The sequence below is a fragment of the Bacillus sp. H1a genome (genome assembly GCF_000633475.1).
GTDB lineage: Bacteria > Bacillota > Bacilli > Bacillales > Bacillaceae_G > Bacillus_A > Bacillus_A paramycoides.
On record NZ_AYMH01000028.1, the window covers coordinates 1 to 57,671 of the forward strand.

General features: G+C 34.7%; 46 protein-coding genes, 5 pseudogenes, 1 riboswitch and 3 other annotated features (1 of these 55 running past the window's edge). Of the genes and pseudogenes, 12 read left to right on the top strand and 39 right to left on the bottom strand.

The annotated features are described in order from the left end of the window. Window positions 1–4: 4 nt before the first annotated feature. Window positions 5–250, bottom strand: a binding site (T-box leader). 304 nt (window positions 251–554) lie between these two features. From U860_RS0113440 to U860_RS0113450, 3 genes are read right to left on the bottom strand one after another with little or no spacing between them, the layout of a single operon-like run. Next, window positions 555–1,190: an ABC transporter ATP-binding protein gene (locus U860_RS0113440; RefSeq protein ID WP_025148927.1), complete on the bottom strand. Its 636-nt coding sequence runs from the start codon at window positions 1,188–1,190 to the stop codon at window positions 555–557. 2 nt (window positions 1,191–1,192) lie between these two features. Continuing rightward, a complete protein-coding gene (locus U860_RS0113445) occupies window positions 1,193–2,839 on the bottom strand; it encodes an iron ABC transporter permease (RefSeq protein WP_025148928.1) in 1,647 nt (548 codons plus the stop codon). A 2-nt stretch (window positions 2,840–2,841) separates the two neighbouring features. Next, window positions 2,842–3,909: a Fe(3+) ABC transporter substrate-binding protein gene (locus tag U860_RS0113450; protein ID WP_025148929.1), complete on the bottom strand. Its 1,068-nt coding sequence runs from the start codon at window positions 3,907–3,909 to the stop codon at window positions 2,842–2,844. Between the two features lie 533 nt (window positions 3,910–4,442). On the opposite strand from U860_RS0113450, the gene msrA reads away from it, so the two are divergent. Next, window positions 4,443–4,979, top strand: coding sequence for a peptide-methionine (S)-S-oxide reductase MsrA (gene msrA / locus U860_RS0113455; RefSeq protein ID WP_025148930.1), 537 nt, complete (start codon window positions 4,443–4,445; stop codon window positions 4,977–4,979). A gap of 261 nt (window positions 4,980–5,240) precedes the next feature. On the opposite strand, the gene U860_RS0113460 is transcribed toward msrA, so the two are convergent. From U860_RS0113460 to U860_RS0113475, 3 genes are all read right to left on the bottom strand, one after another. Beyond that, window positions 5,241–5,882, bottom strand: coding sequence for an elongation factor G-binding protein (locus U860_RS0113460; RefSeq protein ID WP_025148931.1), 642 nt, complete (start codon window positions 5,880–5,882; stop codon window positions 5,241–5,243). Window positions 5,883–6,018: 136 nt separating this feature from the next. Continuing rightward, entirely contained in the window at window positions 6,019–6,282 is a 264-nt protein-coding gene (locus tag U860_RS0113465; protein WP_002171359.1) for a CD3324 family protein, read from the bottom strand. A gap of 308 nt (window positions 6,283–6,590) precedes the next feature. Continuing rightward, entirely contained in the window at window positions 6,591–7,928 is a 1,338-nt protein-coding gene (locus U860_RS0113475) for a sodium-dependent transporter (protein ID WP_025148932.1), read from the bottom strand. A gap of 297 nt (window positions 7,929–8,225) precedes the next feature. Beyond that, window positions 8,226–8,449, bottom strand: a binding site (T-box leader). A gap of 220 nt (window positions 8,450–8,669) precedes the next feature. Here U860_RS0113475 and U860_RS0113480 point away from each other — a divergent pair. Further along, entirely contained in the window at window positions 8,670–10,304 is a 1,635-nt protein-coding gene (locus U860_RS0113480; protein WP_025148933.1) for a polysaccharide biosynthesis protein, read from the top strand. A 365-nt stretch (window positions 10,305–10,669) separates the two neighbouring features. Here U860_RS0113480 and U860_RS0113485 read toward each other — a convergent pair whose 3' ends face one another. The 7 genes and pseudogenes from U860_RS0113485 to U860_RS36400 all read right to left on the bottom strand — a co-directional run. Next, on the bottom strand, window positions 10,670–11,245 hold the full coding sequence (locus U860_RS0113485; protein WP_025148934.1) for a hypothetical protein: 576 nt from the start codon (window positions 11,243–11,245) through the stop codon (window positions 10,670–10,672). A 408-nt stretch (window positions 11,246–11,653) separates the two neighbouring features. Beyond that, window positions 11,654–12,481: a DUF4037 domain-containing protein gene (locus U860_RS0113495; RefSeq protein ID WP_025148935.1), complete on the bottom strand. Its 828-nt coding sequence runs from the start codon at window positions 12,479–12,481 to the stop codon at window positions 11,654–11,656. A 107-nt stretch (window positions 12,482–12,588) separates the two neighbouring features. Beyond that, window positions 12,589–13,101 carry a GNAT family N-acetyltransferase gene (locus tag U860_RS0113500; protein WP_025148936.1) on the bottom strand — a complete coding sequence of 171 codons (513 nt, stop codon included), beginning with the start codon at window positions 13,099–13,101 and terminating at the stop codon, window positions 12,589–12,591. Window positions 13,102–13,178: 77 nt separating this feature from the next. Continuing rightward, complete coding sequence (gene cysK, locus U860_RS0113505; RefSeq protein WP_025148937.1) at window positions 13,179–14,096, bottom strand: cysteine synthase A; 918 nt, start codon at window positions 14,094–14,096, stop codon at window positions 13,179–13,181. A 10-nt stretch (window positions 14,097–14,106) separates the two neighbouring features. Beyond that, entirely contained in the window at window positions 14,107–15,318 is a 1,212-nt protein-coding gene (locus U860_RS0113510; RefSeq protein WP_002171353.1) for an MFS transporter, read from the bottom strand. 203 nt (window positions 15,319–15,521) lie between these two features. After that, on the bottom strand, window positions 15,522–16,601 hold the full coding sequence (locus tag U860_RS0113515) for an RNA-guided endonuclease TnpB family protein (RefSeq protein ID WP_025148938.1): 1,080 nt from the start codon (window positions 16,599–16,601) through the stop codon (window positions 15,522–15,524). Between the two features lie 28 nt (window positions 16,602–16,629). Beyond that, window positions 16,630–16,737 (bottom strand): annotated as a pseudogene (locus U860_RS36400) (IS200/IS605 family transposase); the annotation flags it as partial. 396 nt (window positions 16,738–17,133) lie between these two features. Between U860_RS36400 and U860_RS0113520 the strand changes: the two are divergent. After that, window positions 17,134–18,774 carry a peptide ABC transporter substrate-binding protein gene (locus tag U860_RS0113520; protein ID WP_025148939.1) on the top strand — a complete coding sequence of 547 codons (1,641 nt, stop codon included), beginning with the start codon at window positions 17,134–17,136 and terminating at the stop codon, window positions 18,772–18,774. A gap of 42 nt (window positions 18,775–18,816) precedes the next feature. Here the strand turns inward: U860_RS0113520 and hflX are convergent, their stop codons facing one another. Continuing rightward, entirely contained in the window at window positions 18,817–20,076 is a 1,260-nt protein-coding gene (hflX, locus tag U860_RS0113525; protein ID WP_025148940.1) for a GTPase HflX, read from the bottom strand. A gap of 482 nt (window positions 20,077–20,558) precedes the next feature. Beyond that, a complete protein-coding gene (locus U860_RS0113530) occupies window positions 20,559–21,113 on the bottom strand; it encodes a cobalamin biosynthesis protein CbiN (RefSeq protein ID WP_025148941.1) in 555 nt (184 codons plus the stop codon). 180 nt (window positions 21,114–21,293) lie between these two features. Between U860_RS0113530 and U860_RS0113535 the strand changes: the two genes are divergently transcribed. Next, window positions 21,294–22,277 carry a ketoacyl-ACP synthase III gene (locus U860_RS0113535; protein ID WP_025148942.1) on the top strand — a complete coding sequence of 328 codons (984 nt, stop codon included), beginning with the start codon at window positions 21,294–21,296 and terminating at the stop codon, window positions 22,275–22,277. Window positions 22,278–22,332: 55 nt separating this feature from the next. Here U860_RS0113535 and U860_RS0113540 read toward each other — a convergent pair whose 3' ends face one another. From U860_RS0113540 to U860_RS35105, 4 genes and pseudogenes are all read right to left on the bottom strand, one after another. After that, window positions 22,333–23,601, bottom strand: a complete 1,269-nt coding sequence (locus U860_RS0113540; RefSeq protein WP_025148943.1) for an MFS transporter — start codon at window positions 23,599–23,601, stop codon at window positions 22,333–22,335. Between the two features lie 169 nt (window positions 23,602–23,770). Continuing rightward, a complete protein-coding gene (locus U860_RS0113545) occupies window positions 23,771–24,955 on the bottom strand; it encodes a hypothetical protein (protein ID WP_025148944.1) in 1,185 nt (394 codons plus the stop codon). A 503-nt stretch (window positions 24,956–25,458) separates the two neighbouring features. Further along, entirely contained in the window at window positions 25,459–26,271 is an 813-nt protein-coding gene (locus U860_RS0113550; RefSeq protein WP_025148945.1) for a UDP-galactose-lipid carrier transferase, read from the bottom strand. Window positions 26,272–26,499: 228 nt separating this feature from the next. Further along, a pseudogene (locus U860_RS35105) lies at window positions 26,500–26,613 on the bottom strand (alpha/beta hydrolase); the annotation flags it as partial. A 90-nt stretch (window positions 26,614–26,703) separates the two neighbouring features. On the opposite strand from U860_RS35105, the gene U860_RS0113560 reads away from it, so the two are divergent. After that, window positions 26,704–27,168: a hypothetical protein gene (locus U860_RS0113560; RefSeq protein ID WP_025148946.1), complete on the top strand. Its 465-nt coding sequence runs from the start codon at window positions 26,704–26,706 to the stop codon at window positions 27,166–27,168. A 19-nt stretch (window positions 27,169–27,187) separates the two neighbouring features. On the opposite strand, the gene U860_RS0113565 is transcribed toward U860_RS0113560, so the two are convergent. The 7 genes and pseudogenes from U860_RS0113565 to U860_RS0113595 form a co-directional block, all read right to left on the bottom strand. Continuing rightward, window positions 27,188–27,427, bottom strand: a complete 240-nt coding sequence (locus U860_RS0113565) for a hypothetical protein (protein WP_240184468.1) — start codon at window positions 27,425–27,427, stop codon at window positions 27,188–27,190. 68 nt (window positions 27,428–27,495) lie between these two features. Then, entirely contained in the window at window positions 27,496–28,758 is a 1,263-nt protein-coding gene (locus tag U860_RS0113570; protein WP_025148948.1) for an MFS transporter, read from the bottom strand. Between the two features lie 223 nt (window positions 28,759–28,981). Beyond that, window positions 28,982–30,391 (bottom strand): S-layer homology domain-containing protein, encoded by a 1,410-nt coding sequence (locus U860_RS0113575; RefSeq protein WP_002171340.1) that lies wholly within the window; start codon window positions 30,389–30,391, stop codon window positions 28,982–28,984. A 294-nt stretch (window positions 30,392–30,685) separates the two neighbouring features. After that, window positions 30,686–30,928, bottom strand: a pseudogene (locus U860_RS33300) (N-acetylmuramoyl-L-alanine amidase); the annotation flags it as partial. A gap of 78 nt (window positions 30,929–31,006) precedes the next feature. Continuing rightward, the gene (locus tag U860_RS0113585; protein WP_025148949.1) at window positions 31,007–32,632 is read right to left on the bottom strand and encodes a YndJ family protein; all 1,626 of its coding nucleotides are present in this window, start codon (window positions 32,630–32,632) and stop codon (window positions 31,007–31,009) included. 5 nt (window positions 32,633–32,637) lie between these two features. Next, window positions 32,638–32,961: pseudogene (locus U860_RS0113590) on the bottom strand (DUF4166 domain-containing protein); the annotation flags it as partial. Next, a pseudogene (locus U860_RS0113595) lies at window positions 32,949–33,182 on the bottom strand (hypothetical protein); the annotation flags it as partial. The pseudogenes U860_RS0113595 and U860_RS0113590, both read right to left, overlap by 13 nt. A 192-nt stretch (window positions 33,183–33,374) precedes the next feature. Further along, window positions 33,375–33,561: riboswitch (Lysine riboswitch) on the top strand. Window positions 33,562–33,762: 201 nt separating this feature from the next. On the opposite strand from U860_RS0113595, the gene U860_RS0113600 reads away from it, so the two are divergent. Then, window positions 33,763–34,992, top strand: a complete 1,230-nt coding sequence (locus tag U860_RS0113600; protein ID WP_025148950.1) for an aspartate kinase — start codon at window positions 33,763–33,765, stop codon at window positions 34,990–34,992. Between the two features lie 349 nt (window positions 34,993–35,341). Here U860_RS0113600 and asnA read toward each other — a convergent pair whose 3' ends face one another. Continuing rightward, the gene (gene asnA / locus U860_RS0113605; RefSeq protein ID WP_002171334.1) at window positions 35,342–36,325 is read right to left on the bottom strand and encodes an aspartate--ammonia ligase; all 984 of its coding nucleotides are present in this window, start codon (window positions 36,323–36,325) and stop codon (window positions 35,342–35,344) included. Window positions 36,326–36,395: 70 nt separating this feature from the next. Then, window positions 36,396–36,654, bottom strand: a binding site (T-box leader). Window positions 36,655–37,060: 406 nt separating this feature from the next. On the opposite strand from asnA, the gene U860_RS31505 reads away from it, so the two are divergent. Continuing rightward, on the top strand, window positions 37,061–37,195 hold the full coding sequence (locus U860_RS31505; RefSeq protein WP_000047591.1) for a DUF3934 domain-containing protein: 135 nt from the start codon (window positions 37,061–37,063) through the stop codon (window positions 37,193–37,195). Between the two features lie 102 nt (window positions 37,196–37,297). Here U860_RS31505 and U860_RS0113620 read toward each other — a convergent pair whose 3' ends face one another. From U860_RS0113620 to U860_RS0113645, 6 genes are all read right to left on the bottom strand, one after another. Further along, window positions 37,298–40,504 (bottom strand): DEAD/DEAH box helicase, encoded by a 3,207-nt coding sequence (locus U860_RS0113620; RefSeq protein ID WP_025148952.1) that lies wholly within the window; start codon window positions 40,502–40,504, stop codon window positions 37,298–37,300. A gap of 120 nt (window positions 40,505–40,624) precedes the next feature. Beyond that, the gene (locus U860_RS0113625; protein ID WP_025148953.1) at window positions 40,625–41,557 is read right to left on the bottom strand and encodes a response regulator; all 933 of its coding nucleotides are present in this window, start codon (window positions 41,555–41,557) and stop codon (window positions 40,625–40,627) included. A 2-nt stretch (window positions 41,558–41,559) separates the two neighbouring features. Then, on the bottom strand, window positions 41,560–42,858 hold the full coding sequence (locus U860_RS0113630) for a sensor histidine kinase (RefSeq protein WP_088030279.1): 1,299 nt from the start codon (window positions 42,856–42,858) through the stop codon (window positions 41,560–41,562). Window positions 42,859–42,923: 65 nt separating this feature from the next. Then, window positions 42,924–44,636 (bottom strand): oxaloacetate-decarboxylating malate dehydrogenase, encoded by a 1,713-nt coding sequence (malS, locus tag U860_RS0113635; RefSeq protein WP_025148955.1) that lies wholly within the window; start codon window positions 44,634–44,636, stop codon window positions 42,924–42,926. 74 nt (window positions 44,637–44,710) lie between these two features. Further along, complete coding sequence (gene aspA / locus U860_RS0113640; RefSeq protein ID WP_025148956.1) at window positions 44,711–46,150, bottom strand: aspartate ammonia-lyase; 1,440 nt, start codon at window positions 46,148–46,150, stop codon at window positions 44,711–44,713. Between the two features lie 24 nt (window positions 46,151–46,174). Beyond that, the gene (locus U860_RS0113645; protein WP_025148957.1) at window positions 46,175–47,446 is read right to left on the bottom strand and encodes a cation:dicarboxylase symporter family transporter; all 1,272 of its coding nucleotides are present in this window, start codon (window positions 47,444–47,446) and stop codon (window positions 46,175–46,177) included. A 377-nt stretch (window positions 47,447–47,823) separates the two neighbouring features. Between U860_RS0113645 and pyrH the strand changes: the two genes are divergently transcribed. Next, a complete protein-coding gene (pyrH, locus tag U860_RS0113650) occupies window positions 47,824–48,567 on the top strand; it encodes a UMP kinase (RefSeq protein WP_025148958.1) in 744 nt (247 codons plus the stop codon). Between the two features lie 53 nt (window positions 48,568–48,620). Here the strand turns inward: pyrH and U860_RS0113655 are convergent, their stop codons facing one another. Then, window positions 48,621–49,832, bottom strand: a complete 1,212-nt coding sequence (locus tag U860_RS0113655; protein WP_025148959.1) for a phospholipase D-like domain-containing protein — start codon at window positions 49,830–49,832, stop codon at window positions 48,621–48,623. A 119-nt stretch (window positions 49,833–49,951) separates the two neighbouring features. Here U860_RS0113655 and U860_RS0113660 point away from each other — a divergent pair, with 119 nt between their 5' ends. Next, window positions 49,952–50,890: an acetyltransferase gene (locus U860_RS0113660; protein WP_025148960.1), complete on the top strand. Its 939-nt coding sequence runs from the start codon at window positions 49,952–49,954 to the stop codon at window positions 50,888–50,890. Window positions 50,891–50,934: 44 nt separating this feature from the next. On the opposite strand, the gene U860_RS0113665 is transcribed toward U860_RS0113660, so the two are convergent. The 5 genes from U860_RS0113665 to U860_RS0113685 form a co-directional block, all read right to left on the bottom strand. After that, complete coding sequence (locus tag U860_RS0113665; protein WP_025148961.1) at window positions 50,935–52,080, bottom strand: ABC transporter permease; 1,146 nt, start codon at window positions 52,078–52,080, stop codon at window positions 50,935–50,937. A gap of 1 nt (window position 52,081) precedes the next feature. After that, the gene (locus U860_RS0113670; protein WP_025148962.1) at window positions 52,082–53,191 is read right to left on the bottom strand and encodes an ABC transporter permease; all 1,110 of its coding nucleotides are present in this window, start codon (window positions 53,189–53,191) and stop codon (window positions 52,082–52,084) included. 35 nt (window positions 53,192–53,226) lie between these two features. Then, window positions 53,227–54,165, bottom strand: coding sequence for an ABC transporter ATP-binding protein (locus tag U860_RS0113675; protein WP_025148963.1), 939 nt, complete (start codon window positions 54,163–54,165; stop codon window positions 53,227–53,229). 136 nt (window positions 54,166–54,301) lie between these two features. Further along, a complete protein-coding gene (locus tag U860_RS0113680; RefSeq protein WP_025148964.1) occupies window positions 54,302–55,402 on the bottom strand; it encodes a histidine kinase in 1,101 nt (366 codons plus the stop codon). A gap of 4 nt (window positions 55,403–55,406) precedes the next feature. Then, window positions 55,407–56,045 carry a response regulator transcription factor gene (locus tag U860_RS0113685; protein WP_025148965.1) on the bottom strand — a complete coding sequence of 213 codons (639 nt, stop codon included), beginning with the start codon at window positions 56,043–56,045 and terminating at the stop codon, window positions 55,407–55,409. A gap of 276 nt (window positions 56,046–56,321) precedes the next feature. Between U860_RS0113685 and U860_RS0113690 the strand changes: the two genes are divergently transcribed. The 3 genes in view from U860_RS0113690 to U860_RS0113700 are tightly spaced (each overlapping or abutting the next) and all read left to right on the top strand, a layout consistent with a single transcriptional unit that may run on beyond the window. Beyond that, window positions 56,322–56,810, top strand: a complete 489-nt coding sequence (locus U860_RS0113690) for an RNA polymerase sigma factor (RefSeq protein ID WP_071730900.1) — start codon at window positions 56,322–56,324, stop codon at window positions 56,808–56,810. Then, window positions 56,807–57,250 (top strand): hypothetical protein, encoded by a 444-nt coding sequence (locus U860_RS0113695; RefSeq protein WP_025148966.1) that lies wholly within the window; start codon window positions 56,807–56,809, stop codon window positions 57,248–57,250. Before U860_RS0113690 ends, U860_RS0113695 begins: the two co-directional genes overlap by 4 nt. After that, window positions 57,243–57,671: the beginning of a hypothetical protein gene (locus U860_RS0113700; RefSeq protein WP_025148967.1), read on the top strand. Its footprint extends 642 nt past the window's final position; 429 of the gene's 1,071 nt are visible here — the first part of the coding sequence; its start codon is at window positions 57,243–57,245; its stop codon lies off the right edge, out of view. The genes U860_RS0113695 and U860_RS0113700 overlap by 8 nt, the downstream gene beginning before the upstream one ends.

Genomic DNA, 57,671 nt, shown 5'->3' on the forward strand with positions numbered 1-57,671 from the left:
TGATTGCTGAGGCGAGAGTTTCGCGTTACCACTCAGCTTCCTTACACTTCTCACGAAATATAAGCTCTGTAGGTCCAATCAGACCCCCGTCCTTTTACCGGAGACGATGCCGCCGCCCTCTACTCAGTTTCCCTTTCGCAAGCGATGCTCCGAGGTGATCTTCAATGATTCGATTGTTACTACTCTCACAGCCTTGGAGCAGCTCTCTGAAACGATCATAATCATCTACTTTCCTCTTCTTTGCATATATAAAATATAAAGTCAGAAGATTCTTAATTAACTTTTATTTATTAAACGTATTATAGGACTTTGTTCTTTTCATTGTCAATATATTTTTTGAATTTTTTAATAAACTTAACCTTCATCCAACTAACATTTTGAATCACACCTAAACAAAATTTTATTTACTTTTGATATCAAATGCTTGTTTTCACGTTATTCTTTATTTATACCCCCCTGATTCTCATTACGTATGAGAAATCAGGGGGGTATAAATTTTTCGATACAATTCATCTACATCTTCTTTTCAACGGAAGTATCTTTCCGATCATACTTTACTCCATATTTATTACTCGGTCACAAATAGCATTTACATCCTCTCGATCATGTGTAACAAAAATACATGTCATTCCTTCTTTTTTTAATATATTCTTCAATTCTTGACGAATCTTTCCTCTTAAATCTGCATCTAGATTACTGAATGGTTCATCCATTAAAAGGATGGATGGATTAGGTGCTAGCGCACGCGCTAACGCCACACGCTGCTGCTGTCCACCGCTTAATTCATATGGATAACGCTTTTCAAATCCTTTTAAATCAATAAGCTCTAGCATATGTAGCAATCGATTCTTTTGCTCACTCTTTGAGAAATGATGTAAACCAAACTTAATATTTTTCTCCACCGTTAAATGCGGAAACAATGCATAGTCTTGAAAGACCATTCCCACTTCTCGTTTTTCTGGAACAAGAAAATGTTCATCATCTACAATCGTTTTATTCTTTATTTCAATGCTCCCTGATGAAGGGTACTCTAATCCTGCAATTAGGCGAAGTAATGTACTTTTCCCACTGCCACTTTTCCCGAGAATCCCAACAATTTCACCTTTTTCAATTGAAATAGACAGCCCATCAATAACATCTTGTTTTGCATTTTTATAACGGAAGCTAAGATTATTCATTTCAAAAAACATTACTACGCCTCCTTCTTCTCTAAACGATAAAAGATATATACTGATACCATACTAATCAAAACAATAATTAACGCTGGAATTGATGCTTCCTGTATTCGCTCATCACTTGCAAATTGATATGTTTTCGTTGCTAACGTATCAAAATTGAATGGGCGTAAAATTAACGTTAACGGAAGTTCTTTCATAATATCTACAAAAGTAAGAATAAAACCGCTAATAATAGTACCTTTCATAAGTGGTAAATCCACTTTGATAAAGGTTTTTGTCATCCCAAACCCTAGCATACGTGATGCTTCATAATACTTCGTCCCCATTTTTTCAAAACCAGCTTCAATAGAATTAAATCCGATTGCTAAGTATCGTATTACATAAGCAAAAATGACCATAACTATCGATAAACTTAAGACAAGTTTTCGATCTGTACCTACCCATTCATATAGTGTAGATAACCCTTTATCTACTGAAATAAATAATGTAAGTACACCAATAGCTAATACGGCACCAGGAATAGAGTAACCAATTGAAACAAACCTTGTTAATACGTTGGAAAATGAATTTTTTTGAACACGACACACATTTGCAATCATAATAGAAAGAACAATAATAATTGTTGTTGCTAGCAATGCTACAAACAATGTATTCTTTATTAATTCAATAAATTGTGTCTGTAACACACTTTCATACGTTAATAACGCCCATGAAATCATTTGTATGAACGGAATAGCAAATGAAAAGGAGAAAATCAATACACAATACGACAACGCTAATAAGCCTTTCCATCCTTTTAATCGAATTGGTGTTAACGCCTTTGTCTTACTCGTTGTAGCACTAAACTTTTTACGGTTTCGTAATAGTTTTTCAATGAATAAGAAAGTAATAACTCCAACCATTAAAATCGCTGCAAGCCTAACCGCCGAATCCACATCATACATTCCAAACCAAGTCTGAAAAATTGCTGTTGAAAAAGTTTGAATCCCAAAATAACTTGCTACTCCGTAATCATTTAGCACCTCTAATATTACTAAACTTACTCCTCCAACGATTGCGACTTGTGAAATAGGTAATACAACCTGATAGAATACTTGCCATTGGTTTTTCCCTAGTAAACGTGCATTTTCTATTAACGAAGCACTTTGATTTTCTAAATACGACTTTGTAATGATATATACATAAGGAAACAAAGTTATCGTAAAAATAAATACGGCACCTTGAATCGACATAATATTGAAATACGATGTATCTACCTTCCATTCTAACGTATTACGAAAGAAACGTTGCACAACTCCTGTATAACTTAGCATTCCACTATATGTATAGGCTGCAATATAAGGCGGAATCGCTAAAGGTAACACAAACATCCATCGAAATAGCTTTTTTAGTGGAAAATCATATGCCGCGACTAGCCAAGCAAGTGTCACACCGACAATAATCGTACATATCCCGGTGAAAAAAGCTAATTGCAAAGTATTCCATATGTAATCACGTAACATATAATCTTTAATGTGCTGCCAATTCTCGTTAACCTTCTGAAACAAACTGATCACAATGAAAAAATTGGGTAGCAAAACAATAGCTACTCCAACGAGGCTAATGGCTACCCAACTGTTCATATTTTGTTTCAGCATTCGTAAGAAATGCTGTTTTTTCATGTTTATTTCCAACCCACTTTATTAAAGATTTGTGTTGCTTTCGCGTTATTTTCACCTAGTACAGCAAAGTCTATTTTTTGCGTTTTAAATGTACCCCATGATTTTAATAACTCTGGCATTTCTGCTTTTTTATTAACTGGGAATTCAAAGTTTGCTTTTGATAATTCTGTTTGTGCTTTTTCACTTGTGAAGTATTCGATTAATTTCACTGCATTTTCTTTATTTTTACTATGTTTTACTAAACCAGCGCCACTAATGTTAACGTGTGTACCTGTTGTATCTTGGTTAGGGAAGAATACACCTAACTTTTCCGCGACCTTTACTTCTTCTGGATCTTGAGAATTCGCTAATAATCCAACGTAATACGTATTCATAATTGCGACATCCGCTTTACCAGCAACAACTGCTTTCGCTTGATCACGATCGCCGCCCTGTGGATCCTGTGCAAAGTTTTCAACAATACCCTTTGCCCATTCCTCTGCCTTTTGCTCACCATTTAATGCAATAAATGAAGCTAATAATGATTGGTTATATAAACTTGTAGAAGATCTTGCTAACACTTTCCCTTTCCAGTTCGCTGTTGCAATATCCTCATATGTAGACAATTGTTCTGGCTTCACACGGTCCTTTGCATAAACAAGAACACGAGCTCGTGTCGCAAGACCAATCCATTCATTATCTTTATCACGTAAATTTTTTGGAACGTTTTTATCAATTTCTTTAGAACTTACTGGTTGTAATACGCCATTTTTCTTAGCTGTATTCAACACACCACCATCCACTGTAATAAATAAATCAGCTTCAGTGCTTTCCCCTTCTCGTTTTAAACGTTCAATTAATTCTTCTGCTTTTCCTTTTACAACATTAACTTTAACACCTGTGTCTGCTGTAAAGGATTCGAATAATTTATCATCCGATTCATAGTGACGTGCTGTATAAACGTTTACTATTTTACTCTCTTCTTTTTTCTTTGTTTTAGCCGCTACGTCTTCCTCTTTTTTTGACGCGCATCCTGCCAATGTCCCTAATGCCATCATGGCAGCTAAAGAAACTGATAACAACTTCTTCATGTTTGTAATCCTCCCTATTCTCCCCTAAAGATATTGATAATCTTTATCAATATAAATTATAGAAAACTATAATTCAATTACCAATCTATATTCGGAAGCATTTACATGCAGAATTTTAACATTTTTTCTACAATTGATGACAAAATATTTACTTCTTCTATATCCATATATATAATGTAGAAGAATTCACACAATTACTACATTATATGTATTAATTATTACGTGAATAAAAAACTTGATAAAATATTTCGTCAAGTTTTTCACAGGACGCTTTTATCAATATTCTTTATGCATGCAACAATAAACGCGTAGGCTACTAACATTAAAGCTTTCAATTACCTAGGAGGAGTAGAAGCGTACCTATACTACTGATTTTCTTTTCCCTCTGATTGTTACTGAGAAACGGTCAATAAATTGATGTGGGCAGAGAATCTTTCGTATAAAAAACATATATTTTCAAATCTTTTTTATTGCGTAATAAAACCAACTATATAATACTATATAAAACATATATATTTAGGAGGATTACAGCAATGTCTGAAAAAACATACGAACTCGCTACCTTTGCAGGCGGTTGTTTTTGGTGTATGGTAAAACCATTTGATGAACTTCCTGGCATCCAAAAAGTCATTTCTGGATACGCAGGCGGTCACATTGAAAATCCAACATACGAACAAGTAAAATCAGGGATATCAGGACATTTAGAAGTCGTTCAAATTACATTCGATCCTTCTATTTTCCCGTATCAAAAATTACTTGATTTATATTGGCCACAAATTGATCCAACTGATGATGGTGGGCAATTTTTCGATCGCGGCCCCTCTTACCGCACAGCAATTTTTTATCATAATGAAACACAAAAAGAGCTTGCAGAAAAATCGAAGCAAACTCTAGCAGAAAGCGGTATATTTAAAGATCCTATCGTGACTGAAATTCGCTCAGCTGCACCTTTTTGTGAAGCAGAGGAATACCACCAACATTTCTATAAAAAGAATCCAGAGAAATATGCTACCGAGCAAAAAGAATCTGGGCGTGAAGAATTTATTAAAGAAAATTGGTCAAAAAAATAACACACTCTCTCCATGTTTTTTCATCTTTTTGAAAAAGCATGGAGTTTTATTATCTTTGGAAGAAATACAAAACGATGATAAGAACGATTACTGTTAATGTCCAAAGCTTTAATTCATTTATCACCCTTCTTTTCTTAGCTGACATTATCTGTCCTCACCTCACTTTTATTTTTCCACAGAAATACCTTTCTCCAATAAACATGAAAAAACCTCCAGTTCATTTCCTGAAGGCTCCATTGTAATGCATACTTATTTCTAGAATTACTTTTTCAATCTCTCAATAAAATCGTTCAACTTATCAAGTGATTTCATATTATGATTACAAGCTACACTATCTTTACAAATATAATTCCCCTTTTTAACGAAAGTTCCCGGTACATCACCCTTTATCTCAACTAAGAACATTCCTACTTCTTCATGCCCATGACATAATGAACAAATACTTTTTTTATTTATACTTTGGAATGTTCCTTGTAGACCAACAAACTTATTTTTATTGTTTTTCGCTATAATAAATTTCCTGCTCGAGCCTTTATCAATCCAGCCCAAATAAGATATTTCTTTCATATTGATTTCTTCCATATCAGGAAGTTTTAATTTTTTTGCCTTAGGGAATAATTTTTTTAACGTTTGTGCTGTAACTTCCTGAAACGGAATTACATACGGATTTATTTTCAGTAAAAATGATTCTGCATCTTCTCTATTTTCGACTGTTAATACCATATCAATTAACTCTTTTTGTTCGGTAGCCAAATTCTCAAAGACATTTAGTACTTTTTCAATAGCAAGAGATTTCAGTGCCGCAATAACCCCTCGATCATTTGCTGTCGCATGTCCATTTGCTAAAATATAAGCTTGTGATTTTATAAAATTATATTGATCACTTCTAATAAAAGCTTCCATCTTTATCACTCCATACAAATTGTTGATCTAGTATCATTGTATACAATAATCATGTTTTACGGTATGTAAAAGACGATTTACAAAAGAACTTTACATAACAAAACCGCCTCTAGGTTTCCCATTAGAGGCGGCTTCCTTATTTAGAATACACGATTTTCTTAATCGTTTCCCCGGACAGAAAATACTTTTCAGCAAGTTGATGAATAGCAATTCCACTTTTAAACGCATCCTTAATTGCTTTATTTCGTTCATCTAATTGCTTTCTTCCTCCAGATTGTGTACCCCATTTATAATGTTCCGTTTCTTGTTTTGGAATGTAAATTGTTTCACCTTGTACATACTTTTGAATTTCAATAATTAAACTTTCTGGTAAAACAGTCGCAGCTTTTACGTATTTCATTTCTGCTCGCCCCTTATTTTTTATGGTTCATTTCAATAAGGTGCAAAGCCAAATATAAAAAATGATACGAGCTCATTTGGGCGATTGTATATTACTTGTCTACCTCACGCAAAGTATCGCCATTTCCATACTTGGCTTTGCATGAGACGTTGCAGTGTCTGGCAATTGAATTATAATCGCCATATAAACACCTCCTAATATACCTTTTGCATTTTATTATATGACAAATCCTCTCACCTTGCACCTTCCATGCTTTCTTAAAGAAAAAGCGCTAGCCTTTCGTTAAAACGATAGACTAGCGCTTTAGATTAAATGATTCCTAATACATTTAGGAATACGATAATAATCGCAATTGGTGCAATATAGCGAAGTAAGAATAACCATAATACGAATAGTTTATAGCCTTTATTTTTACTTACGCCAAGCTCTTTCATTAATACATCCTTCTTCATTTTTAAAGGAACGAAGATGGAAACCAGTAATACGCCTAGTGGCATTAATACGTTACTAACCGCATAATCTGCTAAATCAAAGACAGTCTTTCCAAAAATCTTGAGATCACTTAAAATCCCGAATGATAATGCTGATGGTACACCAACAACGAAGATTAATAACCCAACTATTAAGGCCATTTTTTCGCGTTTCCCTTTACCTTTTGATGTTAATGACGCAACACTAATTTCTAACATCGAAATTGCTGATGTAATAGTAGCAAAGAAGAATAGTAATAAAAAAACGATGAAGAATAATTTTCCGAACGCCATTTTACTAAAAATAGCTGGCAATACGATAAATAATAGCCCCGGTCCTTGAGATGGTTCCATTCCAAATGCGAACACAACTGGGAAAATTGCAAGTCCTGCAAGTAATGTAATAACAAGCGTCAAAGCTACAATAGAAAATGCTGAACGCGGTAAACTTTCTTCTTTCGGTAAGTATGAGCTATACGTTACCATAACAGCTACACCGACAGATAGCGAGAAGAACGATTGCCCCATTGCATATAAAATAATTTCTGACGTTACGTTTGAGAAATCAGGTTGCAAGAAGAAGCGAACTCCTTCTCCAGCACCGTCTAATGTAAGTGCACGAACAATTAATACAAAGAATAAAACGAATAGTGCTGGCATGAAATATTTATTTACTTTTTCAACACCATTTTGTACACCTTTACTTACGATAAAAATAGTAATAAGGATGAATAATAGCTGTGATCCAACCGCTAAATACGGATTGGAAATGATTTCACCAAACGTAGCTTCGTATGCCCCATTTCCTTCCCATAGTCTACCTGTAATTGCATTCCATAAATATAATAGAATCCAACCTCCTACAACACTGTAGAAAGAAAGTAATATGAAACATGTTACAATCCCCAACTTACCTAACCACGGCCATAGCGTTTTAGGCGCAATTTCTCTGTACGCATCAACGGCCTCTTTTTGTGTACTTCTTCCAATAACGAATTCGGCTAATAATAGCGGTAAACCAATTAATAATGTGAAACCAATGAAAATAAGGAAGAACGCGCCGCCTCCTCCGATGCCGGCCATATACGGGAATTTCCAAATCGCCCCAAGACCAATTGCTGAACCTGCTGCAGCTAATATGAAGCCTAATTTCGATGTCCATTGCTGTGAATTCATTTGTTTATCTCCTCTCTTTATCTTTTTTCTGTTTTACAATTCGGTATTTATATTGTTCTATCAATACTTTTTTCTAATACACTCCCTTCCTCCCTAATAAAAAACGCCCCTACGTAAACACGTAGGGACGACAAAAATATCGCGGTACCACCCTAGTTATGAAGATACACCAAAAGTAAGACCTAAATAAAAACGCCCCTACGTAAATACGTAGGGACGATAAAATATCGCGGTACCACCCTAGTTATGAAGACACAACTAAGTAAGACCTAAATAAAAAACGTCCCTACGTAAATACGTAGGGACGATATATATCGCGGTACCACCCTAGTTGTGAAAAAAATCTTCACCACTTTATTTGATAACGGTATGCACTACCGTCTTTCATTTCCTCACAATGTAAGATTTATGAAAGATGCTCCAGGACGAACTTCATGAATAATCTATATACTGATTCACACCAACCATCAGCTCTCTAAAATAGGGAGATTTTCACTACTATACCCTTTCATTGCCCAAATATTATTTTCCGAATTGATTACTATCATTTTTATCATACATTAAAAATAGTGTCAACTCATATTTTGAATTTTTATGTATTACATTCTATTTAAAAATTCAAAATATGACTTTTGTATGAATAGTATTAGAACATTTATGGTTTATACTGTATTAACTTCTCTAGCAGGTTTATAGTAGTATACGATGAATGCAAGACAGCACGAGTAGGAGGAAAGGATTTTGTCTACTTCAAAAGTTTTAAAAGGCACTGCTTTATTAAGTGGTGCAACAATGATTTCACGAATTTTAGGTTTTATATACTTCTTCCCTTTTCAATTATTAGTTGGAACGCAAGGGGTCGCTTTATACGGATATGCATACTCTTGGTACGGTATTTTATTAAGTTTTTCAACAGCTGGTATTCCTATTGCCGTCTCCAAATTTGTTGCAAAGCATAATGCGCTTGGTGATTATAGTACAAGTAAAAAATTATACAACTCTAGCGTAAAATTGATGCTGTTTATGGGCTTTTTAGGATTTTTAATTTTATTTATTGGAGCACCATACATATCACAATTTATTATTCGTTCAAAAACACCAGATCCACAATTTATCGCCGATGTAACACTTACGATGCGAGCATTAAGTTTCGCGCTTATTATCGTACCAGCTATGAGTGTTACACGTGGTTATTTCCAAGGTTTTCAACATATGAAGCCAAGTGCCGTTTCTCAAGTCGTAGAACAAATTGCACGTGTCGTTTTCATTTTAGTCGGTAGTTTTATCGTCTCAAAACTATTAGGTGGTTCAGTAGCTTCTTCTGTTGCAGTTGCTACATTTGGTGCTGTTATCGGGGCACTTGCTAGCGTCTCAATTTTAATGCTGTACTGGAAAAAATATAATGGATTAAAACCTCCTGAAGGCGAGCTAAAGTCAAGAGCATCCGATATTCCGTTAAAAAATATTTATATGGAATTACTTCGATATGCAATTCCAATAGTATTTGTCGGCATTGCCATTCCACTTTATACACTAGTAGATCAATATACAGTCGCTGATGTCCTTAGAGCGATGGGAGAGCCTTTAGAAGCCGCGAATGCAGTCTTTGCTTATATAACGAACTATGCCCAAAAGTTAATTATGATTCCAGCTTCACTTGCAACTGGATTCTCATTAACGATAATTCCAGCTATTACGAAATCTTATACAAGCGGGAAGCTAGATGAATTACAAGAACAAATTTCAAAGATATTCCAAGTATTGTTATTCTTCACTATCCCAGCCGCATTCGGTTTAGCTAGTATCGCTTACGATGCATTCCGCATGGTTTATGTAAATCCTGAAATTGCACTTGGGGGATCGCAATATTTAATTTCATTTGCACCTTCTGCTATATTAAGTGCGATTTTCACAGTTTCCGCAGCTATATTACAAGGAATTGATTATCAAAGAAAAACAATGATTGCATTCTCAGTCGGTATCCTCGTTAAGGTTTTAGTGAACACACCACTCTTACATTTATTTGGCGGACACGGTGCTGTACTCGGCACAATTCTTGGATATCTCGTTTCAAATATTATTATGTTGTACTGCATCATTAAGTTTGCGAAATTCAAAATTGGTGAAACAACAAAAACAGTATTTCTTATTACGATATACTCCGCAGCAATGTCTGCTGTTGTAATTGCATTAAGAGCATTTATAAGTTGGATTATTCCTGGCCAATCTTATATAGAATCACTGATCATTGTGTTTATATGCGCAGCAGCAGGAGGACTTGTTTATCTTTTATTCGTATTAACGAGCGGACTTGCTTCTCATATTCTCGGTGATCGTATTCAACGTTTACCTGTACTAGGAAAGTTAGTGAAATAAAATAATACTATAATCAGTGGGGTTCTTCCCCCTGATTATTAGCCCTCACCAATCGAACCTTAACCGGCATCACGATTCCTATCTAATCTCCATTATGATGTTATTCATCTTTCCCAAGTTAACATTTCTACATCAAAATTCATTTTCCTTATCATTACCACATGTCCATCAAGCGAATATTATTAAGTACCAAAAACATTTTTATATCTTTTGACAATAAATAGATTATGCAAATTAAGCTTCGTTCTTATTTTGGAGATTTTCTAGTACTTTAAGCACATGAAGATTTTTTCTTATCAACATAAAAATGGAGTCTCAAGATGCTACTCTTGAAACTCCACCTTCTTTCAATTACTATTAGATGTTTAAGAGTTTGATGGATACCAAGAGAATTTCGTGTCACTATCCAGCGGTTTATTCTTAGTTTCCTTTTGGATTAAGTTAAACCACTCATTTAATATTTGAGTTTTTGGCAATTGGGCGGCAGAATCATCTTCCCAGATAATATGTGAAAACCAGGCTTTTGTTTCCCATTCAAATTGTAATTCTGCAAAGGAAATTGTAGGATGTTCAGCTTCATTAAATTGCTGATTTACTGCATTTGAAACTTCTGAGGCTTGAGGTAACAACTCGTTCTGAATTCTATTTTTTATAGTCTCATTTTCTAGCTGATCCCAAAAATACAATTGCCCGTTTATTTGATAGAAAATATCAAATGAAGCCTCACCTTTTTTCAAGTTCAGTAAAACGAATGCACGTTCCACATTATTGTCAGCCGCCTTTACAGCATTAATAATTATATTTTGTGCCATCGATACCCAATATCCATTTGCTTCTTCTATCGGAGATTCAACATACAATTCTTCATTTAATTCATGTAGAGTTGCTTCTTGATTGTTTACTTGTTCAACTTTTTTGAAAAACCTATTAAAAAAACCCATAGCTTCCCCCTTATTACTGTTTTCTTATTTCAATTATAATAAATAGATAATAACAAATTTTCCCTGTAATTCAATTGTATCATTTTCAAATTCTTTATAAAACAAAACGATTTACCAGTATTTATTTATGTATGTAATGCGCTTCTTTAATTAGAAGTTCAACTTTGCAAAGATGGTGACAAAAGTGATTATTGGATATTTAAATATAAATTCTCAAAAGAGTGTCACCGTTAGAGTAGAATATAATCCGATTACAAAGGCATATTGGTCTCGCATTATTGAAATGAGCGAAGAGACAAAAAAGAAATTAAATAAACAATTTAACTTCATAGAAAAATAGAAAACAAACATCTCCTTTAGCCTCTTTATACAAAAAGAACCAAGGTTAGAAATGTTTGTTTTCATTTTCTATTTCACAAAATAAAAAATAGATTTTTCTTGCTCATCAATAGTTACTTCTGGAGCGTATGTATGAACTAATTGCACCACTTCTCCTATTAGCAACTCTAATTCTTGCACACTATATTCCGGATTCCCTATTAACGTGTCCGCCATACGTTCATATAAATTTTCAGGTTTAATAGTCATTCGTTCCACATTGTATGGCATCCATTTAAATGCAGGATGATGCACATACATTCGGTTCAGACCAAATAAGACTCCAAATATATTTCTTTGTACTTCACAAATGACATCATAAAGCATAAGCCAATCTTTTCGTTTCAAAAGAGCCTCTCGATTATGCCAACGATTGCTTAGCCAAAGATTTTCTGAAATCATCTTTTTCGCCAGTTCTTCTGGATATGCTTCAACTCTATCTTTTAGCGCATGTACTTTCACTTCTCCATACAAACTCACACCATCATGAACCGATGATACAATACATTGTTTCTCATAATTTATATCATACTGCTCTACAACTTCTGAAATAACCTTTTCTACTGTCATTGTTAAAAAATTACTAATCTCTAGTTTAATTCCTTCTTTCGTCAAATACGTTTCCGACCATTCTTCTTCCTCGTAAGGATGATATGATAAAATCGTTCCACCAATATTGTTAATAGGCCCTTGACGATCCTCATCCTCTGGTGGTGATGACCATAATATATGCAATTCAATATCTGAATGTTCATCTTCTAATTTTCTCGCTACAGAGCCTGCTAAAATAATAGCTTCGACTTTCGGGTTTTGCCTATAAATTCCCGAAATTTCTATCGCCTTCTCTTTTAATCCCATTTCATTTCCCCCTAAAGCTGAACCATTCTCCTTTATTTACATTTATCTATTTCGATATCACATCTTACATTCCCTTTACCACTTTCACCTTTTCAAAATTCACTCAATCAAATTTTTATCCAATAACGTTGCACAACTTCACCAGAATTAGAAGAAACAACTTCATCTTCTAACACACCGCCAACCTTTTGAATTGTTTTAGCCGAACCAACATTCACTTTATCACAAGTTATTAACACTTTCTTCAAACCTAATTTTTCCGCTTCAGCTAAAGAAAGTAGAAGTTGCTTAGTAGCATATCCCTTTCGACGTTCATCGGGATGAATACTATACCCAATATGACCACTTTCCAACAATAACTCTGGATTTAACCGGTGTCGAATATTCACAAAACCTATTAATTTTCCATTCTCAACACTTAAAAACTGACTAGACGGCACTCGATTAGATGGTAAGTTTTCTCCTACTTCTTGTATACTCACTTTTTTAAACCATTCATCAAATGAATCAAAATTTTGTAAAGAACAACTACCGTGTGGTTGTTCTCCTGCATGTAAAAATGCTTCCCGATACTCCATAATCTCCCCACTATATTTATGTATTGGTTTTAATAGTTTCATTGTCCTTCTCCTCTCTTAATAACCTAAAACAAACACCTTAATAGTCCTATTTCACTATTAAGGTGTTTCCATCACTTTTATTCAAATAGCCCCATACTTAAATAACGTTCCCCTGTATCAGGCGCAATACATAAAACTTTTTTACCAGCACCTAGGCGTTTTGCAATCATAATTGCTGCGTAAACAGAAGCTCCTGAAGATGGCCCTACTAGTAATCCCTCTTGCTTTGCTAAATTTCTCATTGTAGTTAATGCCTCTTCATCTGCAATTTGAATAATTTCGTTATACACTTCTGTATTTAAGTTTTTCGGAATAAAACCAGGACTTGTTCCTACTAGTTTATGAGGTCCCGGAACACCACCAGATAAAACTGGTGATCCTTTCGGTTCTACTACTGCAATATATAAGTTTGGTAGTTTCTCTTTTAATGTTTCACCAGTCCCTGTAATTGTTCCACCCGTTCCTGCTGTCGCTACGAATGCATCAAGCTCTCCATCCATTTGTTCATAAATTTCAAGCGCAGTCGTATAACGATGTATATTCGGATTTGCTGGATTTTCAAATTGCTGCGGAATGAAACTATTTGGAATTTCTTTTTGTAACTCTACCGCCTTCGCAATTGCTCCTGGCATTCTTTGTTCTGCCGGTGTTAAGACTACTTCTGCCCCGTATGCTTTCAATAAATTAATACGCTCTTTTGACATATTATCTGGCATAATTAAAATAGCTTTATATCCTTTAGCAGCTGCATTCATCGCTAAACCAATTCCTGTATTTCCACTTGTCGGTTCAATAATTGTATCACCAGGTTTTATAAGTCCATTTTCCTCAGCAGCATGAAGTAAATTATAAGCAGCGCGGTCTTTCACACTCCGCGACGGATTAAACATTTCCAGTTTTACATACACATCCGCTGCGTCTTCTGGAATGAATTTAGATAATCGGACGACAGGTGTATCTCCTATTAATTCTGTAACGTTTTCACATAATTTCATAGCGCATCCCCTATTCTATCGTTTTCTTATCATTTGGCAGTAACCATGAAGTCAGTCCAATTAATGGTAAACAACTACATAATAGCATAATAAACTGAAGACTATACATATCAGCCAATTTCCCAAGAACTACAGCACCTAATGCTCCAAGACCAAACGCAAGGCCTACAATTAATCCTGATACCATCCCTACTTTTCCAGGAACAAGCTCTTGCGCATAGACAACAATTACACTAAAACTACTTGAACTAATAAAACCGATACATAAAAATAGCGGTACAACCCACACGAGCGAAACGTGGGGTAATAAAAGTGCAAGCGGCGCTGAACCGAGCATTGAAAATACAATTATCTTTTTCTTACCGAATCGATCTGCTAACGGACCACCAAAGAAAGTCCCTAATACCCCTGCAATCATAAAAGCAAAGACGAAATACTGTGCATTTTTTATAGATAAACCGTAATGCTCTATTAAATAAAATTGATAGAAATTCCCGATACCAGCACCGTACCAAGAACGTACGAATGTTAGAAAAACAAGAAGCAAAATAACAAATTTAATGTGCGTACTTACAATCGCATTTTCAGCCTCAAGCGCAGCTCGTTTCTTTCTTCTTACAGCACCATTCATTAATTCATTTTTATACCAATTTGACACGAAGATTAACAATACAATCCCTACCGCTGCGAAAGCAGTAAAACCAAGAGAACCAATTTGACCGAGCGGAACGAAAATGAGCGCTGTAAAAATAGGTGCTAGAGAGTTCCCTGTATTTCCTCCCACTTGATAAATCGCTTGTGCTAAACCTCGTTTTGCACCTGCTGCCATATAAGCAACTCGGGCACCTTCTGGATGAAAGACTGCGGAACCTAATCCAATAAATAAAACAGAAATAATAACAATAATAAAATTCGGTGCAAATGCGAGTCCAATCATTCCAAGCATACTCGAAAACATACCGAGCGGTAATAAGAATGGTGACGGCTTCTTATCCGAATACATACCAAAAACCGGCTGCATAATCGATGACGTCATATTTAACGCAAACGCAATCCATCCTACTTGCATATAGGATAAATTCATCGTTTTTTCCAAAATAGGAAACAATGCCGGCACAACCGCTTGCATCGAATCATTTAAAAAATGTCCGAAACTAATTGCAAATAGTATACGGTATATTGTCGGTGTTTCTACTGCATTTTTTTGTGAAACTGCCTGCATATATGAATCTCTCCTTCCTCTACAAAATATATATTTATTACAGTAAGTTTGAGACTCCCACGACTAAAGTCGCAAGCCCGAATCCTTACGGAATTACGGGCGGGATTCTTGAATGACTAAGCGTTCGCAGTCCATTTCTGTTTTGAACAGCCTTCAAGATGAGGGCATCCCATTGCCCCTCCTAAACCAGACCATATAGGTGCTTAGGCTGATTGACTGTTACCATCAATCACAGTTGCGTAGCGAATATTCATCGCCCCAACGATATCACGGTGTGTCTCAAACCCACATGGACACTTGTACTTTCTGTCTTGTGCCCTGTTCTTTTCAGCACATTTCGGACAGCTTTGACTTGTATAAGCTGGATTCACATATTCAACCTGAATATTAGCTAATATCGCTTTATATTCAATAAATTTTGACAAACGATAGAATGACCAAGTGTGTAGGTTTTTTTCGTTTTTGCGGCTTGTTCTTGCCGTCTGTCTTATATTCGTTAATTGTTCTAATCGAATGACAGAAATATGATTTGCAATCGCAAAATCAATAATTTCACGACTTATTTTGTGGTCTTTATCTTGCATCCATCTTTGTTCTTTATCATCCAATCGCCGAATCGCATTCACTTTTTTGGCTTTTCCTAATTTCTTACGAATACAACGAAACTTACGCTTCTTACATTTGTTTTGTCTACCATTTCCAAAGAAACGAACCTTATCATCATCTGTGATTGCTACAGCGGGGACCTTGAGACCTAAGTTTACTCCTAAAATTTTCGTTCCCGCCCTTTCATTTGTAGGAAGCATGACAGCTATTTGGGCCATCCACTTATTCGATTTCTTTATGATACGAAGTGTACCTAACTTATGTTTTAACAAATCTAAATTGCGATTATTTTTATCTGTTAATAAAGCTCGAACCTTTAAACGAGTTGACTTTCCATTTACCATAAATGGAATGGAAATATAAGTACAGTCAAATGAATAATTTTGATTGTTCCATACACAAACAAGTCTTTTTAGAATCGGAATGATTTTATAATGGCTTTTCTTTACTTTTGTAGCAAACAAACTTTTCGCGTCTTTAATCGCTTGATTCTTCACCGCACTTGGGATATTTGCTTCAATATCTTTTGTGCTTTTTTTCGTAGTTTTCTTTGCTTTAACCATTTCCGATACAAGTGTATTTATAACTTTGATATATTCGTGACTACTTTGTTCCAATAAACGGATTTGTTCTATTGTTGGAATCAATTTCACTTTCACTGTTAGGGTCTGTGACATACGTTTCATCCCCTTGTTTTTTTGATTTTCAGCATCGTTCATTTGATACATTTCTAGCAATAGAAACAAAATAAGAACGTGTCCATAAACTTTGCAACTGCATGAGACGAGGAGATTTTTCTCTCAAACACTTTGAAACGTTCTTCTATCATCATTGATTCTCGTTACAATATATCATTTATTTTCGAAAAATTACAACAAAAAGACCGGAAGAAACTACCTATACTTTGGATACTTAAAGTACCACGAACCTTGCGATTTTTAGTGGTACTCTGTATCCAACCTCACTTTCATCCCATGCCTAAAGGCGATGAGTTTTATCGTTCGGGAAGGGTTGTAATAAATCAAGACTTTAATCAGAGTAAATTCTGAGTTTTGAAACATTTCCATTCTATACTGGTTTCATTTCTTTTTCCAGAAATACAACTTCTTATAAAATATATTTTTTCTATATGTTTTATCGGATTTATTTATAGAAATTTTCTATATTTTCTTTTATACTAAGGCAGAGATGAAGGGAAGGATGTCAACTATGAAGAAAAAAACAAAAGGAATCGTTGCACTCTCAATCACATTATCTATGTTTTTGACAGCATGTGGTCAAAAACATGAGGCAACAACTACTGGAAAAAAGAAAAAAGAATCGTCACAACAAGTATTAAACATTGTAGAATCTGGGGAAATTTCTACACTCGATTCATCTATCGCAACCGATGGGTTTTCTTACGCTGCTTTAAACAACGTAATGGAAGGATTATATATGCCTGGACCTGATAACAAACCTGTTCCTGCGGCTGCTGAATCATACAAACTAAGTGAAGATGGAAAAACATACACGTTTAAATTACACGATTCAAAATGGTCAAATGGTGATCCAGTCACCGCTCATGATTTTGAATACGCATGGAAGCGCGCCGTAAATCTGGAAACTGCTTCTGAATATGCACACATCATGTTCGATATTAAAAACGCTGAAAAAATAAATAAAAAAGAATTGCCAATCGATTCATTCGGTGTAAAAGCAATTGACGATAACACGTTAGAAGTACAGTTAGAGCACCCTGTTCCATACTTTTTAGGTTTAATGGGATTTGCAACATTTTATCCTCAAAACAAAAAAGTAGTAGAAGCTCAAGGGAAAAATTACGGACTTGAAGCTGCAAATGTAGTTTATAACGGACCGTTCCAATTAAGTGAATGGAAACATGATACGAGTTACAAAATGACGAAGAATCCAAATTACTGGGATAATAAAAATGTGAAATTGAATGAAATTAATGTAAATATAGTGAAAGATACTTCAACAGCTGTTAATTTATTCGAAAGTAAACAAGTAGACCGTATCACGATTAATTCAGAGTTTGTCGACAAATACCAAAAGGATCCTAGCTTAAAGAAAATGGAACGCCCTTCCATGACATTTTTCCGTTTTAGTCAGAAGAATCCTTTACTAGCAAATAAAAATGCCCGAAAAGCTATCTCTCTTGCCTTTGATAAACAAGGAATCGCAACAACGATTTTAAATAACGGTTCAATACCTGCGAATGCCTTCGTTCCAAAAGGATTCGTAAAAGGTCCTGACAATAAAGATTTTCGCAGTACAAGTAAGGTAAAAGCAGAAACAAATGTAAAAGAAGCAAAAAAACTATGGGAAACTGCGAAAAAAGAAACAAATTTACAAAATGCTTCTCTTTCAATCATAACAACGGATGAGTCTAACGATAAAAAAATTAGCGAGTTTTTAAAGGGTGAACTCGAGAAAAATTTACCGGGATTAAAAATCACGTTACAACCACTTCCAGTAAAAGCATTTTTAGATCGCGAAGGAAATGGTGACTTTGAAATTTCACTTTCTACATGGGGACCAGATTATCCTGATCCTACAACATTTTTAAATATGTTCGTCACAGATGGACCTTTTAATAAAATGAGCTATTCAAACAAACAGTACGACGAATTAATTGAAAAAACGAGCTCTACTTTAGTAACTGATTTACCAGCACGCTGGAAAGCGTTCCAAGATGCTGAGAAAATTTTAATTGAAGACGATGCAGCCATTGCTCCAATTTTCCAATCAGGACTTGTATATTTAGAACGACCAACCGTACAAGGTGTTGTTATTCGTCCATTTGCTGGAATCTACTCTTATAAATGGGCTTATATTGAAGAATAAGAAAAAGGCGATCCTAAAACATATTAGGATCGCCTTTTTCTATTAAATAGCAAAGCGCTTATACTTCTCATAATCACTCGTCTTACATTCTAGTGCAATTTTCGTACCTTCGTTTTCATAACTCGTAGATAAAACGTGCGCATGATTATTGAAATAAGAAACTACCTGTCCTTGATCATACGGAATTAACATTTCACACTTCGTATATTCTTTATAAATATGTGAGCGAATCATTTCTACAAGCTCTTCAATTCCAACATGTTTCTTCGCTGATAAATAAACGCGATCTTCTTGTACTTTTGGAATTTCAACATCTACCATATCTGATTTGTTATATGCATAAATTGTCGGGATATTTTCCACGCCAATTTTCTTTAATGTTTCATTTGTAATATCAATTAATTGTTCATAATTTGGATTTGCGTAATCTACAACGTGAATAAGTAAATCCGCTTCGGCTACTTCTTCTAACGTTGAGCGGAAAGCTTTTACAAGATGATGCGGTAATTTACTAACAAATCCAACTGTATCCGTTAATAAAAAAGATTTATTATCTGGCAAATCAATATTTCGTACAGATGTTTCTAACGTCGCAAATAACATATCTTTTTCAAATACTTGTTTTTCTTCCGTGCCATTATATATTTCAAGCATTGCATTCATCGTCGTTGACTTTCCTGCGTTCGTATAGCCTACTAATGCTACAACTGGTATTTCATTTTTCTTACGTTGCTTTCGCTGTGTTTGACGCTGGGCAACAAGTGCTTCTAAATCTTTATTTAAAACTGAAATTTGCTCTTCGATTTTACGACGATCTAACTCTAATTTCTTCTCACCGACACCTTTATTTTTCGTGCCAACACCACCACTCTGTCTTCCTAAAGATTCACGAAGACCGATTAAACGGGGCATCATATACTGAAGATGCGCTACTTCTACTTGCAACTGCGCTTCTTTCGTTTTCGCACGTTGCGCAAAAATATCTAAAATTAAGATGGTACGATCAATAACCTTACAATCTAAATCTTCCTCTAGATTTCGAATTTGTGATGGAGATAATTCATCATTAAAGATGACCATATTCGCGTCTATTTCTTTTACGTAGGCCGCTACTTCTTCAATCTTTCCTTTTCCAATATAATGCGATGGATTTACTCGTTGTAAATTTTGCGTCACTTGCCCAATTACCTCTACATCGCAAGCTCCTGCAAGATTTTCTAACTCTTCCATCGAATATGCAAAATCACTTTCATTACCTAAATTTACACCAACTAAAACTGCTCTTTGTAATAATTCTTCCATATATTTATTCCTCCATTTCGATTACGCAAAATAAAAAACACAGGTCACTGCCTGTGTTTTCGTAAACGGATAAGGGTTCACCAAAGAAATAGAAGAAAGCAATGCTCTCGTCCTATTACATGGTCAAAAAGTCCCAAGATGGTATAAGTATCCAACAAGTGTTCACCTATATCACCCCATTCTATTTATAAAGGCAAAACAAAAAGAGGGCGTATTCGTCCCTCCCTCTTTTTCACATATAAGCTTAATAAAAGGGTTCCTTTAAAATAGGCAGACCAATCCCGTTCACTCTGTACACAGACAGAGCCTTTGAGCGCTATTCAATTATCGGCACAAAGTATTGAGACGTAATCTGATTAAGATCAAAGGAAGCCCCTCCGTTCATTTTAAGTTACATAAAGTGTAGCATAAGTATTTCGCTTTCACAAGATTAAACCACCTATAGAAACAGAAAGAAAATCTTTGTATTTTTACTTTAATCGTCATTTTTTGCGAACTTTTCTCACAATAAAAATAACAAAAGCAATTATCAATAACACACCTATAGAAATGATAGCAACTTTCCACCAGCTTAAACCGTTAACCATATCCCCTTTTAAATTCACTTTCTTCGATGGAACAGACCCTTTTGCAATATGACTTAAAACATTTTTCTCCATCTCTGCCTCATCTAATCTCTTCGTTCCACTGCAACTATGTGTGTATAATTGTTTCTCTTCCCCCCTTTGAGAAGAAAACACTAAGTACTCTCCTCCCTCTAAAAGGTGAAATACACAATCACCACCATTTGTATATATAATAATTTGCGAAGAACTTGTCCCTTTCCAAATTTTCTTCACTTCAAATAATACTTCAGTTCCAACTCCCTCTTTCCTTCCAACTTCAATTACTTTCCCCTCAAACACTACATCATTTTTTTGAAACGCTTCTTCTGCTGATATGTTAATACAATCACAAGCATAAGATTTCTCTGGAAAAATAATAAGAATAAAGCTACAAATAATGACAACAGGCAACATGTGCAAAATTCTTTTCAAGGGGCTCAACTCCCTTCATTATCAATTTTAGAAGCTTCCCGTATATTATTTTTACGTCACTCGCCAAATTCCTCCATAGTAAATTAAACATTATCGTTTCAATACAATAAAAGTCTTTATTGACATTTTTATAACCTGATATTAGTATCAGGTTATAAAAATAAGTTAGGAGATGTTCTTATGAATTCTAAATCTCGCATTACCGCAATTGGCACTTATGTTCCCAATCAAATATTGTCTAATAACGATTTAGAAAAGATAGTCCATACGAATGATGAATGGATTGTGCAAAGAACAGGAATGAAGGAGAGAAGAATCGCTGGTGAAGAAGAATACTCCTCTCACTTAGCCATTAAAGCAATCGAAAACTTATATACAACGTATAAGAAAAGCTTAGAAGATATTGACTGCATTATTGTCGCTACAACAACTGCTGACTATGTCTTTCCTAGCGTTGCTTGCCAAATACAACAACACTTCAATATCCCCCATACACTTGCTTTTGATTTAAACGCTACTTGTGCTGGCTTCACTTATGGGCTACATGTCGGTAACAGCTTAATTACTGCCGGTACCCACAAAAAAGTACTAGTCGTAGCGACTGAAACATTATCTAAAGTAACAGACTACACAGATAGAACGACCTGTATTTTGTTCGGTGATGGTGCTGGAGCTATTTTATTAGAAAAAGACGAAAACAAACCAAGTTTTATCGCTACTCACATGGGAACAAACGGTGAAGGCGGTATTCATCTGTACAGAACAAATTTATCTACTACTATGAATGGCATACCACTACAAACAAATGAAAAGATCGTTCAAAATGGAAGAGAAGTATATAAATGGGCCGTACGAACTGTACCACACGGCATAAAAGAACTATTACATACTGCAAATTTGCAAATAGATGATATAGATTGGTTCATACCACATAGCGCTAACCTACGAATGATTGAATCCATTTGCGAAAAATCAAAAATATCTATTCAAAAAACATTAACGAGTGTGGAATATATGGGGAATACATCTTCCGTCTCCATTCCACTCGCTTTAGATTTAGCTAGAAAAGAAGGGAAATTAAATAATGGAGATACACTTTTACTGTACGGATTTGGCGGTGGGCTTACGCATTTAGGGCTTATTGTAGAGTGGGATTTAAGTTAAATGTATTAAAAGAGGTTCTAGAAATAACTAGAACCTCTTTTTAATTTCATGAAATTTATTCACCTTTCCGAGACCATATCACAACAGGAATAAGTAATAAGGCTACAGCCCCTCCAGCTAATGATAATGCCGCATAACTTGAATTAGCTACTATCATACCTGACATCGCTCCACCAGAAGCTCCTGCCAACGCAATAAAAACATCTATCTTCCCTTGTGTTTTTGCACGTGTAGAAGGCTCTGTTGAATCAACGATTTGAGCAGTACCACTTATTAATCCAAGGTTCCATCCTAATCCAAGTAGAGAAAGTGCTACAACTAATAGTATTAAAGAATCGTTTGGTGCCATCGCAGCTAGTACACCGGCAGCTAGTAATATAACTCCACCAGCTATACTCATCGCGGTTCTGCCAACTTTATCAATTAGAATTCCTGTAACAAGAGATGGAAGGTACATTGCCCCTACATGGAATCCAATGACAAGCCCTACTTCACTTAGTCCATGACCATGGTGTCCCATATGTACTGGGGTCATAGTCATAATCGCAACCATAACTACTTGAGTAAGTATCATAACAATTGCTCCAACGGTAATGCCCCGTTTATTTTCTACCATTTCATTTGTTACCGCATGCCCTTTATATGTATGTTCTTGTCTATATTTTTCTATTATGTTAGCAATAATTAATGGATCTGGACGAAGCATAACGAAAAGTACGAGACCCGCAAGCATGAAAGCTGCTGCTGATAAGATGAACGGACCTGCAAGTTCAGGAATTCCAATCGAATGAGCAAAACTCCCCATTACACCTACTAAATTCGGGCCTGCTACCGCACCGAAAGTCGTCATAACCATCGTAATACTAACAGCAGTTGCTCGTTGTTTCTTATCCGCTAAATCCGTACCAGCATAACGAGCTTGTAGATTTGTAGCTGTACCTGCACCATAAATGAGCAAAGAAGCAAGTAAGAGAATAATACTATTTGTTAAAGCTGCCATTACAACTCCAATAGCTCCAAGTCCACCTACCATAAAACCTGTTGCAAGTCCTACTCGGCGTCCATATCTTTGCGAAAGCTTTCCTACTATGAAAGCCGCTACCGCAGATCCCAACGTAAACATAGCAGCCGGTAATCCTGCAAATGCATCCGTTCCAAGCATTTGCTGCGCAAGAAGTGCACCTACTGTAATTCCAGCAGCTAACCCCGCCCCGCCAAACATTTGTGAAATGCTTACGATTATTAACGTTCGTTTATATAATTTTTGTTGATCTTCTGTTGTATACATATGATTACTTATTGAAGCATTTGCTGTATCTATCATTTCCTCACCCTCCCTATGAAACTAATATCTCTTGTTAATGTACTATAATTGTTGTTTCATATCCAATGATAATGGTAGTTGTTACTTTATCCTTGATTCGTCTCATTTAAATACAGATATGCCTTCATTTCTTATTTTAGAAACGAAGGCATATCTGTACTAAATAGACTCAAAAAATCTCCGGAATTTTAAATCTATATTCGGAAGGTAATTTATCTTGTTTTCGCGAGATTTCCGCTCTGAAACTTTCTCTTCCTTTAATAACAATTTCATCTTTTTTTATTAATATTTTCCCAAAGCTATACGGCGCCCAATACATATCAATAAAATCAATATGAACAATTACTGCATTTCCTGATTTTAAATCTGTTACTTTAAGTCTATAATCCGCTTTATCTCTATAATCTTTAGGAACTTTATAAATAACTTCAGCCCTATAGTTTTTGTTCTCCTTTGCTGTATAAACTAAATCAATATCTTCTCCATTATTTTTTATATAATTAATCACTTTTTCTATTTTCTCTTTTTCTAAATGATCAAACTCTGCAATTAACCTTAATCCATCACATACGCTCTCAAAAAGCATTTTAGATTTTTCATACTTGTCGCTACATACATATTTAGAGATATTCAATGCAGCATATGTGTATTTATGCCAAGTTTCTAATGATATTTCTTGTTTTGCATCTTCTATAGTTTCACCAATATTAACGTATATTTCACTGTAATTTGGAAGTTTCACCTCAGCACGTCTCAGCAAATTACTGAATAGCTCCGAATAAATATAATCAAAAGGTGCTAACATTCCGTTTTCAAATTGGTCATATATACGAATACCAACTATATTTCTGTTCAATTCAGTTGGGTTAATTTTATACCTATACATTAAACAATCGCTTCGTTTTGCATCATTATCAAATTTTATTTTTTCTTCTTCTCGAGCATACCCCTTTAGCTCTTCCAAATTTTTCGGTGCTTTTTCAATTGTTTTATAGTAATCATTTAAAAGTTCACCCTCTTTATAATCTAAAGATTCTTTCAACTTAACGTGCCGAACTTTTTTTATTGCTTCTTCTATTTTTAATAACGCTATTTGAAATTCCTCAAAATTTAATTTATTACTATTTTTAAAGTCCCCTGTTAATTCAATCTCAGCTATTATTTTATAAAGGGATTTATTTTTCAATTTTCTTGTTGCAGGTGAATTATTAATAAATCTCACCAGAATTGTATCAAAGGTTTGTCCATGATATTTATCAATTAAGTGTTCATTTAAAAATGTATCAAGTACATTTAAGGTTTTATTTTTTACCTCTTTACTTTTAAAGTCTTTATATTCAATTAGAAATCTCATATTAACTCCTTTGCAAATTCTCTTTTTAATAATTTTAATATCAAAGCATACTATTTTTCAATTGCCCCCAGTTATTTAAGACATATTGATGAAATTGAAAACAACGCTTCAACATTAAAATACGTCGAATTCGGTCATTGCAGTAAAATTAAAAACCACAACTATTTGAGTTGTTTAAAAAGATTAGAAACGCTCATTTTATCTAGATGTGGTAACATACAAAATTTACAGTTCATTAATGAGTTCACAAAATTAAAGCATATTAGCTTCGTGAACTCTAATATTGTAGATGACAACTTGGAACCTTACATCGGAATAAATTTTGTTAGTTTTAATAATAAGAAACATTATAGTCATAAGTTTAATGAACTAAATCCAGATCATAACTCCATAATAGTGTAAATAAAAAGACTATCCTTTAATTTGGTTTCACCAACTTATAGGATAGCTCCTCTTCATACTTCATGCACATCTATCTCTTATAATGACAAAATCTTTCTATACTATTTAGCGCCAATATCTTGTATAGACTCAATTTTCTCTTTTTTCCCTTCTTTTATTTCATAATAATAAGAAGGTAATTCTATATTATGTTCTAAGAAATAATCCTCAATTAATGAAATAATTACTTTCAATGTTTTCAAACGAGCGTATAATTTATCATTACTCGCAATAATATTCCATTTAGCATTCGGCTTATTTGTTTCTTCAAACATGTCTTCCATTGCTTCGACATACTCATCCCATTTTTCACGATTTCGCCAATCTTCATCTGTAATTTTCCATCTTTTAAGAGGATTGTTCTCTCTTTCTTTAAATCGCTTTAACTGTTCGTCTTTACTAATATGATAGAAAAACTTTCCTATTATGTAGTGATCATCTGTTAATAGTTTCTCGAAATCATTAATTTCATCATATGCTCTCGTCCACTCTTCCTTTGTGGCAAATCCTTCAACACGTTCAACTAATACACGACCGTACCATGAACGATCGAATATAGTAATTTGCCCGTACTGAGGAAGTTTTCGCCAAAAACGTTGTAAATAATGATACCGCTTTTCATGAGGAGCAGGCGCCCCAATTGGATTTACTTGAAATCCACGCGGATCAAGATGTTCAGTTACTCGCTTAATCGCTCCGCCTTTACCTGCTGCATCCCAACCTTCCATAACAAGCATAACAGCTATTTTTTCTTCTTTTAAAATTTGCTGTAGTGCCAATAAGCGCATTTGATATTTTTCGAGTTTCTTATTGTACTTAGATTTCGAATCAATTCTTTTCGTTAAATCTACTTTAGCAAGATGCTCTTTTTCCATAAAACAAATCCCCCTTATTATATGACAATGTTATTTTAACATATTTATTGGGAATTTTTTCATATTCTTATTCCTTTTGACTAACGCTCGTACCTCTCCACCTGCATCTATCCTTTGGAAGTTAGACTCTTCTTTATATTAATAAATTAATCCCACTGATATGCTTTTTAGCATCCTTTAGCAAGCATTTATTATTAATCACAAAAACAAAACAAGGAAACTATGCCGAAAAACCACTACCGCATACCATGGATTAAGTTCCAATAAAACACCAGAAATAAATATATACAAAAATAACAGTTGTAGAAAAATACCGCTTCCCATACTTACTAGTTCTTTCAATATACCTTCCCCCTAAACTGCATGGTATATTATCCTGAAAAGGGAAGATAATAACAAATAAATCCATTAAAGAATGGGAGCTCTCAAAAAATGAAACGAAAAATAATAACTCTCTTTACGCTTCTATGTTTAGCACTCCCGATGCAAGCTAGTGCCTACACATTTCAGTCACTACCAATTGCATCAAAGTCTAAACAATGGTATATCGAAATTGACAAATCTCATAACTCAAACCAGCAAGCGGTACAACCAAAACAAGGTGTATATGATACGTATAGTTTACTCGTAAAAAACATCGGTAATGATGTATCGAATGTATCTGTGGAAATACTTGATAACACTCCTACATCTAAAGCTACCTTTAAACCTACTACATCAAATTCGAACGTTTCAAAAAGTCATACGAGCTTTGACCACATGGTATTCCCATTAGACTTTAATAGCCATAATTTTAAAGTCGTTATTACTTGGGAAGAAACGACTTTCTCTTACAACGGTCATCCAGTAAATGAGAGTAAAAAAATGAAACAAACATTTGTGTTTAATGAAGACTAAGTCCTGATTAGATTAGGGCTTAGTCTTCATTTACAAAGCCAGATTGAATCGCTTCAGTCAATTCTTTTGCAATATCCATTTTCGTAGCTTCCACACAAATTTTTTTAGCCCAAATATGTACGGAAGGCTCTTCATTAGACAAATGCTTAATTAAGATGAATCGATTATATGCCCTTTTATTTTCTATAGGAGTAGCAATATACACCGTAAAACTCCTTGCTTCAAACACCTTTTCTCCCAAAATGTATTTACAATCCAACTCTCCTACTACTAAAGCTTATAGGTTTTCTATAGTCATATACCATATCCCCTTTTTAGCCTACATAATCAATCAAACCGCCGAATACTAGGTACAGACAATGCCATTCCAATTGTTATGATTACTAAAATGGCTAGCGTTATAATTGTTACCTCGCCGCCTATTACAGTAGCTAACCAGCCTACAACCACATACCCTAATGGTAATAAAGCGAAAGAACCTAACATATCAAGGCTCGCTACTCTGCCAAATGCTTCTTCTGGTACAAGCTCTTGCAAACTCGTTTCCCAAATGAGCCCAAATATCATCATACCGAACCCTTCAATTGCCATTAAAGCTATTAAGGCAGGTGCCCACGTAATGAAAGGCATAATTAAAAGTGCCAATCCGCTTATTAAAACACCGCCATAAGCAAGTAGTCCTCTCTTATGCCACTGCTGCTTCCCACCAAAAATTAGTGCTGCAATTACAGCTCCACCTCCAGAAGAAGCCATAGCCAAGCCATACACGTAAGCTTCAAAATGATGATGAACATTAAACAACCATGGAATTAATACAACTATAATTCCTGCATAACAAATATTAACGAATGAAAAAACTAAAATTGTAATCCATAACCACGGATGACTTTTTAGAACGAGGAAACCTTCCATAAAATCCTTTTTATAATTCACTTTATTTTTTTCTAGTTTCTGTACTTTATTAAACTTTATTTCTTTTAAAAATAATAAACATAAAAATGATAGCAAGTACGTTACTGCATCCAATCCAAACCCTATTCCAGCAGATGTAACTGAAACGATTAATCCTCCAAGAGCTGGTCCGATTAGTCGTATACCTTGATTACTCATTTGCGTTAATGCGTTAGCTGCATTTCGAATTTCCGGTACAAATACTCTCGCTCTTACAGCTGAATACGCCGGCTGAAATATACCTTCCATAAGTCCATATAATGCAACGAGTACATATAATAGCGTAATCGTTAACAAATTCATAAATATAAGCGTTGCAAGTAATAGCATTACTATACAGCGGATTATATCTGTAAATAACATTAATTTCACCCGGTCAATCCGATCCACGACTAATCCAGCAAACGGTAACGCAAGGATATTAGGAAGCATGTACATTGCCATAGTCATTCCCATTACAACTGTTGAACCAGTTAATGAATAAACAACGACAGGAAGAATCACCATCGTTATTGAACTACCCAAGGTCGAGATTAATTGTCCGACCCATAAAAACTTAAAGTATGGTGATACTTTAGCTGGTAATAATAATTTTCCTAAATAACCTAAACTTTTCTCCTTTTGTATTTCACCTTGCATGTCTCTCACCTCTTTTCAAAAGACCTTAATCTCTAAAATTAAATACTGAAAATTCGTTCTTCATTGATTTTAATTATATATGAAACTATTTACTTCTTGGTAAAAATATCAAAAACATAAAGGAAAACATCATAATGATTCTATCTCTCTTACATAATATGGAATATCACATGATGAATATAAATAAAAAAGGTGTTTTCATATATGAAAACACCTTTCCACTTTATAATTTTAAATTCTTCTTCAATGTCCAATATTTTTCCGGAGCATTTTCAAGTGAGAATTCTACCCAGCCATTTGGATCTTCACGATATACATTTACTTTTGTACCATTTTCTAATTTTCCAACTTCATTTTGTGTAACATTTGGTACACTCTTAATTGGGTTGTTAAACGGGAATGGAACTTGATAGTAAGATCCTACTGATTGAACAGTAGCTGTTGCATCTTTTGCATAATCTTTATATGGAATTGCTTCACTTAATACCTCTACGTTTAATGTATTAGGATTTTTCGGTAGGCGTTTTGCATTTTGATAATCTGCCTTATTAAAAGGTTTAATACGCTCCATAATATTAGCAATTTTGCCAGCCCATTCTTTATCAGTTGAGTACATAACGTTCATTGCAGGTAATGTGTAGCCATTAAAATACCTAGCACCTTGTTCTAAATAGTTCTTTCTTACATAATCAGCATTGTATGAAATACTTAATCCGTAAGACGGTAAATATTTTGCATGTGCGAATGGATCCCAATCATACGCTCGTAGTCCAAATAAATTATGTTTACGATATGCAATTTCTGATTTCCCGTATCCAGATTCTAAGATTGCATGTGCTGCTAAATATAAAGCGTTCACGCCATATTCATTTTGCGCTTTAATAAAATCTTGTCCAGTTCCAACAAGTGGACTGTCTGAATGATACTTTCCAATGAAATTATCAATCTCTTGTGCCTTTACGTTAGATGGTAATGTTACATCTAGATTAATATATGATGGTTGTTCAACCGGAATATCGTTTTTCACTTGCATTGCTTTATATAAAAGTTGTGCATAACTTTCACGCGTTAATACACCTGATGGATCAAATCCGCCAAAGTTATTCCCTGCTGCTACACCATTAGATTGCAAAGCACTAATTGCATCTTTCGCCCAAGGAGTTGTATCTACATCATTAAATGTGTGTGGTGCTTTCACTTCTAATTTAAATGCTTTTTGCAAAATAACAGCCATTTCAGCACGAGTTAGAGAATCTTTCGGTCTAAACGTCCCTTTGCCATCACCTACAAAAATCCCCATATCCGTTAAAGTCAAAATTTCTTTTTGGAACATTGTTGTTCCTGCACTAATATCAGAGTATGGATTTTTATACTCGCTTTTCGCTTCTGGTTTTAATGCACGATACATTAATGCTGCCACTTGTTCACGAGTTACAACATCACCAAATCCAAACTTACCATTATCATACCCTGCAATAATATCTTTTGACGTTAAATTTGTAATTGCTTCATATGACCAATGCCCTTTCGGAACATCAGGAAATTCTTTTTCAGCTGCAAATGCAGCTGCTGGAGCCATCACTACTTGAAGTGCGACTGTCGCTGCTAACACATTAGTAATAACTTTTTTCATAATTTTTTAACACGTTATGTATATGCTTGTCCCGTGTTAACTTGCCTCCCTTTATAATAAAATTTTCCCTATCAAACTAACAAACTCTTAATTAGTCAACAGTAAAAGTATACGGGATAAAAATAAACTAATCTACAATTATTTTATTTATAATCAGCATAATACGATATATCTTTTTATTTCGATACAAAATTATATAGACTCATATAAAAAGCCCATCATTATAAAGACGATGGGCTTAGCAATCGTTGATTTTTATTTAGCTAAACGCTACTTTGAAACATTGAAACCTTTTCACTCATAATAATCTAAAATACCAGCATATATTGCTTCTGCAGCAATTTATCTTCCTGATTCTGAAGCCAACTTCTCATAATCTACACTATTATCTAAAAATGCTAGTTCAGTTAATACTGCGGACATCTCATTTTCTCTTATTACATAAAGGTTTTCTTTCACACCACAATCTCTTGTATCTAGAGCTTAAACTGGTCGTTTTTGTATTTTTTCTGCTAACATACGACTATCTTTTTCATGTTCAATTATTATTGTATATTTTGGAATATAAAATTATATTTAAACTATAAAAAGCTTGGACATCTCTCCAAGATTTTCTTATTTCTTCTCTATTTTCTTAATATCATAATGAATCTCTAAAAACTCAATTCCGAATATCCACATTCTATGGTGAGCTTTTAGCATTAGATCCCCGTCATCTTTAATAATAAAAGTTTCTGCTAATGGTAAACGTAGTGTAAAGAAACGAGTATGTAAGTAAATCCCTTCATCTCCCTTACCACTATTTCTTAGCTTACTAGTAATAATTAAGCGGTTAGCATCATTGTACAATTTCAAAATACCAGTCATATTCGAATACGGTAAAGGCAATGCGATATTCATGTATGTCTCTTTCTCGTGTGTATGTGTTGAATAAAGAGCTACAAAAATAGACTCTCCTGCTTCATTTTTTCTTAGCCAGGCTCTTACGTTTTCTCTTCCATCACTTTCATCTTTTACACTAACGATAGAGCCTTGCATCTTTTCCCACTTACCGCCCATCCCTAAATGAATTTGCGCTACACGCTTACTCATTTTTTCATAACAAAATGCAAATGGACGGAACCAACGTGCCCAGTTAATATTCGCTTGCAACTGATACTCTCTCGTATTCTCATAAAAATGAATAATACTTAAAGGAACCCTCATTCCATCAAATGTGTCACTATGAAAATCATTCATTTTATCAACTAGACCACTGTATTGCTTGCTATCTACTACGCTTTGATTATGTAAAAAACTCTCTCCAACTGTAGAATCCCCTCTTAATTGGCTCGTTGGTTTCCCATAGTACTTATAATTCGGAGTACTCTTTTCAATCATCCAACCGAGAAAAGCCGGTAATGCAACTCCAACTCCATTTACAACACCGTGAATCCAAACCATTTGTGCAATTGTAATCGTCATTACTTGTTTGAAATTCCCGTATGAATATACAAGTGAAAACATAATTGTTACCATAAGCGTACTAGATGAAATAGTAAGGAGAACCTTTGCACTTATTGCATTGAATTTCGCTTTCCAAACGTAAATCCCATATCCATAAATGGCGCATAAATATATGAACACTGCAAAGAATTCAAATACCCTCGAATACGTAATTCCTATCGCAACTGTCATAGGAGAAACAACGATGATAAACATAATAACGTCATATAATTTACTTCTCTTTTCTCTTTTCCTTCCAAGTAAACCAGCCGATAACGGCAATAAAAATGCCGAGTAATGAAAATGTGCAGCTGTGAGTAATACTATGTCAGAACTAAAGTGCATAATTGGAAGTTTCGCTACAGAAGCAAAGAACCAAGAACCTCCTAAAAACAAATAAATAAACGCACTATCAATAGCTGTTTCTTCTATAGGTTTCCATCCTCTTTCTAACAATCTACTTACTCCAAATAATGCAATAATCCCTGTATACATAAACCAAAAGAACGCAAAGATGAAATGATTTGTTATGAAAGCTAGCATCGCACTAACTGCAGCAATCGGATATAAAAACGATACAAATTTATAAATTAATACATACGATCCATTTCTTGTTTTTTTATCAATAATACAAAATGACATCGGTATGAATAACAAAATAGATAATAGTATAATTGCTTCAACAGGATTTAAATTCGACCACTCGCCTATTAGAAATATAATATAACAAGCAAGTCCAAATATTATATTCTTCATTTCATTTATTTCCTTTCCACAAATGTTCCCTTATATGAAAATAGTGAACCAATTAACGAATTTCGTACTTGTACATGAATTCGATAACATTGTAGTGCGTCATCATAGCTTTCAATAATTTTTGCCTCTCCGTATAAAAATTTTGGTAACGGAATTTTTCTTCCTAACATAAAAAACCATTGCTTCTTTGAAGAAATATGCATTGCCCCCGCCTCATCAATATGGAAATTCAATGTAGAAACGAGTAAATGTGGTCCACCAAAATAATCTACAATTTCTTTTCCCTCCTTATCCAACTGCATAACGGCGTTAAAATATCTTTTCTTATTTCACCTATTGATTCCCCTTCTCCAGCTATTTCAAGACCAAAACCAATCTTTGTTTTATATAAAAACTTCTGCGGTTCTCCTTCTTTTTTCTCTAAATACGAAATTTCAGTAAAACGAGCATCCCACTCTGTATGTATGTCTGGTTGCTGCGTATATTCCCATAATTTCTCCATTGTTGTTTTCATTTCTGTCGCAACATAAATAGGCTTTTTCCTTTTCATTCTTCCACCTCCTATGCACTATATTTTTAATGTACATGCAATGAATTTATTTTGCTACATTTTTCACAAACTAGTTCAATAAAAAGAAAGAATTTTAAAAAAACATATAAAACACTTGATTCCCTGAAAAATTTAAATTATTATAAAACAAATGTTACCTACAACTTCATAAATCAAACACTCTCGCCTAAAACGTGAGATAGAGGTTGCAATGCTTATGAGTATTCTAAAGGAGACACAGAGATGTCTATGAGTTTAGAAGAAAGGAAGTGTTGCCGAAATTGATAAATTTCTCTGCATTTATCGATTGGGGCTGTTTTCGAATAGAAACAGAACTGTCATATGTACAGACGTGTACGTATGAAGAGCTATCTACAAAAAAGAGATATCATTTTTATGATATTCCTTTTTTGGCGGTTTTTTTATTAGCTCCGTTTTCTGTTTCCCTTTTCCTGTAACAGCACCATCCTCACTTATTTGAGATGGTGTTTTTTGTTTTTCTTTCTGGTAACTACAGGGATATTGGGATTTGTATATATCCTAACCTATTCTTAAAAATGGACGAAAGAAGGAATTCGTAATGGAAACAATTGTTCAAAAATTTGGTGGTACTTCTGTCGGAAGTATTGAACGTATTCAACATGTAGCAAATTTAATAATTAAAGAATACGAACGAGGACATAGTATTGTCTCTGTCGTTTCAGCAATGGGAAAAAGTACAGATGAACTTGTAGCACTCGCAAATGCTATTACTGAAAATCCAAGTAAACGTGAAATGGATATGCTTCTATCTACAGGAGAACAAGTAACCATTTCATTATTAACGATGGTACTACAAACAAAAGGTTATAACGCAATTTCATTAACAGGATGGCAAGCTGGTATTACGACAGAATCTGTACATAGTAGTGCACGGATTACTGACATTAACACTGGGCGTATTCAGTCCTATCTTACTGAAGGCACGATTGTTATAGTCGCTGGTTTCCAAGGAATAAGTGAAGAAAATGAAATTACAACGCTTGGCCGCGGTGGTTCCGATACAACTGCTGTCGCATTAGCCGCTTCACTAAAAGCGAAAAAATGTGATATTTATACGGACGTGACAGGCGTGTACACGACTGATCCACGCGTTGTACAAGATGCTTATAAATTAGATGAAATTTCTTATGATGAAATGCTAGAATTGGCAAACCTTGGCGCCGGCGTATTACACCCACGCGCTGTTGAATTTGCTAAAAATCATAATGTAGTTTTAGAAGTTCGCTCAAGTATGGAACAAGAAAACGGAACAATTGTAAGGGGAGAATGTAACATGGAACAACAATCAATCGTAAAAGGTATTGCATTTGAGGATAATATTACTCGTGTAACAATTAAAGGGTTAGAACAAGGTTCGCTTTCAACAGTTTTCTCTACATTAGCAGAGGCTCAGATTAATGTAGATATTATTATTCAAAGCATTACAAATGAAGGAACTGTTCACCTCTCCTTCTCGATCCATTCTAATGATTTAAGAGAAACATTAGAAGTGTTAGAACAAAATCATGAAACACTTCACTATGAATCTGTAGAATATGAAAATCATTTAGCAAAAGTATCAATTGTAGGATCTGGTATGGTATCTAACCCAGGTGTTGCTGCGAATATGTTCACTACTTTAAAAGAAGAAGATATTCATATTAAAATGGTAAGTACATCTGAAATTAAAGTGTCGGTTGTCATTGACCGCCTTCATTTAGTAACAGGTGTTGAGGCACTGCATCAATCATTTATGGCAAAAATTGAGCCTTTAGTGCAAATGAGCTAATTTAAAGCTTACAAAATCATATTAATCTATTTCCTTCCTATTTATAAATAAAAAGCTGTTTGCATAGATTTAAAGATTCTATACAAACAGCTTTTTAACATATTATTGATATCCGAAAATCATTATAAAACAATTAAATTACTCGTAATACTCTTTCCTAGGAAATATAACTGATTCTTCTCACCTCTTATCACATATATCCTTTCAATCTTTTCCTTCTAATAAAATCCCTTGAATTCCCTCATAATAATGAATGCAGTTATTAGTAAAGCTCACTGTAAACCACCCTTTTACAAAATAAAAAAAGGAGAGTAACTCTATTCCTGAGCTACTCTCCCTCATATTTCGATTAAAACAGATGAATGTTTTCTTTCTTACAAGCTTCACGTAAATCGTCAGGCCATACAGAAGATTGAACTTCACCGATGTGTGCTTTACGTAAGAAGTACATGCACATTCTTGATTGGCCGATACCACCACCGATTGTTAATGGTAGTACGTCTTCTAAAATTCCTTTGTGGAAATCGTAATCTCGTTTGAAGTCTTCACCCGTTTTCGTTAACTGTTCGTCAAGTGATTTACTATCAACGCGAATTCCCATTGATGATAATTCGAATGAAGCTTGTAGTACTGGGTGCCAGAATAAAATGTCACCGTTTAACTTCCAATCGTCATAATCAGCTGCGCGTCCATCATGTCTTTCACCTGAACGAAGTGCATCACCAATTCCAATAATAAAGACTGCACCGTGTTCTTTCGCAATTGCATGTTCACGATCTTTCGGTGTTAATTCTGGATATTTATCTTCTAGTTCTTGAGAAGTAACGAAAACAATTTCTTCTGGTAAATACTTTCCAAGGAACGGATACTTTTCAAACAAGTGATCTTCTAAATCTTTGAATATTCCATAAATTGTTTGTACTGTTTTTTGTAAGTAATCTACAGTACGCCATTCTTTTTGAACGATTTTTTCCCAATCCCATTGGTCAACGTAAATAGAATGCGTTGCATCAAGTTCTTCATCACGACGAATTGCGTTCATGTTTGTATATAAACCTTCACCAGCTTCATATCCGTATTCATGTAATGCGAATCTTTTCCACTTCGCTAGTGAATGAACAATTTCTAATTCTTCTCCTGAATGTAACATATCAAATTCAATTGGACGTTCTACACCGTTTAGGTGATCGTTTAAACCTGACTTTTTCGTTACGAATAATGGTGCAGATACGCGGAATAGTTCAAGGCGTTTCGCTAATTGATCCTCGAAAAATGTTTTAACTTCCTTAATTGCGATTTGAGTCTCTCTTACTGTCATTAATGATTGATACATGGTGGTTTCCTCCTAAAATGTTTGGATGTTGTGGAAAAAAGCCAACAAAAAAAGCCCTTCTTTCCCAAAAAACTGGGACGAAAGGCTTTGGTTCCGCGGTACCACCCAAATTAGCAACAGAGGTTGCTCACTTATACAGTACGGAGATTAAAAATCTCGATACTGTTCTTCTTGTAACGGCGAAGTTCCCGGCTAAGTCTACTTTCCTATAAAGGATTTCGGTTAGCGACTCCAGGAGGTTCTTCATAATAGGCTTCGTATCAGGCTCACACCACCCCTGACTCGCTTAGACTACGTCCTACTACTACTCGTCCTTTCATAGTCGTTTGTTGTCACATCTCTGAAACATTTTATTAATGATTATTCTATACAAAAAACAGAGAAAGTCAACAAAAAGTTTTAAAATATTTTTCAATTCTCTATTTTACGGCTTTATTGATTGTTTCCAATATAGCCTCTTTACTTCTTTTGCCTTGACACCCCAAAAAACGTCTCACTAACTGAAACTAACATATACACAACAATTAATGTAATCGTTCGAAATATAGAATCCGCAGTATTTCTTATTATTTTCATTTTCTTTATAATTCCTTTCAGTTTACTCGCAAATTCATGATATACTATAGCATTCAAGCAGTTTGTTTTTACTTATAGCAAACATAGTCATTTATCAAGAGTATTTTCTAAATCATTGACTATTATCAAATAAGATTTTTTATATAACGGAGTGATCATATGAGCAAAACGAAAGCAAAACCGAAAAAAGGTGTAGGCCAAGGTACAGGAAGTAAAGGATGGAACCGTTGGCAATCAAGCGCAAAGAAAAAGAAAGCTGCAAAACCATACAAAAGTAAAGGCACAAAGAAGTAATCTAAATAGCATTTGATTTCTTTACTTTGTACAAAACAAAATATAATTATTACAACAAAAAAGCTATGCTCTCATAAATTTGAAAGCATAGCTTTTTTCATTTTAAATCATAAGTATATCCCGAATTTCTTCCTCAGTTATAGAGGATAATTTCTCTTCTCCCGGCTCAATCACTTCAGCGATTAAATTTTTCTTACTCTCTTGAAGTTCATGCATCTTTTCCTCAATTGTTCCGTGGGCTACTAACTTAATAACTTGCACCGTATTTTTTTGTCCCATTCGATACGCTCTATCTGCTGCTTGTTGTTCAACAGCTGGATTCCACCATAAATCGTATAATATGACCGTATCTGCACCAGTTAAGTTAAGACCTGTACCACCAGCTTTTAAAGAAATGAGAAATAGATCCCCTTCTCCTTCGTTAAACCGATTGCATAGCTCTACACGCTCTTGCGAAGGTGTATTTCCGTCTAAATAAAAGTATGGAATAGCTTTACGGTTTAATTCTCGCCCGATTATCGAAAGCATCTTCGTAAATTGAGAAAAGATAAGAATTCTCTTCCCTGTACTTCTGCATTCCTCCAATATTTCTAGAAGTTGTTCAAACTTAGCTGAACTTCCTTTGTAATCATCAACAAACAATGCAGGATGATTACAAATTTGTCTTAACCTCGTTAAACCAGCTAAAATTCTAATTTTATTTTTACGTAACGTATCTTTATCTAAATGTTTTAACGTTTCTTCTCTTAACTTCGCTAAATAAGCCGCATAAAGCTTCTTCTGATCCGGTAATAGTTCTGATGATTGTAAGTGCTCAATTTTTTCTGGTAGCTCCTGTAATACATCTTCCTTTAACCTTCTTAACACGAATGGTTTTACGCGCTTCGCTATATCTTCACGTCTTAAATCACCGAACTCTTTTCTCCCCGGTAATAATTCTGGGAAGACGACGTGGAAGATAGACCATAGTTCTTCTAATGAATTCTCTACAGGTGTTCCCGTTAATCCAAAACGGTATTCTGCCTGAATTGTTTTCACTGCCTTCGCAGTTTGCGTTGTATGATTTTTAAATGCTTGTGCTTCATCAAGAAATAGCGTATGAAATGGCTGCGCATATAACCTTATATCCCTTCTCAGTAAAGGATATGACGTAATCACTACATCAAATTTCGTTATGTCTTTTAAAAGTTTTCGGCGCTCTACTTGATTTCCATCGGCAATAACAGCTCTAATATGTGGCGCGAATTTTTTCAATTCACTTAGCCAGTTATAAACAAGGGAAGACGGAGAAACAACTAATATAGGCAGTTTCTTCTCTCGAATTTCAGGCAAAACAGAATCTATAAAAGCAATGCTTTGCAACGTTTTCCCTAGTCCCATATCGTCTGCTAAAATACCTCCAAAACGATAATAAGCAAGTGTTTTCATCCACTGGAATCCGTATGTTTGATACTCTCTCATTATCGCATCTAAACCATTTGGCACAGTAAACTTTAGTTTTTTAGGGTTTTGAATGTTCTCTACCAATTCTTGAACGGATTCATCTAAACTTAAAACATTGCCTTCTTGCAGTGAATTCATCCATTTCACACTACGAATAAGAGGGACATCTATTTCTTCGCCCGTTAAAAATTCTTTTCGAATACTAGATTCTTTTATAAACTGATTAATGTCATTAAACTCTTTACTCTCAAGTGATAGTAGAGCACCACTTGCTAAACGATAATATTTTCGTTTCTCCTCAAGAGCAACTAATACACCTTTAATTTCTGCCTCTGGAATACCTTTTATATCAAACCGGAATGATAACCAATCAATTCTCTCTTTTCTTCTAACTCTTATAAGAGGAGCTGTGTTCCCCTTATGAATTCGTAATTTGATTGCTGTCGTCGCATAAATATCAAGTAAACCTTTTAACGTGGGAACGACATGATATAAAAAGTTATACTCAACTTCTTCATTATGCATAAAATAACCGCCTTCAGTCTTTGCAAAGGCACTATCATTCATCATTTCTAAAATCTCATTTTCCTTTTTCTCATCACGATTAAAAACAGACGGCTGTCCATCCTCTTCTAACGGGTTAATAACAACATTTCCGTAATGAAATTCCAAACCCGCTAACAAACGATTTTTCACTCGGTCTAAATATAATTTCGCTTTTAGTGCGGGCGTTTCAACACGATCTGATATTATCTCATCTATTCGCACAGTTCCAAGCTTCATTAAACCTGGAACAACTTTCGCTACAAAGTTCTCCATCTTATCCGCTGGAATATACAATTGATTACTACTAGAACGATTCATCATTTTTTGTAATTCGATAAGCCGCTTGCAATCCTCCATGTTCAACCGATACAGTTTCCCTTCAAATAGTGCATAACTATACGTATCCATTACTTCCACTTGTTGCAAGCCATCAATATAAAGTGTAAATCCACCATTACTCCCTTTATTAAACTCAAAATGTAAAGGAAGTAGTCCTTCTGAAATATGTAAACCATGAAAAGATTGTCCATCTTGATTAAGTCTCACAAACTCAACTTTAGAAAGTAAAGAAAGCATATCTGACCAAGACGCTGGTGGTATTAAAATCATGCTATCATCTTGTTTTGTATGTACTTCCAGTGTATCCTCATACATTTTTTCGTTATGGTAAATTTTAATGAGCTGCTGAATAATCGCATCGGTTTCTTGCCTGAAGCTATGTACATCCAGTGTATATGTAAATTCATTCAAACAATTATAGGACTCTCTTTTCTCCACTTTGGAAAGAAATTCTCTAATATTATTTACAAAATGTCGCTTGGCCAGTTTCAATTGAATACCTAGCAGTGCCCCACCATTTTTCGTAACTACTGGTGTACATATAAATTCAACATGAAGTATTTCACGTGTATCAAAACGGTGTTGTTTACTTTTTGGTCTTAATGGTTTTTCTGCAAATAACTGAAACATACCGCTCGTTAATTGATCATTTCCGCTCAAGTTTTCGCTACTAATGGGCAACTTTCCACCTGTTTGCTGATTATAGTTCATATATAACAATACAGCCGCAACATGTTGACAGTACGTTTGAAAAGAAGCTAATGAAGGACAACTACATTTCGCAACAACATCACCCTTTTTAGCTTTTTCTACCGTGACATAAAAATCTTCGTTCCCTTTTACCGTCGCTTCGCAAATTTCTTTATTTTCATCATAATAATTTACAATCACTTTATTTGATTTATAATAAGCTTCGCCTCTTTTATATGAGGTCTCTCCGCATACTTCTTTAATAATCGATTTGTTTAATGTAAAACTCATTGTTTTGACACTTCCTTAATTTAAAACCAGTTTCTCTTAACTAACATTTTACATGCTATGCGCAAAAATATAAAATACGGATTTAACAAAAAAAAGATGCTTATTACTAAGCACCTTTTTTCACTCTATCTCCATCAACCGTTTCGCCTCAAAATACAACACTTGAATAAATTTCTTCGTATTAATACGTATATGCCCAGAAGTTGCTACTTCATCTTTCGTCATTTCTGTCATCCGTTTTCTAATTACAGTGAAATCAAAAAATTTCGGCGCATAGCTTTCAAATTTCGGATTCGAAAAGTCTGTTAGTCCAAGAGAAGCTAAATGGTTTAACGATTGATAAATCGCTCTTCGTACCCTTTGTTCAGATGCTTTTCTCTCTTTATCTATATCTGCATCTGAAGCTATATTCTCTAACTTTCTTATCGTTATATGGTGAAAGATATCTTTTAGCGCAGGAAATCCAAATTCAAATGTTTGTGCCTTTTCTTGTCCATATAAATATTCCAGCATACTAAGTAAATCTTTACTTCCATTCTCTCCCGCAATACCGAGTTCTGATAATAAATAGCGTCCTGAATCTGCTATTCTTTTCCCTTCTTGCATTGGCTCATTTCGAACTTGCGGCTGTTCCCATTTGAAAACGTTATTCAATGATTTTTGAATATCATATATAGAACGCTCTAAACGAATACGTTCCATCACTTTCTGTACAACAGATACAACTTCAATTTTATTTAGTGGTTTTGTAATATAATATTCAACACCAAGTGTATACGCCTCACCTATAAGCTGCTTCGATTCAACTTGAGAAATCATAATGATTTTCCCTGAAAAAGAAGATGCAATATGGCGAACTGTTTCAATACCATCTCGCATTGGCATTAATAAATCAATAAATAAAATATCTACTTTTTTAAAATTTAGTTGATCTGCTTCAATAAAAGCTCCGTCTTCCGATTCTCCAATCACTTCCCCAAGATCACCATCTTCAATAATTTGTGAAAGCATAGAGCGGAAAACTTCATCATCATCTACGATATAATAAAACAACTTTATTCCCCTTCCCGCTTTAAACTGCACTCCGGTAAACAAACTACAAACTTACACCCTTCGCCAATTTCTCGATCTTCTAATCTTACTTCTCCTCCGAGTTCTGTTACCATTTCGTTTATGTAGGAAAGACCAATTCCTGTTGACGGTGTTCCCGTTTGATCATACTTTGAAGTAAACCCCGGCTTAAATACTAGTTTCTTATATTTTTGCGCAATACCAGGTCCATCGTCAATTACTTCAAAAAATATACGTTTATCAAGTTTATATAACTTAATAATAATGACACCACTACCCTCAATTGCTTCAACTGCATTTGCAACTAAGTTATTAAAAATTGATAAGACCGTATACACATGATATTCTGCATGCTCACCTTCTATATGTTCGGAAAAACGTATATCTTTTTCTAACATTTCAGCGTACTTCTCATTTATTCTCACAATCATTTCCGCAAGCTCATGACCTTCTACATACTCAGCCACATTTTTATCTAATAACAGTTTAGATAGCCCTGCAAAAATCCTTTGATTATCCTTTTTTATTTCGTGTACTTCCCCCGCTATTTTCAATGCTGTTTTACTACTCGAATCATCGTTCGCTTGTAAATTACGATATAATTGATACGCTTCTTGTGTAATTAACTCCGCATTTTGTAACGTTTTTTTCAAATGAACAGATTCCACATATAAATTAGAAAGGTGCATCAACATTTTCTCATTTTCTTTTCGCACTTGTGATTCTTTTAATTTTGTTTCATACAAATTCATCATATTTAAAAAACCAAGCGCAAAGAAACTACGAAAAATAGCAATAATGATTAGTTTATTCACTTCAGAAACTGTTATCGTTGTGCCAAGCACTAACATGTGATAAAACGCAAGTTCTGACATACTTGCAATAATTTCAATTGTAATACCGAGGCAACCTATAATAATTGGCCTCTGATGGAATTTGTTCACCCTACAAAGCGAAAATAGGCTTCCATAAATAAAATAATAAAAGAACACGGGATAGCGCAAATAAAATGATTCTGTCATATGAAATGACCCTTGTAATATCCAGTCCAGGCATACGCGAAATAATACTACAAACACCCCAACAAGAATACCTGCAACTGCTGCTGGTATTCTTCTTAAAAATAGTAATAAAAAGAAGAAAAGCGGTGTCCCGAAGCTAACACGAAACGTATCGTTGAAAGGATGAAAATTCAGCTCTCCAGCAATCGGAACAACTACCATTAAAATGATTACAAGAGACATATCTTTCTTCCATATTTGATTCCAATTCAAAAGGGCCACTTCCTATGTATTTTTTCAAAAATAAACAAGGAAAGCCCGCTTATTATTATAAACGGGCTTTTTCTCTATATTCTAACCTTTTCTACCGCTTTTATTTGACGATACTCCGGCTTCCACATTGATTCTTTTACTGCTATCTTAATATCGTTATCACTTAAGTTCTCCCTGGCAACACCTTCTGCAACTGCAACTTTCGCTACTTCAATTGCAACCATTTCAGAAATATTACGTAACTCTTCAACTTCTGGCAAGATAGGCGCACCTGGCTTACTTGTATCTACCATACTTGCAACTGCTTCTGCTGCCGCCGCAAACATACCATCTGTCATTACGCTTGCACGAACAACAATTGTTCCAAGACCAAGCCCTGGGAAAATAAGTGCGTTATTTGATTGTCCAATAACATACGTTACACCATTGTATGTAACTGGTTCAAACGGACTTCCTGTTGCAACTAACGCTCTTCCTTCTGTCCACTCGATTAAATCTACTGGTTTTGCTTCAGCAAGTGGCGTTGGATTCGACATTGGTAATATAATTGGTCTCTCTACGTGAGAAGCCATCTCTTTTACAATCTCCTCAGTAAATGCGCCTGCAACAGTTGATGTACCGATTAAAATTGTCGGTTTCACATGTTTCACAACTTCAGCAAGTCCGATAGCATCACTTTGTTTCCACTCGTTCACTTCAGCTACTTTTCTTGCATATGGAATTTGGAAATCAAGAAGATCTTCCATATTATCTGTAATTAACCCGTTACGGTCAATACACCAGAAACGTTCATTTGCTTCTTGCTCTGATAATCCTACGCGAACCATCGCATCTCTTACTTGATCTGCGATACCGATTCCAGCCGTACCAGCACCAAACACAACTACACGGTGTTCATTTAAAGGTACACTAGAAGCTTTCACTGCCGATAATACTGCAGCAAGTGAAACTGCACCTGTACCTTGAATATCATCATTAAACGTACATACGTTATGACGGTATTTATCTAAAATTTTTCGTGCATTACGAGAACTGAAGTCCTCCCAATGTAAAAGTGCTTTCGGGAACTTATTGCCTACAGCTTGCACAAATGTATCAATAAATTCATCGTAAGCTTCACCAGTTACACGTGGATGACGATTTCCAATATAAAATGGATTGTTTAACAGATCTTCGCGGTTTGTACCTACATCTAAAATTACAGGTAATACGCGACTAGGATCGATTCCAACTGCAGCCGTATAAACAGCTAACTTTCCAATCGCAATGTTAATACCACCAACACCCCAGTCACCAATTCCTAATATGCCTTCTCCATCTGTTACAACGACTAAGTCAATATTTTCAGCTGTTGCACCGATATTTGAGAACGCTTCTTCAATACCTGAAGGATCATTAACTGATAAATAAACCCCGCGCGGTTTACGATATTCATGACTATACCTTTGAATTGCTACACCAACAGTAGGTGTATATACAATTGGTAACATTTCACGTAAATGATCTGTTAGTATACGATAAAATAATACTTCATTTCGATCATGTAACGCAGTTAAGTATACATTCTTTAATAAATCATCCGGCTGAGAACAAAATTGTTCATATGCACGGCGCGCTTGTTCATCTAACGTTAAAACCGCTGGTGGCAGTAGTCCCTTTAGCCCTAACTCTTCTCTTTCTTCTTGCGTGAAAGCTACCCCTTTATTTAAAAGTGGTGTTGCTAATACTTCTACTCCTCTTAATGTCGTTTCTAATGAACCATTAGAAGCCACTGTAAACTTACTCATAACATCCCTACCTCTATTCATATATAACATTTCTATATTGTAAACAAAAAAGAGGGGATTGTCCCCCTCTTCTTTTAATTTTTCTTTAAAAGAGTTGCTCCTGCAATCCCTGGATGTGTCATTTCGAATGGGTCTAGAATTAACTCTAATTCTTCTTGTGACAATACACCATTTTTCACACATAGTTCTCGAACGGATTGTCCTGTCGCAATTGCTTCTTTCGCAACGCGAGCTGCTGCTTCATAACCGATATGAGGGTTTACGGCTGTAATAATTCCTACACTCTTCTCAACATACTCTTTTAAGCGATCTTCATTCGCTTCAATTCCTTTTAAGCAATTATCTGTAAAGGCACGGAAACCATTATTCATAATGCTAATAGATTGAAGTAAGTTGAAAACAAGTACTGGTTCCATAACATTTAATTCTAATTGTCCTGCTTCTGAAGCAAGGCAAATTGTATGGTCATTACCAATTACTTGGAACGCAATTTGATTAATTACTTCTGGCATAACAGGGTTTACTTTACCTGGCATAATAGATGAACCTGGTTGACGAGCTGGTAGCATAATTTCTGCTAATCCAACACGTGGACCTGATGCCATTAGTCGAAGGTCGTTCGCAATTTTAGACATGTTCATCATACATACTTTTAATGCTGCAGACACTTCAGTGTACGCATCAGTATTTTGCGTTGCATCCACTAAGTCTTCAGCACCAACAAGCGGTAATTCACTAATCGTAGCTAAATGTTTTACAACTGCTTCAATATACTCTGGATCTGCATTTAAGCCTGTACCAACTGCAGTTGCTCCCATATTTACTTCATATAAATGTTGACGCGATTGCTGAATTCGTTTCATATCACGTTCAAGTACGCGAGAGTATGCTTTGAATTCTTGTCCAAGACGAATTGGCACAGCATCTTGTAAATGTGTACGACCCATTTTAATAACATGATCGAACTGTTCTGCTTTTAATTCAAATACATCATGCATATAACCCATCGTTTGTAATAAGCCTTCTAATGCATTTAATGTTGCAATATGAATAGCTGTTGGGAATGCATCGTTTGTTGATTGCGCCATATTTACATGACTGTTTGGACTAATATAATGATAGTCTCCCTTTTCCATTCCTAATAATTCAAGGGCACGATTGGCAATGACTTCATTTGCGTTCATATTCATTGAAGTTCCTGCACCGCCTTGGATTGGATCAACGATGAAATGATCATGCCATTTCCCATCAAGAATTTCTTGAGATGCTTCTGCAATAGCACCGCCCTTTTTCAATTCCAATCTTCCTACATCTGCATTAGCAAGTGCTGCTGCTTTTTTTACAATTGCGAATGCTTTAATTAAGCCTTCATGAATTTTGTATCCTGTAATTGGGAAGTTTTCTACTGCACGCATAGTCTGTACACCATAATACGCATACATTGGTACTTCTTTTTCACCTAGAAAATCTTTTTCAATTCGCACACCATTTTTAACTTCAGTTAATGTTGCCATGATTATTCACTCCTTAACGATTTCTTATGCTGCTTCTGTTTGTTTGACTGCTTCTACATATTGTTTTGCTTTCTCATTATCGAATTCGCCTTCCCACTTCGACATAACAATGGCAGCTAATGCATTTCCTAATACATTGACAGCTGAGCGAATCATATCTAAAATACGGTCAATTCCCGCAATTAATGCGATACCTTCTAACGGTAAGCCCATTGATCCTAACGTTGCTAATACAACAACGAACGATGCACCTGGAACTCCCGCCATACCTTTGGATGTTAACATGAGAACGAATAATAACGTTATTTGCTCCGTCAGTGACATATGGATACCATACATTTGTGCAACAAACAATGCCGCTAACGCTTGATAAATAGCTGATCCAGTCAAGTTAAATGTATAACCTGTCGGAATTACGAAAGAGGCAACTGCCTTTGGACAACCGAACTCTTCCATTTTTCTCATTATATTAGGCAAAACAGCCTCTGAACTTGCTGTCGTAAATGAAAGAATAAGTTCTTCTTTTAAAATTTTCATTAATGTAAAAATGTTTACTCCTACCATTCGTGCATTAATACCTAATACAATCACAACGAATAGTATAACAGTTACGTATACAGCTAGCACTAGTTTTCCTAAAGGAAGTAGTGTGGCCACACCAAATTTTGCAACCGTAACAGCAATTAATGCGAATACACCAAATGGTGCGAATTTCATAACTTGATTTGTAACCCAAAACATTGCTTCGAGTACGCCTTCAAAGAAGTTAAAGACAGGCTTTCCTTTTTCGCCAATTGCCGCAACCCCTAAACCGAATAATACTGAGAAGAATATAATCGGTAATAAGTCACCTTGCGCAATAGATTCAAATATATTTTTCGGTACAATATGAACAATCGTTTCAGCAAAACCTTTCTTCTCTGTAGCATCTGCTGTTTGTTTATAAGAAGAAATATCACTTTGCTGTAAATTATTCATATCAACGCCAGTACCTGGTTGGAATATATTCGCTGCAAGTAATCCCATTAAAATAGCAATCGTCGTAATGATTTCGAAATAAAGAATTGTCTTACCACCCAGTTTCCCAAGCTTCTTCATATCTCCTACACCAGCTACCGCAACAATTAATGCTGAAATAACAATTGGTACTACAATCATTTTAATTAAATGAATAAATATATCCCCAATTGGTGTAATATAAGAAATCGCCGTTTTATTGCCATAAAAGATTGCCCCTACTACAATCCCTAAAACAAGCGCGACAAAAATTTGTGTTGCCAATCCGAATTTTTTCATTTATGTTCATCCCCTTCATGCGAACGCTTTCAATTTGTATTTATAAAAGCTTACTCACACATGATATAAGCGAACCTACAAAATCATACAAAAACCTACAAGTTTGTCACAAAAAATTCAAATATTTTTCTTCTATTTTTCATTGACACCATTTTGTTAAAAAACGATAAAATATACTTGATAAGTAATCAGATTGTTTCGTATAATCAAAAAGATATATACTTACAACAAATCGAACTGAAAAGGGGTGGATGTTATGAAAAATTGTGTACAGAAATTCATCCTATCTTCTTCTTTTCTTTTTCATTTTCTTAGTAAGGAACAAGGGCATTCGCCTTTGTTCCTTTTTTATTGTCATTTATATAGGGGGAATTGTTATGAAGCCATATAAACGTGTCTTAATTAAATTAAGCGGTGGTGCACTTGCTGATCAATCTGGAAATAGCTTTAACTCCAAACGGTTAGAACATATTGCAAACGAAATTTTATCCATTGTTGATTTAGGTATCGAAGTCTCTATCGTCATTGGCGGCGGTAACATTTTCAGAGGTCATCTAGCAGAAGAATGGGGAATTGATCGTGTAGAAGCTGATAATATCGGGACGTTAGGTACGATAATTAACAGCTTAATGCTTCGCGGCGTTTTAACAAGTAAAACTGATAGAGAAGTGCGCGTTATGACTTCCATCCCTTTTAATGCAGTAGCTGAACCTTATATTCGCCTACGCGCAGTACATCATTTAGATAACGGCTATATCGTCATTTTCGGTGGTGGTAACGGGCAACCGTTCGTTACGACAGATTATCCAAGTGTACAAAGAGCCATTGAAATGAATAGTGACGCCATTTTAGTCGCAAAACAAGGCGTAGACGGGGTCTTTACAAGTGATCCAAAACATAATAAATCAGCAAAAATGTATCGAAAACTAAACTATAATGATGTTGTTAGGCAGAACATACAAGTAATGGACCAAGCGGCTTTATTACTTGCTCGGGACTACAATTTACCGGCACACGTCTTTAACTTTGATGAGCCTGGAGTCATGAAGAAAATATGTTTAGGGGAACATGTGGGGACGTTGATTAATGATGAGGTTACTAAGCTTGTACATGAAAAATAACCATTTTCATCAAAAAAGGGTGTCCTTTATAGACGCCCTTTCTTCCTTAATTATCATAAATAAAAATCAACTAATCCCGCCAATTTCTCCTTACAACGCTCCCAAAAAGATAACCTCTCAAAAAATTCTTTCGTCATCTCTTTCGAATCATGAAAATCTTGCGTTAACACCTCATTTGCTTGCGCTATGATAGGACCACCGTGAATATACAAGTTCATCTCATCATTTATATAGAAGCTACGTGCAGTAAAGTTTGTTGTACCGATAACGGTTAATTCATTATCAATAAGCATTAACTTCCCATGGAACATCCCTTTTTTATATCCATATACAGTAATTCTATGCTTAACAGCTTGACGTATGTATGGATATGCCGCCTCTTTAATAAGAGGAATATCTGGTTTATATGACCAAAGGATTTTTACTGTAACACCACGTTTTTGTGCTCCAATTAAAGCATTCATTAACTCTTTATTTTTCGCTATGAAATACGGCGTTGCAATTACAATCGAATGCTTCGCTTGTTTTATTAACTCTATATATTTTTCAGCGACGTGATGCCCATTGTAACTAGCCATAGTATGAAATGTGTTCCCCTTACTAGCCTTATTCGTACTTCGTTTTATATCTTCTTTCGTGTCTCGTTTCCAATCTAAAGAAAACTGCTCTTCTAAATCTTTCGCTCCTTCTCCTCTTATCCGAACATGGTAATCACGCCAATATCCAAATCGCTTATCTTTTCCTAAGTACTCATCCCCTATATTAAAACCACCCGTATAACCAATTTCTCCATCAATCGTCGTAATACGGCGATGATTCCGATGATGAAGGGAATAAAATCCGAATGGCAATTCAGGTTTTCTACTATATGTAAAATGAACACCGCTTTCCTGTAATTCATTTTTCATCTTTCTTTCGAATGACAAATCATTAATTAAATCCACTGATAAATATACAGTTACTCCTTCTTTCGCCTTCTTTTTCAATAACTTTAAAAAAGTATGGCTACTTTTGTCATCTGACAAAATGTAAAAATAAGTGTAGATGGAGCTTTTTGCTTTTTTAATATCTTCAAATAGCTGCTCATACAATGATTTCCCTTCTACATATAATTGAAAGTCACTATAATGAGGCGTATACTCTGTCGGCATATTTTTCCCAGCTTCCATTTTCCGTCCGAGCGTAACGTCAATATGCATCCCAATTAAAACAAAAACGAATATACCAATAATAATAGAAGCAACTCGCAATATCTTTTTTATCATTTTAACTTCCTTCCGCTCAAATTACTTTCTAATCCGTAGTGTTTCATTAAAATACATTTTCATACAAAATGTATTCCCCACTTTTGGGGGATGTTAAAAAGTTAAAGGAGCAGCAGAATATGAAAATAAGAAAAACTCCTATTATTTTTATACCCGGTCTTTTCGGTTCAATGAGTAATGTTATTATTCCGGGGACTGGTAATTGGAGCTTTGGACTTTCTGCATTTGTTTATGAGCCATTCATTATGATGTTAGAAAGTATGGGCTATGAACGAAATAAAAACCTGTTTATCTGTTTTTATGACTGGCGACAGCGTATAGCTTTCTCTACTCAAAAATATTTATTAAAAACGATTGCTTATGTTAAAAAATTTACAGGGTGCGATAAACTGAATTTAGTTTGTCATAGTATGGGGGGACTTCTTGCACGTTCTTACGTTCAAAGTGAAGAATATGAAAATGATGTGGAGCAACTTATTATACTTTGTACACCAAGCGCTGGATCTCCGCCTAATTATAGTTATTGGACTGGAGGCAGTCTCCCTGTCCATGCCTCTTCTAAAATAAATATCGTTCATTTTTATATGGAACAATACATTCACTACTTAAGCACCTTACACAAAATGAATAAAGTTGAAGCGATACACCGTTACTTTCCAGGATTACAAGATGTTGTTCCTTGTAAAGATTACGGAAATTATTTATTTGTAAGATGCGGCTCTTCTATTACATTTCTTCCTTATAGTAAGATGCACACGAAAAACCCTTTCCTCGATACATTAAATGAAAATAGATTTATTATCGAGAAAAGAAATATTGAAACTACACTCATTGCAGGAGATGGAGAGGAAACAATTCAATATTTACAAGTCGTCCCTTCACATTCAAAACTGGAATGGGCATACGGAAAAGTCGTCGGTGATATACTTACAAAACATGGTGACGGTAACGCTGTTTTACATAGCGTTTTTCTTTTAGATGGTAATAAATATATTGTGCAAGCTTCACATAATGAAGTGCTCTATAAAAGCATTCCTATATTACAAAAGATACTCTAAATTATGAACAAAAAAAGTGCGGCATTACGCCACACCTTTTTTCATTAAATGAAGTTCCTTGCATCATTATTTCTTCCAAACTTATAAATCGCAATTAAGAAGAATGCTATCGCAAAGGCGAATAAGATTAAAATATTTAAATACAACTCAGAAAACGGAATTCCTTGCTGTAGTTTTGAGATGGTGTCTAGTAACCAGCGTTGTGGAAGGAAATCAGCTACTTTTTGTACTGCTTTCGGCATGATGTCATATGGAAAATAACATCCCGCTAATAAACATGTCGGTACTATCACTATATTTTGCATTGCATTTGAAGCAGTCGAACTTTTCGAAAACGACACAATGACTAATGATAAACCAATTGCGATTAAAGCAAATATCATAAGTACACCAATCATCACTATGAAAGGCATATTAATATTTGTGTGAAAAACATTCGTCATAAATAATACTGCAATTACAATTTGTACTGTTAATATCATCATATTTACTGCGACATTAGATAATATAAATTTCTTTCCGTCAATCGGCGTTGATAGTAATCTAAAATACGTTCTGTTCTCTTTTTCTTTTAAAATAAATCCTGATAAGTTTACCGCTGAAAATAGCATAAACATGATAAGATAGCCCATCGTTTGATTTGTCATATCTTTATTTTTCGAAGTATCTTCAAGTGTCTCAGCCTTTACTTTAAATGAACTTTTTTGATACCCTGCATACATATTATTAAACGTACTTTGATCCGTCCCTGCCACTTTACTAATCGCAGCGATATTATCAACATAGTTATATAAATATGATTTTATAAACCCCGTTACTTGATCGCCTTTAATCGATGAAATCTCAATATGGCTCGGTTTCCCTTCTCGAACACTTTCCGAAAAACCGGACTCTAATGTAATAACACCATCAAGTTTTTTTGAAGTGAGTTTATCTTCTACTTCAGACTCCTTAACTTTACTTACATTTACATGATTTAATCCTTCTAAAAATTTCACTGTATCATTTGCTATAGGCTGATTTTCTTTATTTATTACCCCGATATTTAACGTTCCTTGCCCCACATTTCCATATATCGAAAAGGAGATAAGCGTTCCTATTATCGGCAAGCTAATAATAATTAGTAACCCTTTTTTATTTTTTAGAAGTACAGATAACGTTTTTTGTATGAGCCATAAAATATCTTCCATACTATAGCCCCTCCCGTCTACGTAATGCAATAATCGCAATTAATAAAAAGAGTGCTGAAATTCCGAGGTTTAAAGATATTACCGGCAGTGCCGCCCCTATGTCATTTGCATAAATAATTTTCATAATGGCTGTGTTTGCCCACGTTAATGGCGATAAATTCGTAACGACATTTTCTTCAACTACGAAATAAGCACCACCAAAAATAGAAGCTAATTGCACAACAACCATAATAATTGCTCTAGATGCCTCACCTGTTTTTGTAATATATCCGATCCCTAAACCGAAGCTAATTGCTAGAAAGACCTCTGTTAGTAAAATAATAAATATGATTCCAAGATGGTCGCCCCAATTCGCTTGAAAAACAAATTTACTAAATAAAACAACGAGTAATAGACAAAGTGCATTTGCTACAAGACTACCGAGCACTTTCCCAATGAAAATTTCAGCCTTACTTATAGGTGCTGCAATTAAACGATCTCCTGTTTTACGCACCCGTTCTCCTCGAATTAAAAAACTCGCCCCCATTGCAGCATACAGCGCAATCATTGTCGTCATTACAACCGCATAGTAATCCATAGAACCTGGTTTTTTAGCAGCATGTAAAGATGTTTCTTTAATATAATCATTATGATTTCCGTTTGAAATAACTGCACTAACCTTACTCGGATCTACTTTTGCAACTTCAACTGCTACATTGTACTTATCAACAAATGTCGTAAGCATTCCTTCAACAATACTTCCCTCAATACTACTTCTGTCGCTTCCGTAAAATTTCGCACCATCTTTATTTAATTCTACATATGCAGCATAATTATTTTGCTTCACTTCTTCTTTACCATCTATACCTTCGGAAGCTTTTTTAAAATGAATACCCGATTTATCGACTTCTTTCGTAAACGCTTCAAATGATTGAGAAAACGTGCTACTCGCTTCATCTTTATAAAGCACTTGTATATCTTTAATCGAATGACTATCGCTATTAAATGCGTTACTTAACGCTGTTCCTAATACAAGCATAAGCACAATCGGAAATGCCAACATAAAAACTAAAGTTCTTACGTCTCTGAAATCTCTTTTAATGTGCATAACTGCAATATTGAAGATGTTCAATCGATGAACCTCCCTTTTCTATTCTTAAAATCACTTTATTTATCTCGTAAGTTTCTTCCAGTCAATGTAAGGAATACTGTTTCTAAGTTCGGAGCCTGCTCCTCTAACGAACGAATTTCAATGTCATGATTAATAAAGTGTTGAATAATTTTATTTAAATTATTTAATCCTGCATCAGAATTTACTTTAATTACGTTCTCTTCAATTTGAACAGCTTTCACACCATTTATCTCTTTTAATTTTTCAACGTCTAAATTTTCTACTGACTTTACTTCAATCCAAATATCTTTCGTATCTGTAATAATCGCTTTTAACTGTTCTTTCGTTCCTTCTGCAATCACTTTACCGTGATCTACAATTGCTATTTTCGTACAGATTTCCTCTACTTCTTCCATGTAGTGACTCGTATAAATAATGGTGCTACCCATTTCATTTAATTTTCGGACAGACTGAAGGATATAGTTTCTTGACTGCGGATCAATTCCAACTGTTGGCTCATCCATAATAATTAACTTCGGTCTATGTGCAATTGCACAAGCAATATTCAGCCTTCTTTTCATCCCGCCAGAAAAGTTTTTCGGGTAACTTTTATGTTTATCACTAAGCCCCACAAATTGAAGTGCTTCCTCTACTCTCGCTTTTAACTCTGCTCCTCTTAGTCCGTACAATCCGGCAAAGAATTTCACATTTTCATAGGCAGTTAGCTCTTCGTATATTGCTATATCTTGCGGAACAATACCGATGTTCATTTTCGCAAATCGATTATTTTTCTTTATATTTTTTCCTAGTATGCTAATTTCACCTTCATTACTTCTTAACAATCCAGCAATCATATTTATCGTGGTACTCTTACCAGCACCATTTGATCCTAAAAACCCAAATATTTCTCCTTCATTAATAGATAAAGACATATTATCTACCGCGATGAAGTCACCAAATTTTTTCGTTAAATTTTTAATTTCCAATGTGTTCATCATTTCACCCCTATTTCGGTTTCTCTGCTGTTATTATAAACAAAAAGAATGAACCTGCTCAGTGCAGAAGTTCATTCTTTTCACATGAGATTATTCACTTTTTTCATATGAGATGATTCATCTTCGTCCCATTCCCTTATATCGGCAACAACATTGTTACTGAAAAACCACTTGTCCCATCTACAATAATTTTACCGTTTACAGACGCTGTTCTCTCCTCCATCCCCATAATACCGAGACCTTTTTTAACAAGAACTGCACCTTTCCCGTTATCCTTTACTTGAACTTTAATCACCTTGTTCAACACGTGAATATCTATTGAGATGACTGTCGCATCAGCGTATTTCATCGCATTTGTTAACGCCTCCGTAACATTTTCACCGATAATCTTCCACTGAATTGGAGAAATCATATCTAAATTCCCTTTATATACAAATGGAATATTTACATCATGCTTACCGGCAAATTCCTCTATGAATAATTTCATACGATGAATACCAATTTGCTCTGTTGGTGGCTTCATATTTTTTAATGTAATCCGAATGCTTTCAATGCCGTCTTTCGAAATATGGATTGCATTTTGTAATAACTCAGCAGATTTCACTTTATCTATTTCCATTAATCTCTTCGCTGCTTCCATTTGAATAAGTGCACCCGTCATCGAGTGACCAATTTTATCATGAATTTCTTGAGATAATCGATTTCTCTCCTCCAACTTAAATGTGTATTCTGATTGCCTTATGTAATCTTTATTTTCATTTAAACTTTTCGTAAGTCTTTGTATGTCTTTTCTCATTTTATCATTTTGCATTTCGAGTTTTAATAATCGTGCTATATAGCGGTGGGCTATCGTTAAGGAAAAAAAACAAAATGCACTAATAAGTCCATACGTCATTTGAATATCTTCACCTATAAAAATAATAGGAAGGATCATAATGAAAAAGATTAACCATTTCTTTTCTATATAATAAGTTGCAATTTCATATAAGTTCAAAGGTAAAAACAAAATAAAAAACGGATGAATCTTCCACGTAAACAGTATGATTACGCCAACTGACACGCAGATTAAAGCCTTATTGTACGTATCTTTTTTTAATATAGAAATCATCACATTTATAGAAAGATATATAAGCAAAGTAAGTATAATCCACGGTAAGTTCGTAACATTTAAATGAATGTAGCTGAACACTATATATAAAAAGACAATAAGTTTACTTACAGTTAACCAAAATTCCATATCATTAATCTACTTTCCCTGTTAAGTAATAAATCGCAATTTGTGTGCGATGTTCAAGTCCAGTTTTCCCTAAAATAGATGTAATATAATTTGCAATCGTTCCTTCTGATATGAAAAGTTGCTTTGAAATCTCTTTATTCGAAAATCCTTTTGCAATTAATGCGATAATACTAAGCTCTCTTTCTGTGAAAAGGCTCTTATCTATTTTAGACTCCGTTTCTTTATTTTCTAGTAAATTACTCTTAATTTTATCAAGCACCACATCTTGCATAACAGTTTGGCCGTTATATACTCCTTTTATTGCATCACGAATACGCTCCGGATCGTTATTTTTTAATAAATAACCTTTCGCTCCGTTTTTCACTGCGTCCAAAATATATTCATCATCATCAAACGTCGTTAAAATAAGAGGTTTCGTTTTTGTCTCTTCACAAATTAACTTCGTCGCCTCTACCCCATTCATGTTTGGCATACGAACATCTAAAAGCACAATATCAACTTCATGCTTTTTACAATACGCTACAGCCTCTTTTCCATCATTTACAGTTTCTAAAACTTCGAACTCTTCGTATGTATTTAAAATAATTTTCATGCCTTCTCTAATAAAAGAATTATCGTCTGCTATTAATATTTTAATTTTCATATTTGTTAGTATGGACCTCTCCCGACTAACATTCACATCCTTTCTCCGTGTAACATTTCCTACTTGCTCATTATATACTTCTCTCTACCATTTTTTCACACCTTTTTCATATAGCCCTCCTGCAAAAAATATATTATTCTTTTTTTACAACATGTGTAGGGTGACTTATCATTTCTTACGTCTATATAATAGAATGCGTCAAAAAGGAGGGAGAGACCGATTGAGGAAAAACAATTAATTGAAAAAGCACAGCAAGGAAGCGAACATGCTTTTCGTATCCTTGTACAAACATATCGTCATTATATTTTTCAAGTTATCTTTTCTATTTTAAGACATGAAGAAGATGCTAAAGATGTTACACAAGAAGTATTCGTAAAAATTCATACCTCTCTCCCTAACTATCAATTTCGCGGATTAAAAACGTGGATGGCACGTATTGCGACTAATCACGCTATTGATTATAAGAGGAAGAAAGCTAGAGAACACGAAGAACTCTCCTTATGTAAAGAAACTGAGGAAAATATAAAATCCTCTCATAACATTGAAGCTTTACTATTGACGAAAGAGCAAAAATTATTGATTGCTCAAAAACTAAGAGAACTTCCGGAAAATTACCGTGATGTTGTTCTCGCGCATTACTTAGAGGAAAAAAGCTATCAAGAAATTGCTTTTCAGGAAAACATCGAAGTGAAAACAGTCGAAATGAAACTGTATAGGGCAAGAAAATGGATTAAAAAACATTGGAAGGAGGAAGAGTTTCTATGACGCATTATACAAAAGAGGATTGGAGCAATTATACGCTAGATCTTATAGCTAGCAATGAACGTGAGTCTATGGAAGAACACCTTTATGAATGTGATCATTGTTTAGCACTTTATATGGAAAGTATTGATGAACAACACGAAAACCTTCCAATGATAAGTGATGATTCATTTACGAACGAAGTTATGACGCAAATTAATTTTGAAACGCTACAACCTAATGAAAATATAAAAACAAACTCTCTAAAGCGCACGATTATTCATTACATAATTGCAACTGCGGCTACAATTATTTTTATGGTAAGTGGTTTATTCCACTCTATTTTTACAGCGACATCAAATTTCGAGAAATCTTCAAAACATAATGAGACTTCTATCTCACAACAAATTGTAAACAAAGTGGTAGACACATCAAAAAAGGACGGAGGTTCAGAGCATGAATAAAAATCCCTTTTTAGCACTTGTATTAGGGCTAATTCCTGGGCTTGGACATTTATATTTAAAAAAGATAGGACGGTTTATTTTATATAGCGGAGGAGCTTTATTACTATTTATTGCTACAGCAGGTATTACAGTTCTCTACGGAGATCATAAAATTATTTTTCTTCTCCTATTTTTATTTACAGCTTTATGGACAATCAATTTAATTGACTTAGTCATTACTCTTATAAATCAATCACAAAAACAAGATGCAGAACAAAATCTAGAAACTACTAAAGAAAGTGAAAGATTTTATATCATTCTCCTATCAATCATCCCTGGACTTGGACATTTTCAGTTAGGACTTATGCAGCGTGGTCTTACATTTTTAGTTGCATGCACAGGCCTAGGTAGCATGATTGTATTTGTTACATTACTAACTCAT

Bases quoted from the DNA above. Each gene is read 5' to 3' on its own strand.
- U860_RS0113445 (WP_025148928.1), bottom strand. From the start codon at position 2,839: ATGAAAAAACAGCATTTCTTACGAATGCTGAAACAAAATATGAACAGT.
- U860_RS0113685 (WP_025148965.1), bottom strand. From the start codon at position 56,045: ATGAAAATTAAAATATTAATAGCAGACGATAATTCTTTTATTAGAGAA.
- U860_RS0113665 (WP_025148961.1), bottom strand. From the start codon at position 52,080: ATGGAAGATATTTTATGGCTCATACAAAAAACGTTATCTGTACTTCTA.
- U860_RS0113660 (WP_025148960.1), top strand. From the start codon at position 49,952: ATGAAAATAAGAAAAACTCCTATTATTTTTATACCCGGTCTTTTCGGT.
- U860_RS0113655 (WP_025148959.1), bottom strand. From the start codon at position 49,832: ATGATAAAAAAGATATTGCGAGTTGCTTCTATTATTATTGGTATATTC.
- U860_RS0113475 (WP_025148932.1), bottom strand. From the start codon at position 7,928: ATGAATTCACAGCAATGGACATCGAAATTAGGCTTCATATTAGCTGCA.
- pyrH (WP_025148958.1), top strand. From the start codon at position 47,824: ATGAAGCCATATAAACGTGTCTTAATTAAATTAAGCGGTGGTGCACTT.
- U860_RS0113570 (WP_025148948.1), bottom strand. From the start codon at position 28,758: ATGCAAGGTGAAATACAAAAGGAGAAAAGTTTAGGTTATTTAGGAAAA.
- cysK (WP_025148937.1), bottom strand. From the start codon at position 14,096: ATGAAATTATGTGAAAACGTTACAGAATTAATAGGAGATACACCTGTC.
- U860_RS0113675 (WP_025148963.1), bottom strand. From the start codon at position 54,165: ATGAACACATTGGAAATTAAAAATTTAACGAAAAAATTTGGTGACTTC.
- U860_RS0113695 (WP_025148966.1), top strand. From the start codon at position 56,807: ATGACGCATTATACAAAAGAGGATTGGAGCAATTATACGCTAGATCTT.
- U860_RS0113450 (WP_025148929.1), bottom strand. From the start codon at position 3,909: ATGAAGAAGTTGTTATCAGTTTCTTTAGCTGCCATGATGGCATTAGGG.
- U860_RS0113680 (WP_025148964.1), bottom strand. From the start codon at position 55,402: ATGGAATTTTGGTTAACTGTAAGTAAACTTATTGTCTTTTTATATATA.
- U860_RS0113645 (WP_025148957.1), bottom strand. From the start codon at position 47,446: ATGAAAAAATTCGGATTGGCAACACAAATTTTTGTCGCGCTTGTTTTA.
- U860_RS0113600 (WP_025148950.1), top strand. From the start codon at position 33,763: ATGGAAACAATTGTTCAAAAATTTGGTGGTACTTCTGTCGGAAGTATT.
- U860_RS0113500 (WP_025148936.1), bottom strand. From the start codon at position 13,101: ATGAAACTATTAAAACCAATACATAAATATAGTGGGGAGATTATGGAG.
- U860_RS0113550 (WP_025148945.1), bottom strand. From the start codon at position 26,271: ATGGAAAAAGAGCATCTTGCTAAAGTAGATTTAACGAAAAGAATTGAT.
- aspA (WP_025148956.1), bottom strand. From the start codon at position 46,150: ATGGCAACATTAACTGAAGTTAAAAATGGTGTGCGAATTGAAAAAGAT.
- U860_RS0113535 (WP_025148942.1), top strand. From the start codon at position 21,294: ATGAATTCTAAATCTCGCATTACCGCAATTGGCACTTATGTTCCCAAT.
- U860_RS0113485 (WP_025148934.1), bottom strand. From the start codon at position 11,245: ATGGGTTTTTTTAATAGGTTTTTCAAAAAAGTTGAACAAGTAAACAAT.
- U860_RS0113460 (WP_025148931.1), bottom strand. From the start codon at position 5,882: ATGGAAGCTTTTATTAGAAGTGATCAATATAATTTTATAAAATCACAA.
- U860_RS0113495 (WP_025148935.1), bottom strand. From the start codon at position 12,481: ATGGGATTAAAAGAGAAGGCGATAGAAATTTCGGGAATTTATAGGCAA.
- U860_RS31505 (WP_000047591.1), top strand. From the start codon at position 37,061: ATGAGCAAAACGAAAGCAAAACCGAAAAAAGGTGTAGGCCAAGGTACA.
- U860_RS0113585 (WP_025148949.1), bottom strand. From the start codon at position 32,632: ATGAAGAATATAATATTTGGACTTGCTTGTTATATTATATTTCTAATA.
- U860_RS0113545 (WP_025148944.1), bottom strand. From the start codon at position 24,955: ATGAGATTTCTAATTGAATATAAAGACTTTAAAAGTAAAGAGGTAAAA.
- U860_RS0113560 (WP_025148946.1), top strand. From the start codon at position 26,704: ATGAAACGAAAAATAATAACTCTCTTTACGCTTCTATGTTTAGCACTC.
- asnA (WP_002171334.1), bottom strand. From the start codon at position 36,325: ATGTATCAATCATTAATGACAGTAAGAGAGACTCAAATCGCAATTAAG.
- U860_RS0113465 (WP_002171359.1), bottom strand. From the start codon at position 6,282: ATGAAATACGTAAAAGCTGCGACTGTTTTACCAGAAAGTTTAATTATT.
- U860_RS0113540 (WP_025148943.1), bottom strand. From the start codon at position 23,601: ATGATAGATACAGCAAATGCTTCAATAAGTAATCATATGTATACAACA.
- U860_RS0113575 (WP_002171340.1), bottom strand. From the start codon at position 30,391: ATGAAAAAAGTTATTACTAATGTGTTAGCAGCGACAGTCGCACTTCAA.
- hflX (WP_025148940.1), bottom strand. From the start codon at position 20,076: ATGGAAGAATTATTACAAAGAGCAGTTTTAGTTGGTGTAAATTTAGGT.
- U860_RS0113440 (WP_025148927.1), bottom strand. From the start codon at position 1,190: ATGTTTTTTGAAATGAATAATCTTAGCTTCCGTTATAAAAATGCAAAA.
- U860_RS0113510 (WP_002171353.1), bottom strand. From the start codon at position 15,318: ATGCAGGCAGTTTCACAAAAAAATGCAGTAGAAACACCGACAATATAC.
- msrA (WP_025148930.1), top strand. From the start codon at position 4,443: ATGTCTGAAAAAACATACGAACTCGCTACCTTTGCAGGCGGTTGTTTT.
- U860_RS0113620 (WP_025148952.1), bottom strand. From the start codon at position 40,504: ATGAGTTTTACATTAAACAAATCGATTATTAAAGAAGTATGCGGAGAG.
- U860_RS0113520 (WP_025148939.1), top strand. From the start codon at position 17,134: ATGAAGAAAAAAACAAAAGGAATCGTTGCACTCTCAATCACATTATCT.
- malS (WP_025148955.1), bottom strand. From the start codon at position 44,636: ATGAGTAAGTTTACAGTGGCTTCTAATGGTTCATTAGAAACGACATTA.
- U860_RS0113515 (WP_025148938.1), bottom strand. From the start codon at position 16,601: ATGTCACAGACCCTAACAGTGAAAGTGAAATTGATTCCAACAATAGAA.